This is a genomic window from Stutzerimonas sp. Brlt_14, from assembly GCF_051948915.1.
GTDB classification, from domain to species: Bacteria; Pseudomonadota; Gammaproteobacteria; order Pseudomonadales; family Pseudomonadaceae; genus Stutzerimonas; species Stutzerimonas stutzeri.
The window spans coordinates 1-57671 of sequence record NZ_JAYJLM010000003.1 but is presented as its reverse complement, the minus strand read 5'-3'; the positions used below and the strand labels follow the sequence as shown (position 1 = coordinate 57671).

General features: G+C 66.0%; 48 protein-coding genes (1 of these 48 running past the window's edge). 28 read left to right on the top strand and 20 right to left on the bottom strand.

The window, feature by feature from the left end; genetic code table 11:
* Positions 1 to 71 carry the 3' end of a substrate-binding periplasmic protein gene (locus VF716_RS07420; RefSeq protein WP_049341398.1) on the top strand. The gene continues 694 nt to the left of window position 1, outside the view, so the window shows 71 of its 765 coding nt (coding positions 695–765); its start codon lies off the left edge, out of view; it ends in the stop codon at positions 69 to 71.
* Here VF716_RS07420 and yccS read toward each other — a convergent pair.
* Together yccS and dbpA are read right to left on the bottom strand one after the other, a co-directional pair.
* The gene (gene yccS / locus VF716_RS07415; protein WP_440552399.1) at positions 68 to 2251 is read right to left on the bottom strand and encodes a YccS family putative transporter; all 2184 of its coding nucleotides are present in this window, start codon (positions 2249 to 2251) and stop codon (positions 68 to 70) included. The genes VF716_RS07420 and yccS overlap by 4 nt on opposite strands.
* A 129-nt stretch (positions 2252 to 2380) precedes the next feature.
* Positions 2381 to 3763 (bottom strand): ATP-dependent RNA helicase DbpA, encoded by a 1383-nt coding sequence (gene dbpA, locus VF716_RS07410; RefSeq protein WP_041755824.1) that lies wholly within the window; start codon positions 3761 to 3763, stop codon positions 2381 to 2383.
* A gap of 178 nt (positions 3764 to 3941) precedes the next feature.
* Here dbpA and rloA2 point away from each other — a divergent pair, with 178 nt between their 5' ends.
* The 4 genes from rloA2 to VF716_RS07390 all read left to right on the top strand — a co-directional run bounded on the left by rloA2 (position 3942) and on the right by VF716_RS07390 (position 7825).
* Positions 3942 to 4451, top strand: coding sequence for a retropepsin-like aspartic peptidase RloA2 (gene rloA2 / locus VF716_RS07405; protein WP_011914911.1), 510 nt, complete (start codon positions 3942 to 3944; stop codon positions 4449 to 4451).
* A gap of 719 nt (positions 4452 to 5170) precedes the next feature.
* On the top strand, positions 5171 to 5434 hold the full coding sequence (locus VF716_RS07400) for a DUF4212 domain-containing protein (RefSeq protein ID WP_017245397.1): 264 nt from the start codon (positions 5171 to 5173) through the stop codon (positions 5432 to 5434).
* Positions 5435 to 5439: 5 nt separating this feature from the next.
* Positions 5440 to 7209, top strand: a complete 1770-nt coding sequence (locus tag VF716_RS07395; RefSeq protein WP_011914909.1) for a sodium:solute symporter family protein — start codon at positions 5440 to 5442, stop codon at positions 7207 to 7209.
* 97 nt (positions 7210 to 7306) lie between these two features.
* Complete coding sequence (locus VF716_RS07390; RefSeq protein ID WP_045159831.1) at positions 7307 to 7825, top strand: hypothetical protein; 519 nt, start codon at positions 7307 to 7309, stop codon at positions 7823 to 7825.
* A 144-nt stretch (positions 7826 to 7969) separates the two neighbouring features.
* Here the strand turns inward: VF716_RS07390 and VF716_RS07385 are convergent, their stop codons facing one another.
* The 3 genes from VF716_RS07385 to VF716_RS07375 all read right to left on the bottom strand — a co-directional run bounded on the left by VF716_RS07385 (position 7970) and on the right by VF716_RS07375 (position 12970).
* Positions 7970 to 8677, bottom strand: coding sequence for a 3'-5' exonuclease (locus tag VF716_RS07385; protein WP_020305706.1), 708 nt, complete (start codon positions 8675 to 8677; stop codon positions 7970 to 7972).
* A complete protein-coding gene (locus VF716_RS07380) occupies positions 8674 to 10608 on the bottom strand; it encodes a putative nucleotidyltransferase substrate binding domain-containing protein (protein WP_020305707.1) in 1935 nt (644 codons plus the stop codon). Before VF716_RS07380 ends, VF716_RS07385 begins: the two co-directional genes overlap by 4 nt.
* Positions 10609 to 10789: 181 nt before the next feature.
* Entirely contained in the window at positions 10790 to 12970 is a 2181-nt protein-coding gene (locus VF716_RS07375) for a malate synthase G (protein WP_011914905.1), read from the bottom strand.
* Between the two features lie 230 nt (positions 12971 to 13200).
* On the opposite strand from VF716_RS07375, the gene VF716_RS07370 reads away from it, so the two are divergent.
* Positions 13201 to 13725: a glycine cleavage system protein R gene (locus VF716_RS07370; RefSeq protein ID WP_011914904.1), complete on the top strand. Its 525-nt coding sequence runs from the start codon at positions 13201 to 13203 to the stop codon at positions 13723 to 13725.
* 3 nt (positions 13726 to 13728) lie between these two features.
* Here VF716_RS07370 and rarD read toward each other — a convergent pair whose 3' ends face one another.
* Positions 13729 to 14619 (bottom strand): EamA family transporter RarD, encoded by an 891-nt coding sequence (rarD, locus tag VF716_RS07365; RefSeq protein WP_011914903.1) that lies wholly within the window; start codon positions 14617 to 14619, stop codon positions 13729 to 13731.
* Positions 14620 to 14823: 204 nt separating this feature from the next.
* Between rarD and VF716_RS07360 the strand changes: the two genes are divergently transcribed.
* Positions 14824 to 15591 carry an SDR family oxidoreductase gene (locus VF716_RS07360; RefSeq protein ID WP_011914902.1) on the top strand — a complete coding sequence of 256 codons (768 nt, stop codon included), beginning with the start codon at positions 14824 to 14826 and terminating at the stop codon, positions 15589 to 15591.
* Positions 15588 to 17240, top strand: a complete 1653-nt coding sequence (gene treF / locus VF716_RS07355) for an alpha,alpha-trehalase TreF (protein ID WP_049760954.1) — start codon at positions 15588 to 15590, stop codon at positions 17238 to 17240. Before VF716_RS07360 ends, treF begins: the two co-directional genes overlap by 4 nt.
* On the opposite strand, the gene VF716_RS07350 is transcribed toward treF, so the two are convergent.
* The 4 genes from VF716_RS07350 to VF716_RS07335 form a co-directional block, all read right to left on the bottom strand.
* The gene (locus VF716_RS07350; protein WP_011914900.1) at positions 17237 to 18145 is read right to left on the bottom strand and encodes an EamA family transporter; all 909 of its coding nucleotides are present in this window, start codon (positions 18143 to 18145) and stop codon (positions 17237 to 17239) included. The two genes, treF and VF716_RS07350, sit on opposite strands and share 4 nt — an antisense overlap.
* A gap of 107 nt (positions 18146 to 18252) precedes the next feature.
* Positions 18253 to 18765, bottom strand: a complete 513-nt coding sequence (locus tag VF716_RS07345) for an LEA type 2 family protein (RefSeq protein ID WP_011914899.1) — start codon at positions 18763 to 18765, stop codon at positions 18253 to 18255.
* On the bottom strand, positions 18766 to 19524 hold the full coding sequence (locus VF716_RS07340) for a slipin family protein (protein WP_125865058.1): 759 nt from the start codon (positions 19522 to 19524) through the stop codon (positions 18766 to 18768). It abuts the gene before it with no gap.
* On the bottom strand, positions 19514 to 20890 hold the full coding sequence (locus tag VF716_RS07335) for an NfeD family protein (protein WP_279641370.1): 1377 nt from the start codon (positions 20888 to 20890) through the stop codon (positions 19514 to 19516). The genes VF716_RS07340 and VF716_RS07335 overlap by 11 nt, the downstream gene beginning before the upstream one ends.
* A gap of 189 nt (positions 20891 to 21079) precedes the next feature.
* Here VF716_RS07335 and VF716_RS07330 point away from each other — a divergent pair, with 189 nt between their 5' ends.
* A complete protein-coding gene (locus tag VF716_RS07330) occupies positions 21080 to 21913 on the top strand; it encodes an MBL fold metallo-hydrolase (RefSeq protein WP_440552394.1) in 834 nt (277 codons plus the stop codon).
* Positions 21913 to 22110 (top strand): hypothetical protein, encoded by a 198-nt coding sequence (locus tag VF716_RS07325; RefSeq protein WP_013984261.1) that lies wholly within the window; start codon positions 21913 to 21915, stop codon positions 22108 to 22110. Before VF716_RS07330 ends, VF716_RS07325 begins: the two co-directional genes overlap by 1 nt.
* Before the next feature lie 6 nt (positions 22111 to 22116).
* On the opposite strand, the gene VF716_RS07320 is transcribed toward VF716_RS07325, so the two are convergent.
* The gene (locus VF716_RS07320; RefSeq protein ID WP_013984260.1) at positions 22117 to 23109 is read right to left on the bottom strand and encodes an SDR family oxidoreductase; all 993 of its coding nucleotides are present in this window, start codon (positions 23107 to 23109) and stop codon (positions 22117 to 22119) included.
* 419 nt (positions 23110 to 23528) lie between these two features.
* On the opposite strand from VF716_RS07320, the gene VF716_RS07315 reads away from it, so the two are divergent.
* The 5 genes from VF716_RS07315 to VF716_RS07295 all read left to right on the top strand — a co-directional run bounded on the left by VF716_RS07315 (position 23529) and on the right by VF716_RS07295 (position 30004).
* Positions 23529 to 23687 carry a YqaE/Pmp3 family membrane protein gene (locus tag VF716_RS07315; RefSeq protein ID WP_003286662.1) on the top strand — a complete coding sequence of 53 codons (159 nt, stop codon included), beginning with the start codon at positions 23529 to 23531 and terminating at the stop codon, positions 23685 to 23687.
* A gap of 192 nt (positions 23688 to 23879) precedes the next feature.
* Entirely contained in the window at positions 23880 to 27392 is a 3513-nt protein-coding gene (locus tag VF716_RS07310; RefSeq protein WP_440552392.1) for a response regulator, read from the top strand.
* Position 27393: 1 nt separating this feature from the next.
* Complete coding sequence (locus VF716_RS07305; RefSeq protein ID WP_019405467.1) at positions 27394 to 28212, top strand: CheR family methyltransferase; 819 nt, start codon at positions 27394 to 27396, stop codon at positions 28210 to 28212.
* Entirely contained in the window at positions 28209 to 28811 is a 603-nt protein-coding gene (locus tag VF716_RS07300) for a chemotaxis protein CheB (RefSeq protein WP_017245478.1), read from the top strand. Before VF716_RS07305 ends, VF716_RS07300 begins: the two co-directional genes overlap by 4 nt.
* Before the next feature lie 2 nt (positions 28812 to 28813).
* Entirely contained in the window at positions 28814 to 30004 is a 1191-nt protein-coding gene (locus tag VF716_RS07295) for a hybrid sensor histidine kinase/response regulator (RefSeq protein WP_013984256.1), read from the top strand.
* Positions 30005 to 30031: 27 nt separating this feature from the next.
* Here VF716_RS07295 and selO read toward each other — a convergent pair whose 3' ends face one another.
* The 5 genes from selO to VF716_RS07270 all read right to left on the bottom strand — a co-directional run bounded on the left by selO (position 30032) and on the right by VF716_RS07270 (position 39671).
* Entirely contained in the window at positions 30032 to 31492 is a 1461-nt protein-coding gene (gene selO, locus VF716_RS07290; protein WP_440552389.1) for a protein adenylyltransferase SelO, read from the bottom strand.
* Between the two features lie 88 nt (positions 31493 to 31580).
* Entirely contained in the window at positions 31581 to 34871 is a 3291-nt protein-coding gene (gene mscK / locus VF716_RS07285) for a mechanosensitive channel MscK (RefSeq protein WP_440552388.1), read from the bottom strand.
* Between the two features lie 126 nt (positions 34872 to 34997).
* Entirely contained in the window at positions 34998 to 36743 is a 1746-nt protein-coding gene (locus VF716_RS07280) for a potassium/proton antiporter (protein ID WP_011914887.1), read from the bottom strand.
* A 132-nt stretch (positions 36744 to 36875) separates the two neighbouring features.
* The gene (locus tag VF716_RS07275; RefSeq protein ID WP_011914886.1) at positions 36876 to 38678 is read right to left on the bottom strand and encodes an acyl-CoA dehydrogenase; all 1803 of its coding nucleotides are present in this window, start codon (positions 38676 to 38678) and stop codon (positions 36876 to 36878) included.
* Between the two features lie 102 nt (positions 38679 to 38780).
* Positions 38781 to 39671 carry a polyprenyl synthetase family protein gene (locus VF716_RS07270; RefSeq protein ID WP_011914885.1) on the bottom strand — a complete coding sequence of 297 codons (891 nt, stop codon included), beginning with the start codon at positions 39669 to 39671 and terminating at the stop codon, positions 38781 to 38783.
* Positions 39672 to 39828: 157 nt separating this feature from the next.
* On the opposite strand from VF716_RS07270, the gene fni reads away from it, so the two are divergent.
* The 5 genes from fni to crtB are packed head-to-tail and all read left to right on the top strand — an operon-like array spanning position 39829 to position 45768.
* Positions 39829 to 40869, top strand: coding sequence for a type 2 isopentenyl-diphosphate Delta-isomerase (gene fni, locus VF716_RS07265; protein ID WP_011914884.1), 1041 nt, complete (start codon positions 39829 to 39831; stop codon positions 40867 to 40869).
* A 19-nt stretch (positions 40870 to 40888) separates the two neighbouring features.
* Positions 40889 to 42175, top strand: a complete 1287-nt coding sequence (locus VF716_RS07260) for a glycosyltransferase (RefSeq protein ID WP_440552385.1) — start codon at positions 40889 to 40891, stop codon at positions 42173 to 42175.
* Positions 42165 to 43331 carry a lycopene beta-cyclase CrtY gene (gene crtY, locus VF716_RS07255; protein ID WP_011914882.1) on the top strand — a complete coding sequence of 389 codons (1167 nt, stop codon included), beginning with the start codon at positions 42165 to 42167 and terminating at the stop codon, positions 43329 to 43331. Before VF716_RS07260 ends, crtY begins: the two co-directional genes overlap by 11 nt.
* On the top strand, positions 43328 to 44845 hold the full coding sequence (locus tag VF716_RS07250) for a phytoene desaturase (protein WP_125460181.1): 1518 nt from the start codon (positions 43328 to 43330) through the stop codon (positions 44843 to 44845). The genes crtY and VF716_RS07250 overlap by 4 nt, the downstream gene beginning before the upstream one ends.
* A complete protein-coding gene (crtB, locus tag VF716_RS07245) occupies positions 44842 to 45768 on the top strand; it encodes a 15-cis-phytoene synthase CrtB (RefSeq protein WP_125460182.1) in 927 nt (308 codons plus the stop codon). Before VF716_RS07250 ends, crtB begins: the two co-directional genes overlap by 4 nt.
* Before the next feature lie 267 nt (positions 45769 to 46035).
* On the opposite strand, the gene VF716_RS07240 is transcribed toward crtB, so the two are convergent.
* Complete coding sequence (locus VF716_RS07240; protein ID WP_102838829.1) at positions 46036 to 46524, bottom strand: sterol desaturase family protein; 489 nt, start codon at positions 46522 to 46524, stop codon at positions 46036 to 46038.
* 82 nt (positions 46525 to 46606) lie between these two features.
* Positions 46607 to 47650, bottom strand: a complete 1044-nt coding sequence (locus VF716_RS07235) for an NAD(P)H-dependent flavin oxidoreductase (protein ID WP_049325456.1) — start codon at positions 47648 to 47650, stop codon at positions 46607 to 46609.
* A 134-nt stretch (positions 47651 to 47784) separates the two neighbouring features.
* On the opposite strand from VF716_RS07235, the gene VF716_RS07230 reads away from it, so the two are divergent.
* Positions 47785 to 48624: a 23S rRNA (adenine(2030)-N(6))-methyltransferase RlmJ gene (locus VF716_RS07230; RefSeq protein ID WP_218650943.1), complete on the top strand. Its 840-nt coding sequence runs from the start codon at positions 47785 to 47787 to the stop codon at positions 48622 to 48624.
* 129 nt (positions 48625 to 48753) lie between these two features.
* On the opposite strand, the gene VF716_RS07225 is transcribed toward VF716_RS07230, so the two are convergent.
* Together VF716_RS07225 and VF716_RS07220 are read right to left on the bottom strand one after the other, a co-directional pair.
* The gene (locus tag VF716_RS07225; protein WP_218650944.1) at positions 48754 to 49728 is read right to left on the bottom strand and encodes a serine/threonine protein kinase; all 975 of its coding nucleotides are present in this window, start codon (positions 49726 to 49728) and stop codon (positions 48754 to 48756) included.
* A 54-nt stretch (positions 49729 to 49782) separates the two neighbouring features.
* On the bottom strand, positions 49783 to 50487 hold the full coding sequence (locus VF716_RS07220; protein ID WP_218650945.1) for a ComF family protein: 705 nt from the start codon (positions 50485 to 50487) through the stop codon (positions 49783 to 49785).
* A gap of 93 nt (positions 50488 to 50580) precedes the next feature.
* On the opposite strand from VF716_RS07220, the gene bioB reads away from it, so the two are divergent.
* The 7 genes from bioB to VF716_RS07185 all read left to right on the top strand — a co-directional run bounded on the left by bioB (position 50581) and on the right by VF716_RS07185 (position 57624).
* The gene (gene bioB, locus VF716_RS07215) at positions 50581 to 51636 is read left to right on the top strand and encodes a biotin synthase BioB (RefSeq protein WP_110775610.1); all 1056 of its coding nucleotides are present in this window, start codon (positions 50581 to 50583) and stop codon (positions 51634 to 51636) included.
* A gap of 106 nt (positions 51637 to 51742) precedes the next feature.
* Positions 51743 to 52921 carry an 8-amino-7-oxononanoate synthase gene (gene bioF / locus VF716_RS07210; protein ID WP_125843247.1) on the top strand — a complete coding sequence of 393 codons (1179 nt, stop codon included), beginning with the start codon at positions 51743 to 51745 and terminating at the stop codon, positions 52919 to 52921.
* Entirely contained in the window at positions 52914 to 53639 is a 726-nt protein-coding gene (locus tag VF716_RS07205) for an alpha/beta fold hydrolase (RefSeq protein ID WP_218650946.1), read from the top strand. Before bioF ends, VF716_RS07205 begins: the two co-directional genes overlap by 8 nt.
* A complete protein-coding gene (bioC, locus tag VF716_RS07200) occupies positions 53632 to 54429 on the top strand; it encodes a malonyl-ACP O-methyltransferase BioC (protein ID WP_049341353.1) in 798 nt (265 codons plus the stop codon). Before VF716_RS07205 ends, bioC begins: the two co-directional genes overlap by 8 nt.
* 1 nt (position 54430) lies before the next feature.
* Complete coding sequence (bioD, locus tag VF716_RS07195) at positions 54431 to 55138, top strand: dethiobiotin synthase (protein ID WP_125843251.1); 708 nt, start codon at positions 54431 to 54433, stop codon at positions 55136 to 55138.
* A 64-nt stretch (positions 55139 to 55202) separates the two neighbouring features.
* Complete coding sequence (locus VF716_RS07190) at positions 55203 to 55451, top strand: hypothetical protein (protein WP_111481582.1); 249 nt, start codon at positions 55203 to 55205, stop codon at positions 55449 to 55451.
* A 367-nt stretch (positions 55452 to 55818) separates the two neighbouring features.
* A complete protein-coding gene (locus VF716_RS07185; RefSeq protein WP_125849566.1) occupies positions 55819 to 57624 on the top strand; it encodes a phenylacyl-CoA dehydrogenase in 1806 nt (601 codons plus the stop codon).
* The last annotated feature ends 47 nt before the right edge of the window (positions 57625 to 57671 follow it).

The window sequence follows — 57671 nt, the reverse complement described above, 5'->3', positions numbered from 1 at the left end:
AGGACGGCAGCTACGCGGCGATCTTTCGCCGCCACGCCATGCCCGCCCCGGACGCGTTGCCCCAGTACTAGCGCTGGACCGGCTGCTGCTTGATCAGGTGCGCGGCCATGCTGCGCAGCGGTGCCAGCTGACGGCAGATCAACCCGAGCAGGGTCTGCACCAGGCGATGGGCATCGTCCATCTCCTCCGGAATCTGTTCGAGCTGCTGCGCCAGCGCTTCTTCCTCTTCGCTGTAGATGGCCACCGGCTTGTTCTGTGCCAGCGCCGTGGCCAGATCGTCGAGGCTCGCCGCCAGCTGCTCCGCGGCGCGCTCGAGCAGCGCATCGCTGGCATCGTCAGGCAGGCTTTCGCGATGGGCGCCGAGGCCGGACAGGTAGTTCAGCAGGGTGTGCGAGAGGATCAGAAAGCGAAAGCCGGTCTCGGCATCCTTGCGGAAGTGGCCGGGCTCCAGAAGCATGTTCGAGAGGGTGGTCGACAGCGCGGCATCGGCGTTGTGGGCGTTGCGCCGGGCCAGGCGGTAGGCCAGGTCGTCGTGCTTGCCACTGTCGTACTGGCGCATGATCTGGCGCAGGTAGTCGCTGTTGCAGCTGAGGGTGTTGGCGACCACCTGGTTCAGACGCCGGCCCTGCCAATCCGGCAGGATCAGGAACACCGCGGCGGCGGCGATCAGGCTGCCGAGCAGGGTATCGAACAGGCGCGGCCAGATCAGCCCGTAGCCATCGCCGACCTGGTTGAAGCAGAACAGCACCATCAGCGTGATCGCGGCCGTGGCCAGGGTGTAGCGCGTGCTGCGGGTGGCGAAGAACACCACTCCGGCGACCACGGCGAACAGTGCCTGCACCGGCTGGCTGGGGAACAGATCGAACAGCGCCCAGCCGACCACCAGGCCGAGCACGGTGCCGCTGATCCGCTGCACCAGCTTGATCCGGGTGGCGCCATAGTTGGGTTGGCAGACGAATACGGTGGTCAGCAGCACCCAGTAGCCCTGCTCGGGGTGGATGGCGTGCAGCGCGGCGTAACCCGCGACCAGGGCGATGGCCATGCGCAAGGCGTGGCGGAACAGCAGGGACGTCGGCGTCAGCTGCAGGCGGATGCGGTTGAACGCCTCGCGCAGCGTCTGCGGCTGGCGATCCAGCAGGCTGCTGTCCTGCGTGCCTTCCAGCGCGGCGGGATCGCTGGCACTGGCGAGCTGGCGCTGCAGGGTGGAGAGGTTGCTCGACAGCGCCCGCAGCGAGCGCAGCAGGCCGCGCCAGGCCGGGTTGTTCTGCTCGCGCAGGTGCTCCAGCGACGCCTGCAGGTCCTCCAGTGCCTGGGCATTGGCATCGCTGTAGCGAAACGTCTGGCGCAGCTGAATGGCCTCGCCGAGTTCGGCGCAGGCGCTGGCCTGCAGGCGCAGCAGGCGCTGGCAGCGAAACAGCACGTCGCTGTGGAAGAAGGCTTCGGCGAGGGCCTGGTAAGGGTAGTGCGAAGAGCTGACACGCTCGTGCAGGTCCTGGGCGAGGAAGTAAAGCTTCAGGTAGTGATTGATCTTGCTGCCGGGGCGGCCGCTGCCCAGGCGGTGCAGCAGGGTTTCCTTGGCCGCATTCAGGGCGCTGACCACCCGGCCGTTCTGCTGCGCCAGCTCGAGCCGGCGCTGTTCGACGTCCAGCTGGCGCACCGGTTCGAACAGCGCTGCCTTGTAGCGGAAGTACAGGCCCAGCTCGCGATACAACCGCGCCAGGCTCTGCTGCACCGGCTGGTGCGCGAACAGCGCGTTCCAGCATACCGACAGCAGGCCATACCAGGCGGCGCCGGTCACCAGCAGCAGTGGGTCGCGCCAGAACTGCTGCAGCTCGCCGTTGCGCTGGTCGGCGGCGATCATGCTGTAGATGGCGAGGATCAGCGTGGCCTGGGCGATCGCGCCGTAGCGTTCGCCGAGCGCGCCGAGCATGACCAGGGCGAAGGTGGACAACGCCAGGCCGGCAACGAACAGCCACGGATAGGGAAACAGCAACTCGACGGCTACCGCGGCGATGCTGAAGCACAGTAGGGTCACCAGCAGGGCGCTGAGCCGGCCCAGCCAGCTGTCGTCGGTCTCCGCCAGGGCGCTGGCGATGATGCCGAGGAACAGCGGAATGATCAGCGATGGCTGCCCGAGGTACCAGGCCAGGCCCATGCTGCCGGCCATGGCGATCAGCACGCGCAGGCTGTAGCCGAACTTCTCCAGCGCCCAGAGGCGGCGTAAGTACTGGCTGAGCGAGGGTTGCGGCATGGAGCGATCCGGTTGGGGACGGGCAGATAGGGCAGCGCCAGTGCATACGCTGTCACGGCCGCGGCCGGGGCTCAACCCTCCGGCCGCCTGATGCTGGCCTGCTTGCTATCGGCTTGGCGGCGGCTGGCTTCAGCGCAGCACGCGGACCTTCAGCGAGCGGCCCTTGATCTTACCTTCGTTCAGGCGCTTGAGGGCCTGTTTGGCCGCATCGCGTTCGACCGCCACGAACGCCTGGAAGTCGAAGATGGCGATCTTGCCGACCTGGCTGCCCGGCAGGCCGGCGTCGCCGGTCAGGGCGCCCAGGATGTCGCCCGGGCGCAGCTTGTCCTTGCGCCCGGCCGCGATGCACAGCGTCACCATCGGTGGTTGCAGCGGCGCACCCGCGCCGGCTTTCAGCTCGTCCAGGGAATGCCAGTTGAGCGGCGACTTCTGCAGCTTCTCGATGGCCTGGGCACGATGGGCTTCGGCTGGGGCCACCAGGCTCGCGGCCAGGCCCTGGTTGCCGGCGCGTCCGGTCCGGCCGATGCGGTGGACGTGGATTTCCGGATCGCGGGCCAGCTCGACATTGATCACCATGTCCAATGCGTCGATATCCAGCCCGCGGGCGGCGACATCGGTAGCCACCAGCACCGACAGGCTGCGGTTGGCGAACATCGCCAGGACCTGATCACGATCACGCTGCTCCAGATCGCCATTGAGCGCCGCTGCCGAGATGCCCTTGCCGTTGAGGTACTCGACCAGCTCCTGGCATTGCTGCTTGGTGAAGCAGAAGGCCACGCAGCTTTCCGGGCGGAAGCTGGCCAACAGGCGCGCCACCGCATCCAGACGCTGCTCGGGGTCGATCTCGTAGAAGCGCTGCTCGATCTGCGAGTCCGTGTGCAGTGACTCGACCCGCACCTGCTGCGGCGCACGCATGAAACTGGCGGCAAGCTGCTCGATGCTGGCGGGGTAGGTGGCCGAGAACAGCAGCGTCTGCCGCTTGGCCGGGGTCTGGCCGATGATCTCGGCGATGGCGTCGTAGAAGCCCATGTCCAGCATGCGGTCGGCTTCATCGAGCACCAGGGTGTTGAGGCCGTCGAGCTTGAGGGTGCCTTTCTTCAGGTGCTCCTGCACCCGCCCCGGCGTACCGACGATCACATGGGCGCCATGCTCCAGCGATGCGATCTGCGGGCCGATGGAGACGCCGCCGCACAGCGTGAGGATCTTGATGTTGTCCGCTGCCCGCGCCAGTCGGCGCAGCTCCTTGGCGACCTGATCGGCCAGCTCGCGGGTCGGGCAAAGTACCAGCGCCTGGCAGCCGAAATAGCGTGGATTGAGCGGGTCGAGCAGGGCGATGCCGAAGGCTGCGGTCTTGCCGCTACCGGTCTTGGCCTGGGCGATCAGGTCGTGCCCCTTGAGCATCAGCGGCAGGCTCTGCGCCTGGATCGGCGTCATCGTCGCGTAGCCGAGGGCTTCGAGGTTGGCCAGCATGGCGGCGGAAAGGGGCAGGGTGGAAAAGGCGGGACTGGACACGGTTGGAGCCTTCGGATGGAAATCGGTCTGCAGTCTATCAGGCTGCCGGCAGGAGCGTTCGGCGCGGTCGGCATGGCTATCTGCCTGCCTGGTGAAACGTTTTGAAAGGCGCGAAGACTGAACCCAGCGGGGGGCGGCTGATCGAAAACTGTCCATCATTCGCTCCCAGGAGGTTGTTTTGTCTCGCGTTCTTTTCCTTGCCGGGCTGTTGGCGCTACCGGCGTTCGCGGCCGAACCCACCCTTTATGGCCGCTACGAGCACATCAAGGTCGAAGAGATCGGCAAGATCCTGCCCGCCAAGATGGATACCGGTGCCATGACCGCATCGCTGTCGGCCCGCGACATCGAACAGTTCAAACGCGATGGCGAGGACTGGGTGCGCTTCCGTCTGGCCGTCGATGGTGCCGATGACACCCTTTATGAGCAGCGGCTGCTCGGTATCAGTCGTATCAAGACCCGCGCCGAGGAGGCCGGAAACGTCGATCCCGACAGCGAGCCGCCGCGGGCCGAGCGCCCCGTCGTGGGCATGCAGCTATGCATCGGCGATCAGCTGCGCGAGGTGCAGGTCAACCTCACCGACCGGACGCACTTCAGTTACCCCTTGCTGATCGGCGCAGAGACCATTCGTGATCTCAACGCGGCGATCTACCCGACCGAGAAATACACGGCGGGTCAGCCTGCCTGCTAGACGCAGGTCACCAACTGCACGCGACCTGCGCCGAACGGCATCTGTCCGGCCAGGTCGTCTCTCCGCTTCGCGCCTGCCGATAGGCCGCAAGGCCTGCCGTAGCCAGCCCTGTTCGGCTCCGAGCCAGGCTCGAGGGTGCCCGCAGGGCGCTGCTGGCATGTGAGGCGTCGACGTGCGGCTCGACGTCCGTCTATCCGCGCGCCACGACCTCTGGAAACCTGCTTGAAGGAGGCTGCCTCGATGGAGTGTGGCGACCGCTTCGTTTGCAATCAAAAGGCAATGAACTGACGATAAGTTAATTACATCGTTTCTTAAGTTCATTGCTCTTGTTTTTTAAATATTTATCTTTCATTAAGAGTTCAATCTCCAAGTTATACTTTTCGAACTTGGGGATGATAATTACGCGGTGAATTTAATTTCGTGACCGGTCGGTCTCGATATGCGTCCGAGGCGACTGCCCGAAGGTGGAGCGAGCGCCGCGTCAGCCCGCCGCACCTGCATGCGTCAAAACCGTCTGCCACAAAGGTTACGGCGAGCAGGTCGATTCATGGCAAATCGCCAGCCCGGGACGCTTTGCGGCGGCGCTTTTCGGCATCTGGATTGGTCTTTGCGGGTTGTTTGTCAGACTAAAGTCGGGGCTTTCATTCATAAACCCTGCCCTGTTAAATTCAGCATGTGGGTTCCCTTCACACGCAATAAAAATAAGGCGGAGAACGTCAATGGCCGACAACGATAAAGAAAATGCTGCTGCGTACTGGAAGGCGAATGTTCGCCTTATCACTTGGAGCTTAGTGGTCTGGGCTCTTGTCTCATATGGTTTCGGTATCCTCCTGCGTCCGCTGGTATCCGGTATCCCTGTAGGGGGAACGGATCTTGGCTTCTGGTTCGCTCAACAGGGTTCCATCATCGTGTTCATTGCGATCATCTTCCACTACGCGTGGCGGCTGAACAAACTGGACAAGGAATTCGGGGTTGAGGAGTAACCACCATGAGCCAATATTGGATCAACATGTTGTTCGTGGGCGCCTCGTTCCTGCTCTATATCGGGATCGCGGTCTGGGCTCGCGCCGGGTCGACTAAGGAATTCTACGTCGCCGGCGGTGGCGTTCACCCTGTAACCAACGGTATGGCGACTGCGGCAGACTGGATGTCTGCGGCATCCTTCATCTCCATGGCCGGTATCATCGCCTCCGGCGGTTATGCCACCTCCGTGTACCTGATGGGCTGGACCGGTGGCTACGTGCTGCTGGCCATGCTGCTGGCCCCCTATCTGCGCAAATTCGGCAAGTTCACCGTACCGGACTTCATCGGTGACCGGTTCTACAGCCGTGGTGCGCGCCTGGTAGCCGTCATCTGCCTCATCCTCATCTCCGTTACTTACGTAATCGGTCAGATGGCCGGTGCTGGTGTGGCGTTCTCCCGCTTCCTGGAAGTGAGCAACTCCGCTGGTATCTGGATCGCTGCCGCGATCGTGTTCGCCTACGCCGTATTCGGCGGCATGAAGGGCATCACCTACACCCAGGTGGCTCAGTACATCGTTCTGATCATCGCCTACACCATTCCGGCCGTGTTCATTGCCATGCAGCTGACTGGCAACCCGATCCCGATGCTCGGCATGTTCGGCACTCACGTCGACTCCGGCGTGCCGCTGCTGGACAAGCTGGATCAGGTCGTAACCGACCTGGGCTTCGCTGCCTACACCGCCGACATCGACAACAAGCTGAACATGTTCCTGTTCACCCTGTCGCTGATGATCGGTACCGCTGGTCTGCCGCACGTGATCATCCGCTTCTTCACCGTACCGAAGGTAGCTGACGCTCGCTGGTCCGCTGGCTGGACTCTGGTGTTCATCGCCCTGCTGTACCTCACCGCTCCGGCTGTTGCCTCCATGGCTCGTCTGAACCTGGTTCAGACCATCTATCCGGAAGGCCCGCAGGCTGAAGCAATCCGCTACGAAGATCGTCCTGAGTGGGTGCAGACCTGGGAACGTACCGGTCTGATCAAGTGGGAAGACAAGAACGGCGACGGTCGCGTACAGATGTACAACGACGCCAGCGCTGCCTTCACTCCGACTGCGCAGGAGCGTGGCTGGAACGGCAACGAGCTGACCGTGAACAACGACATCATCGTTCTGGCCAACCCGGAAATCGCCAACCTGCCAGGCTGGGTCATCGGCCTGATCGCGGCGGGTGCCATCGCGGCGGCGCTGTCCACTGCGGCTGGTCTGCTGCTGGCGATCTCCTCGGCAATCAGTCATGACCTGATCAAGACGCTCATCAATCCGAAGATCAGCGAGAAGAACGAGATGCTGGCCGCTCGTCTGTCCATGACGGCAGCCATTCTCCTGGCGACCTATCTGGGTCTGAACCCGCCGGGCTTCGCGGCTCAGGTAGTGGCACTGGCGTTCGGTCTCGCTGCAGCGAGCCTGTTCCCGGCGCTGATGATGGGTATCTTCTCCAAGCGCGTGAACAGCGCAGGTGCTGTGGCCGGTATGCTGGTAGGTGTGGTGTCCACCGCGGTGTACATCTTCCTGTACCTGGGCTGGTTCTTCATCCCTGGCACCAACAGCCTGGCCAACACGCCTGATCAGTGGTGGATGGGTATCTCCCCGCAGGCCTTCGGTGCCGTGGGTGCGATCCTGAACTTCATCGTGGCCTATGCCGTGTCCCTGGCGACTCAGGCTCCGCCGCAGGAAATCCAGGATCTGGTCGAGAGCGTGCGTACCCCGAAAGGTGCTGGCGCTGCGCTTGATCACTGATCGATAATGCAACCAGACATCAGACCCTGTCTGAAACAAGGTTGAGGTAGAAGTCGGGCTTCCAATTGGAAGCCCGATTTTTTTAGGGGAGTTGTATATGTTCTGGCATCTGATTGCTGCAATTGTCGCCGGTACGGCGGGTGCGGGGATTGCACTGGCGCTGCGCTCCTTGACGCGCAAGCGCCTGCCGAAGTGGATCATTCCGGTAGGTGCTGGCCTGGGCATGCTGGCGTACACCATCCACTACGAATACACCTGGTTCGAGAGCACCCAGGCCCGTCTGCCGGAGGGTTCGGTGGTGGTATCGAGCGAGAAAGGCAACATGCTCTGGCGACCCTGGACCCTGGCGTTCCCGATGCCGCTGGCCTACACCGTGCTGGATGAAGCCAATGCGCAGATCCAGGACACCGATCAGGGACGCGTTGCCCGCTTCGTGCTGTATCGCTTCGAAAAGACCAGCCTGATGTCCACCGTGCAAAGTGGACGCTATCAGTTGCTGTGCAGAGAGAAGGCGATGTTCCGGTTGAATGAGGCCGGCGAGGCGAAGGTCGAGACACTGACCCAGCTCGAGCAGGATTCGCCGCTGTATCGGTCCATCTGCGAAAGCGGGCGCTGATTCCGTACGCGCATCAGCGTGATCTGAGGCGCACCGTCACTTCATGCGTGGGCGGCCTGAGATTTGGGTCGTCCTGTCCTTTCGGGCATGGCTGCGTCTGTGTCCGTCATCTCGGTCCGAACGGCCGCGGTCGTGTCGCCAGGTTCAGATCGAATTGAATGCCGCCTTGCGGGCGCGCTGCCAGCACCTAAGGCGCTGCGCCAGCTCGTCGAAGGTGGTCAGTCCGATGCGCTGGGCACGATTGAGCAGGATCAGCGCGATCTCGGCTGTCGCCATGGCGTCGGCGGACGCATTGTGACGCTGCGGGATATGGATGTTGAAGTAGTCGAGCCAGTGGTCCAGGCTGCCGCGGTGGATCATCGCTTCGGGGAACAGCATCGGGGCCAGGTCGGCCACGTCGAGGAAGCTGTTCTCCAGCGAATAGCCCAGCTCGTTCTTCAGCGCGCGGCCCAGCATGCGTTGGTCGAAGGGGGCGTGAAAGGCCAGGATGATGCTGCCCGCGGCAAACTCCATGAAGCTGAGCAGCGCTTCGGCCGGCGGCAGCCCGTTGGCCAGTTCGCTAGGCGCGATGCCATGGATCAGCACGCTTTCATTGACCTTGACCTGACGGCACAGCGTGCATTCGAACTGCTGCGAATAATCGATCGCGCCGTCCTCGATGACCACCGCGCCGATGGCGATGACCAGGTCGCGCTTGAGGTGCAGCCCGGTCGTTTCCAGATCCAGCACCACCAGTCGTTGCTGGCGTAGCGGAACGGGCTGCGGCAGTTCCGGGCGCGGCAGCTCGGCAACGCGTTGCTGCTGTTCGGGAGGCAACTTCGGACCGCGTGGGTTGAACCAGAACATGCTCATAGTTGATAGCGCACCGCGAGGCTGGCCTGGAGACGCTGGGCCTGGCGAAAGGACTCGCGCAGGATGCGTCGATCCAACACATTGAGCGTATCCGGATCCAGGCGATTGGAATAGGGCAGTCCATCGCGTGCCTGCTGCTGATGCTGCTGCATGCGGGTCTGCTGGATGAAGTGGTAGGCCTCTTCGTAGGCCGCGCCATCCTTGGGTTCGATCACGCCCTTTTCCACCAGCTTGCGCAGGCGCTCGAGGGTGTTGCAGGTGCCGATGTCGTTGCTCAGCGCCAGCAGGCGTGCGCCGTCGACGAACGGAGTCAGTCCCTGCACCTTCAGGTCCAGGGTGTCTTTGCCTTCGCCCTTGCGTGCCACCACGAAGTCGCGGAAGCGGCCGACCGGGGGACGATGGCGCAGGGCGTTGTCTGCCATCATGCGCTGGAACAGGCTGTTGTCCTTGATCTCGTCGAGCAGATACTGGCGCAGTTGCTCGCAACCTTCGGCCGGGCCCCAGATGCTGCGCAGGTCGAAATAGATGGTGCTGCCGAGCAGGTTTTCCGGCGTCGCCTCACGGACAAAGGAGCTGAAGCGGCGGCTCCATTCCTGCCGCGACAGGCACAGCTGCGGATTGCTGGCCATGATGTTGCCCTTGCACAGGGTGAAGCCGCAGGTGTCGAGGTCACGGTTGATACGCTCGGCCAGCGGCAGCAGGCGACCGCGGATGTGCGCGGCCTCGGCGGCATCTGCGGCCTCGAAGAGAATGCCGTTGTCCTGGTCGGTGTGCAGGGTCTGCTCCTGGCGCCCTTCGCTGCCGAAGCACAGCCAGGTGAACGGCACGCCCGGATCGCCCATATGCGCGATGGCCAGTTCGATGACCCGACACACCGTGTGATCGTTGAGCAGGGTGACGATGCGGGTGATCTGCGTCGACGAGGCACCGTGGGCCAGCATGTTGTCGACCAGCTGCTTGATGCGGTTGCGGATGACCACCAGGGCGTCGACGCGATCGGCATGGCGGATGGTCTGGGCCAGATGCACGAGGTCCACGCGCTGCAGGGAAAACAGGTCGCGCTCGGAGATCACACCGCGCAGCAGGCCGTTGTCCACCACGCAGACATGAGCGATATGCCGCTCGGTCATGGCGATGGCCGCATCGAACGCGGTGGCGTCCGGCGGCAGGTAGAACGGATCGTGGGTCATGAACTGGGCGATCGGCTGACTCAGGTCCGTGGTGCCCGTACCGATGGCTCGTCGCAGGTCACGCAGGGTAAAGATGCCCTGCGGATGCAGCGCTTCGTCGACGATGACGATGCTGCCGACGTTCTCCTCCTGCATCATCGCCACTGCTTCGTTGAGCGGGCGGGACGGCAGGCAGGAGACGGGATGATGCAGGGCCAGCTCGCCGATGCTGGTTTCCAGCGAGAAGTTCTCGCCGAGGCTCTCCACCGCGCGCATCTGCGCCTGCTGATTGACCAGATCCAGCAGGCTGCTCACGCCGCGCATGGCGAAGTCGCGAAACACCGGCGAGTTGGACACCAGGTTGACGAAGGCCGGTTTGTTGAGCAGGAAGCAGAAGGTGTCCTCGGCAGCCAGGTGTGCGGTACGGGTCGCCCGCTCGCCCATCAGCGCCGCCATCGGGAAGCACTCGCCGACGATGACCTCGAAGGTGGTATCGGTGCCGCGCTTGGCGGTGTGCGGGCGCTGACCGTGCACGCGGCCCTGCTTGACGATATAGAAGTGCTGCACCACGCCGTCTTCGGGAGAAATGATGCAGTCGCCTTCGGCATAGAAGCGCAGCTCACAGTTCTCCACCAGATAGGCCAGGTGGGCCGGCTCCATCTGGTTGAAGGGGGCGTACTTGCGCAGGAACTCCATGGTGCCGTGGATATTCTGCAGTACGGCCGTCTTCCCAGCTTGGGCGAAGGCGTCAGGTGTGCTCATGGTCGGCTTCCATTTTTTGTTCATGGTGGGCTGCGGGTCGGTCGGACCCAATTGGACGTAAGTCTAGTCAGGCCGGGCGCTGCGGAAGCTGATCAGGGTCAGCCCGGTGTTTCGGGCTGTTGCGAGGGCGCAGGCATAAAAAAACCGCCCCGAAGGGCGGTTCTTCTGTCGCGGCTGGCGGTTACAGGCCGTTCTTGGCCTTGAACTCGCGGCGGCGACGGTGCAGGACCGGCTCGGTGTAGCCGTTGGGCTGCTTGGTGCCTTCGAGGACCAGCTCCAGCGCAGCCTGGAAGGCCACGCTGTTGTCGAAGTCAGGCGCCATCGGGCGGTACAGCGGGTCACCCTGGTTCTGGCGGTCGACCACCGGGGCCATGCGCTTGAGGCTCTCGATCACCTGGTCCTTGGTTACCACGCCGTGGCGCATCCAGTTGGCCACGTGCTGGCTGGAGATGCGCAGGGTGGCACGGTCTTCCATCAGCGCGATGTCGTTGATGTCCGGCACCTTGGAGCAACCAACGCCCTGTTCGACCCAGCGCACCATGTAGCCGAGGATGCCCTGCGAGTTGTTGTCCAGCTCGTTGCGCTTCTCTTCCTCGCTCCAGTTGGTGTTCTGTGCCAGCGGGATGGTGAGGATGTCATCGATCGAAGCCTTCTCGCGCTTGGCCAGTTCGGCCTGGCGCGCCTGCACGTCGATCTTGTGGTAGTGCATCGCGTGCAGGGTGGCTGCGGTCGGCGACGGTACCCACGCGGTGTTGGCGCCGGCCAGCGGATGGCCGACCTTCTGCTCGAGCATGGCGGCCATCAGGTCAGGCATGGCCCACATGCCCTTGCCGATCTGCGCCTTGCCCTGCAGGCCGCAGGCCAGGCCCACGTCCACGTTGTTGTTCTCGTAAGCGCTGATCCATTTCTCGGACTTCATGGCCGCCTTGCGCACCATCGGGCCGGCTTCCATGGAGGTATGGATCTCGTCGCCGGTGCGGTCGAGGAAGCCGGTGTTGATGAACACCACGCGCTCGCGCGCTTCCTTGATGCAGGCCTTGAGGTTGATCGTGGTACGACGCTCCTCGTCCATGATGCCGACCTTAAGGGTGTTGCGCGGCAGGCCGAGAACGTCCTCGACCCGGCCGAACAGTTCGGTGGCGAAGGCGACTTCTTCCGGGCCGTGCATCTTCGGCTTGACGATGTACATCGAGCCCGTGCGGCTGTTGGCGCGGGTGGTGTTGCCCTTGAGGTTGTGGATGGCGATCAGGCTGGTGAACAGGCCGTCCATGATGCCCTCCGGCACTTCGTTGCCTGCCTTGTCGAGGATCGCGTCGTTGGTCATCAGGTGACCGACGTTGCGGATGAACAGCAGCGAGCGTCCGTGCAGGGTCAGCTCGCCGTTGCCGTCGGCCTTGGTGTAGACGCGGTCCGGGTTCATGGCGCGGGTGATGCGCTTGCCGCCCTTGTCCAGCTCCTCGACCAGATCGCCCTTCATCAGGCCGAGCCAGTTGCGGTAGACGATGGTCTTGTCGTCGGCGTCGACGGCGGCGATGGAGTCTTCGCAGTCCATGATGGTGGTCAGTGCCGATTCCATCAGGATGTCCTTCACGCCGGCGGCATCGGTCTGGCCGATCGGGCTGGCCGGGTCGATCTGGATCTCGAAGTGGATGCCGTTGTTCTTCAGCAGCACGGCGATCGGTGCGCTGGCGTCGCCCTGGAAGCCCTGCAGCTGGGCCGGGTTCTTCAGGCCGGTGGTGCTGCCATCCTTCAGCGAAACGACCAGCTTGCCGCCTTCGATGCGATAGCCGGTGGAATCGACGTGCGAGCCGGTTTCCAGCGGTGCAGCTTCGTTGAGGAAATTGCGCGCATAGGCGATGACCTTGTTGCCGCGGATCTCGTTGTAGCCCGGCCCCTTGGTGGCGCCGTCCGCTTCGGAGATGGCGTCGGTGCCGTAGAGCGCGTCATACAGCGAGCCCCAGCGGGCGTTGGCGGCGTTCAGGGCGAAGCGCGCGTTCATGATCGGCACCACCAGCTGCGGGCCGGCCATGCGGGCGATTTCTTCGTCGACGTTCTCGGTGGTGGCCTGGAAGTCTTCGGCTTCCGGCAGCAGGTAGCCGATTTCCTGAAGGAAGGCCTTGTACGCCACGGCGTCATGGGCCTGGCCGGCGCGGGCCTGGTGCCAGGCGTCGATCTTGGCCTGCAGCTCGTCGCGCTTGGCCAGCAGGGCGCGGTTCTTCGGCGCCAGGTCGTGGATCACGCTGTCGGCGCCAGCCCAGAAGGCGGCGGCATCGACGCCGGTACCGGGAATCGCCTCGTTGTTCACGAAGTCGTACAGGACTTTGGCGACCTGCAGGCCACCGACTTGAACGCGCTCAGTCATTACTCGCCTCACTTGGTTCTTCTAATTCGCCGGACGGTTTCGCTTTTTGTAGTCCGAGGTCGCCGGATACTACATGAAGCGTCGGGGAAAATCAGTCCGCTGAAAGGGCCGGTTGCCTCGGCCGTGCGAAGCGGCCCGCCAGTGCCGCGGCCTGCCGTTGCCCGGCCCGCCTGCTATACCTAATGGGCTGTCGCCTGCGCAGGCGCTTTCTTCACTACAGGAGCCCGTCCATGGATCACCTCGTTCTCACCGTCATCGCCGACGATCAGCCCGGTCTGGTCGAACGACTGGCCAAGTGCATCGCCGATCACGGCGGCAACTGGCTGGAGAGCCGCATGTCGCGCATGGCTGGGCAGTTCGCCGGTATCCTGCGGGTGGCGGTGCCAGCGGACGCCCATGCCGAGCTGACCGCCGCGCTGGAAGGCCTGCAGGCGCAGGGCATACGCGTGCTGCTGGCTCACAGCGGCGCGGAACCGACGGCGAGCTGGCAGGAAATCCAGCTTGAGCTGGTGGGCAACGACCGGCCGGGCATCGTCCGCGACATCACCCACCTGCTCGCCGAGCACGGCGTCAATCTGGAGAGCCTGGATACCGAGGTGCTGCCGGCGCCGATGAGCAGCGAGCTGCTGTTTCGTGCCGAAGTACGGTTGGCGGTGCCCAGCGACCTGTCGCTGGAGCGGCTGCAGGAGCGCCTGGAAACCCTCGCCGACGACCTGATGGTGGAGCTCAAGCTGCAGCCGGCCGAGCAGGCGTAGCACTCAGCCGGTGCTTTTGCGCATCACCCGCCAGGCGTCCAGGCTGTATACCGCGAGGCCGGCCCAGATGCAGAAGAATGCCAGCTGGCGATCGACCGGAAATGGCTCGCCGAACAGCTGCACGGCGAGGATCAGCAGCAGCGTCGGCGTCAGGTATTGCAGGAAGCCCAGTGTCGAATAGGGCAGGTGGCGCGCGGCGGCGTTGAAGCCGAGCAGCGGGATCAGGGTCACCGGGCCTGCCGCCATCAGCCAGAGCGCATCGGTGCTGGTCCAGAACGCCGGTTCCGTGCTCGCGCCGTTGCCGAACCAGAACAGCCAGATCAGCGCCACCGGTAGCAGCAGCCAGGTTTCCACTACCAACCCCGGCAGCGCGGCCACCGGTGCCTGCTTGCGCAGCAGGCCGTAGGTGCCGAAGCTCAGCGCCAGCACCAGGGAAATCCAGGGAAATTCACCGAGCATCAGCAGCTGCAGGCTGACGCCGACGGTGGCCATGGCCACGGCCAGCCACTGCAGCGGACGCAGCCGCTCGCGCAGCACGAGCATGCCGAGCAGCACGTTGACCAGCGGATTGATGTAGTAGCCAAGGCTCGCCTCGACCATTCGGTCGTGGTTCACCGCCCAGACGTAAATCAGCCAGTTGGCCGCGATCAGCACGCTGGAGATGCCGAGCACGCCGAGGCGACGTGGATGCGCCAGCAGTTCGCGCCACCAGCCCGGATGACGCCAGACCAGCAGCACCAGCGAGCCGAACACGGCCGACCAGATCACGCGCTGGGTGACGATCTCGAGCGCGCCGTATTGTTCGAGTGCCTTGAAGTAGAGCGGGAACATGCCCCAGATGCTGAAGGTGGCCAGCCCCAGCAGATAACCCTTGCGCAGATTGGCGGTAGCCATGACGTCCTTCGACGAGCAGCGGAGAGCCGGCCATTTTGCGCCTTTGGCCAGAGGAGAGAAAGGTTAGTCAGCTAACAGAGCGGCGCCGCGCGACGGGCTGCCCAATTGGTCAGAAACGGGGGAACGCTCGGCGGCTTGTGCTCGTCTCATCTGCATCGCTAATCGAAACGGCAGCACGCGGATCGGCGCGTGCGGAGGGTGGCAATGCGCTTGCAGAATCAGGTGGCTCTGGTCACCGGCAGCACCCAGGGCATCGGCCGCGGCATTGCCGTGCGCCTGGCTGAAGAGGGCGCCGACATTGTCATCAACGGCCGCGAGAACGACGAACAGGCCCGCGAGAGCCTCGAGCAGGTCCGCGCCCTGGGCCGGAGGGTGTGCTTCATCGCCGCCGATGTCGGTGACGTCGAGCAGTGCCATCGGCTGGTGCGCGAGAGCATCGCGCAGATGGGCCAGCTGGACATCCTGGTCAACAATGCCGGCGTGCAGCGGCACGCGGCGTTCCTCGACGCGCAGGCGGACGATTATGATCAGGTGCTGAACGTCAACCTGCGTGGGCCGTTCTTCCTCGCCCAGGCGTTTGCCCGCCATTTGCGCGAGCAGGGCCGCGGCGGACGCATCATCAACAACAGCTCGGTGCACGAAGAGCTGCCGCATCCCAACTTCACCGCCTACTGCGCGAGCAAGGGCGGACTGAAGATGCTGATGCGCAACATCGCCATCGAGCTGGCGCCGCTGGGCATCACGGTGAACAACGTGGCGCCCGGCGCGGTGGAAACGCCGATCAACCGCGAGCTGATGAATCAGCCGGACAAGCTCGCCAACCTGCTGCAGAACATCCCTGCCGGCCGTCTCGGCCGCCCGCACGACGTCGCCGGCGTCGTTGCCTTTCTGGCCTCACCCGACGCCGAGTACATCACCGGGACTACACTGGTGGTCGATGGCGGCCTGCTATGGAACTACAGCGAGCAATGACCGATATCCCGCCGTGCCAGCCGTTCAGCCACGACACCAGCGCCATCTCGCGGGCCGACACGCTCACGCCTGCCGAGCGCTATCAGGAACTCTTCGTCGCGGTGCAGATGCAGCGGGTGTTTCCCGACAGCAAGACCTTCGTCGACTGCGCGCCGCGTCGGCACCCCGAAGCCATCCTCGAGGACTATCGCGCCCGCTGCGGCGAGCCGGGCTTCGACCTGGAGGCCTTCGTCCATGAGCATTTCAGCCTGTACGAAATGCCGGTCAAGGCGTTCGTCGCCAACCCCGACGACAGCCTGGCCGAACATATCGACCGGCTCTGGCCGATCCTCACCCGCCATCCTCAGGACCACCCCGAACACTCCTCGCTGCTACCGCTGCCGCACGACTACGTGGTGCCGGGCGGGCGCTTCACCGAGCTGTACTACTGGGATTCCTATTTCACCATGCTCGGCCTGGACGAGAGCGGGCATTGCGACCTGCTGCGGGCCATGGCGGACAACTTCGCCTACCTGATCGACACCTATGGCCACGTGCCCAACGGCAACCGCACCTACTATCTGGGCCGTTCGCAGCCGCCGGTGTTCGCCCTGATGACCGAGCTGTTCGAGGAAACCGGAGTCCACCGCGCCAGCGACTACCTGCCGCAACTGCACAAGGAATACGCCTTCTGGATGGAGGGCGCCGAGGTGCTGCGCCCGGGCGAGGCGCATCGACGCTGCGTGTGTCTGGCCGATGGAATGGTGCTCAACCGTTACTGGGACGAGCGCGCAACGCCGCGCGAGGAGTCCTACCGCGAGGATGTGGAAACCGCGCGCTCCAGCTGCCGGCCGCGGCACGAGGTCTATCGCGACCTGCGCGCCGGTGCCGAGTCGGGCTGGGATTTCAGCTCGCGCTGGCTCGACGATGCCCACCGGCTGGCGACCATCCGCACCACCAGCATCCTGCCGATCGACCTCAACGCGCTGCTCTACAAGCTGGAGCGGCAGATCGCCGAGCTGTCTGCGGTGAAGAACCAGCACGCCTGTGCCGAAGCCTTCGCCCGCCGTGCCGAGGCGCGCCTGGCAGCAATCGATCAGTACCTGTGGAATTCCCGCGCTGGCGCCTATTTCGACTACGACTGGCAGCGCGGCCGGCAGCGCGACAATCTCACTGCCGCGACGCTGGCCCCGCTGTTCGTGCGCATGGCCAGTGCCGAGCAGGCCGCGGCGGTGGCGGCGACGGTGCAGGAGCGCCTGCTGGCGCCAGGCGGCCTGGCCACCACCGAAATCGGTGGCAGCGGCGAGCAGTGGGATCGGCCCAATGGCTGGGCACCGCTGCAGTGGATTGGCATTCGTGGGCTGCAGCACTACGGCCACGATGCGCTGGCGCTGGACATCGAGGAGCGCTGGCTGACCATCGTCAGCCACCTGTTCGAGCGCGAGAACAAGCTGGTGGAGAAGTACGTGCTGCGACCCTGTACCGAGCACGCCGGCGGCGGCGAGTATCCGCTGCAGGACGGCTTCGGCTGGACCAACGGCGTCACCCGCAAGCTGATGCAGGAAGACCCCAATCACGAGGCCAACCGCTGTCGTGCGGGGCAATGCCCGCAGATTGACCGCAGCGGACGCGAACGACTGGGTTCCGGCAACGGCGGGCGCCGGCCCTAGCGGCGGTACGCCAGCAGAACGATCCCCCCTACGACGATCAGGCTACCGAGCACTTGCAAGGGCCCGAGCAGCTGGCCAAGCACCAGCCACCCCAGCAGCATGCCGGCGACCGGTTCCATGTTCATCACCGGAGCGTTGCGTGCAATGTTCAGTCGCGGCATGCAGATGAACAGCGTCGAGAAGGCGGCGCCATAGAGCAGCACCAGGCATGCGAGGGCGATCCAGCCGGCGCTGGCGCTGGGTAGGCCGAGCCCGCCGGGAATCAGGCTGCTGCTGCCGAGCGCGGCGGAGGCGAGGAACACCACGATCAGGGTCAGCATGCTGCGTACCGAGCCGGCCATCTGCGAGAGCTTGTGCTCGGTGACCCACAGCGCCACCGCGAACACCGCGGCCGCCGTCAGGCTGAACAGGATGCCGGCGACCCACTGGCCGTCCGGCGCCTCGCTGCTGACCAGACGTGCAGGCACGTCGAGCACCAGCACCAGGCCGAACAGGATCAGGCCCATGACCGCCAGTGTCTGGCGGGTCGGCCGGGGGCCGCCGAGCAGCCAGGTCAGCAGTGCCAGCAGGATCGGCGAGAGGTTGACCACCAGCAGTGCAAGCCCCACCGGAATGCGTGCTACAGCCGAATAGATACAGATGCTCTGCACTGCGATCAGCAGGCCTAGTAGGACTTGCCAGCGCCAGGTGGCGGGGCTCAGCTGCAACGACTCGCGGCGCCAGAACACCAGTGTGGCCAGCGCCAGCATCGTCACCCCGGCGCGGCAGAGCACGGCCAGTAGCAGTCCAGTGTCATGGTCGAAGGCGATGCGTGCGGCAATATGATTGGCGGCAAAGGAGCTGGCCAGTGCGGCGAGGATCAGCACGGAGGTATGGCGCGGAAATGGCGTGGCGGTCGTCTGCATGGAAGTTGTGATCCACCTGCTGCGGTGCTCGATTATGCCGGTAAGGTCGCTTCACGGCCCCCTCGCGTGCATTTTTGCAAGCGCAGCCATGCGTGTGGAGCAGCTGCTCAGGGGCGTCGATAGGGCGAGTCGTTCACGGGTGACAGGTCGAATGTGCCCTTCTCAATGAAGCGCTGGGTACCGAACAGGCCGCCGGCGAGTTTGCCGCGCAACACATAGGGCACTTCGTCGAGGCCGATGTGCTCGGCCAGCCCCAGCGCCTGGCGTGCCGCGGAAAAGGCCGAGATGGTCACCGGTACTTCGAGCACGCTCTCGCCGAAGCGCGGCACCGTGCCACGCTGGTCGCTGACGCCACTGGCCAGCCGCCGGCCGTTGACTTCCAGGTCGAGGGCGACGCCGCTGTAGTCGATGGCGCCCTCGTTGGGGTTCTGCAGGCGCAGCTTGACCAGGAAGCGAGCCTCCAGGCCCTCGCCCTGCAGCGGCTGGATGCCGGCGACCTGAACGTTGAGCGGGTCGCGCGGGGACAGTGCCGCGCAGGCGCCCAGGGTCAGGGCGAGCAGGGCGATCAGCAGCAGACGCAGCGGCTGCCATGGCAGGTGGAGCGTGGCGGATGGATGCACTCAGGATTTCCTGTCGAGGTTCTTGATGCCCTGCAGCAGTTCGATGGGCAACGGAAAAACGATGGTCGAGCTCTTGTCACCGGCGATGTTGCTCAGCGTCTGCATGTAGCGCAGCTGCATGGCGCCCGATTGCCGGCCGAGCATTTCGGCGGCCTGCGTCAGCTTTTCGGAAGCCTGCAGCTCGCCCTCTGCATGAATGACCTTGGCGCGCCGCTCGCGTTCCGCTTCGGCCTGGCGAGCGATGGCGCGGACCATGGATTCGTCGAGGTCGACGTGCTTGATCTCGACATTGGACACCTTGATCCCCCAGGCGTCGGTCTGTGCATCGAGCACTTGCTGGATGTCATTGTTGAGCTGCTCGCGCTCGGCCAGCATGTCGTCCAGTTCGTGCTTGCCGAGCACTGCGCGCAGTGTGGTCTGCGCCAGCTGGCTGGTGGCCGAGTGATAGTCCTCGACCTGGATGATCGCCTTCTGCGCGTCCAGCACGCGGTAGTACACCACTGCGTTGACCTTCACCGAGACGTTGTCACGGGAGATCACATCCTGAGTCGGCACGTCCAGCACCAGGGTGCGCAGGTCGACCCGCACCATCTGCTGCAGGCCGGGGATGATCATGATCAGGCCGGGTCCCTTGACCTTCCAGAAGCGCCCGAGCATGAACACCACGCCGCGCTCGTACTCACGCAGGATGCGGAACGCCGAGGCGAGCAGCCCCACGACCAGCACCAGCAGCACCAGAAAACTCATTTCATAACCCATGGTTCAGCTCCTCTCGATTGCTTGATGGCTGTGCCGCGACGTTCAATTGCAGACCCTCCCGGGCGACCACCCGTACCTGCTGGCCGACCTGCAACGGGGTGGCGCTGCGTACCTGCCAGTTCTCGCCCTGCAGATGCACCCAGCCGCTGTGCGGGTCCTGCGCGGAGATGCCGGTGACCGGCGCCAGGCTGCCGATCAGCTCGGCATCACCGCCGACCAGCCGCTGGCGGCGCGCCTTCAGTGCCATGGCGACGATGGCGAACACCAGCAGCGCGCTGGCGAAGCCCAGTGGCACGATCAGCGACAGTGGAATGCCGAAGCCGGGTACCTCGGTGTCGATCAGAATCACCGCGCCGGCAACGAACGCGGCGACCCCGCCGATGCCGAGCACACCGAAACTGGGCAGGAAGGCCTCGGCCACCATGAAGGCGATGCCGAGCAGGATCAGCGCCACCCCGGCGTAGTTCACCGGCAGCAGCTGCAGCGCATACAGCGCCAGGATCAGGCAGATGCCGCCCAGCACGCCGCCGGCGCCCATGCCGGGATTGGAGAATTCGAGGATCAGCCCGTAGATGCCGATCATTATCAGAATCAGCGCCACGCTGGGGTTGGTGATCACCGCCAGCAGGCGCACCCTCCAGTCCGGCGCGTGTTCGATCAGGCGTGCATCGGCCGTCTGCAGCCTGACCTCGCCCTCGATGGTGGCCAGCGTCTTGCCGTCGAGCTGACGCAGCAGGTCGGCCACGTCGCGCGCCAGGTAATCGATCACCTTGAGGTTCAGGGCTTCGCTGGCCGACAGGCTGACCGCCTCGCGCACCGCCTGCTCGGCCCACTCGGCGTTGCGTTCGCGCAGCTGGGCCAGCCCGCGGATATAGGCCGCCGCATCGTTCACCTGCTTGCGGGCGAGGGCGTCGCCGGACGCCTTGGCGTCGTCTTCACGCTCGCCCTTCGGCTGCTCCGGCGGTGCACCGGGCATGCCGCCGATCTGCACCGGCGTCGCCGCGCCGAGATTGGTGCCCGGCGCCATCGCGGCGACATGGCTGGCATAGAGCATGTAGGTGCCGGCGCTGGCGGCACGGGCGCCGCTGGGGGTGACATAGGTGGCCACCGGAATGGGGCTGGCGAGGATCGCCTTGATGATGGCGCGCATGGAGGTGTCCAGCCCGCCGGGGGTGTCCAGTTCCAGCACCACCAGCTGTGCGCCCTCGTCGCGGGCGTGTTGCAGGCCGCGCAGGATGTAATCGGCGCTGGCCGGACCGATGGCGCCATCGACCCGCAGCAGCGTCACCGGATCGGCGGCACTCGCGCTCTGGACCGCGAGCGCGAACAGCAGGGCCAGCAGCCAGCGGGCGGGATGGCGAGGCATGGCGGATGTCCTCTGGCAGCGGCACGGCACAGTGTCGTGCCCTTGCTGGCAGCTTAGACCACCGCCGTCGTAGCGCGGCGAGGCAGGACGCCGCGTATCCGCCGACCGGGCTGAACTCCAGTCGCGGCAGTGACCTCAGAACCAGTGAGGGCCGGCCTTCGCGGCCTGCATGCCGATCGAGGAGTCTTCATGCGCATCCATCACCTGAACTGTGGCTGCATGTGTCCGCTCGGCGGGGCCTTGTTCGATGGTTTCAGCAAGGGCCTGACGGCGCAGCTGGTCTGCCATTGCCTGCTGCTGGAAACCGACCAGCACGGGCTGGTGCTGGTGGATACCGGTTTCGGCACCGAAGACGTGCGGCGCCCCGGCGAGCGGCTCAGTCCGTTCTTCCGGGCGCTCAACAACATCCGCCTGGAGCCGCGCTACACCGCGCTGGAACAGCTGCACCGGCTCGGCTTCGCGGCCGAGGACGTGCGCCATATCGTGCTCACCCACCTGGATTTCGACCACGCCGGGGGCCTGTCGGATTTTCCCCAGGACCAGGTGCACGTGCTGCAGCGCGAGATGGATGCCGCCCGGGCGACACGCAGCTTCATCGGCCACAGCCGCTACCGTCACCGGCAGTGGGACGAGGTGCGCCACTGGCAGTTCTACGAGCCGGGCGGCGATCTCTGGTTCGGCTTCCAGGCCGTTCGCGAGTTGCGCGGGCTGCCGCCGGAAATTCAGCTGATCCCGCTGACGGGGCATACCCACGGTCACGCCGGGGTCGCCGTGCAGACCGACAGCGGCTGGTTGCTGCATGCCGGCGACGCCTATTTCTTCCGCGAGGAGGTCGGCCGCAACGAGCGCCATTGCACGCCGGGGCTGCGCTTCTACCAGCGCATGATGGAGGTCGATCGCACCGCTCGGCTGGCCAATCAGCACCGGCTGTGGACGCTGTCGCTGGAGCACCGCGACGAGGTCACGCTGTTCTGCAGCCATGACGCGCAGGAGCTGACGCGCATGCAGCGTGGTGCGCACTGATGGCGGCGCCACGCAGCCGGGCGGTGGAGCGGATGATGGCCGCCGTGCGCTGGATCGGCTTCGGCGCCTGTTCGCTGGCCGCGCTCGGCTATGCGGCGATCGGCAACTACAACATGACCGGCGCCATGCTGGCGCTGGCCGTGCTTTCCTGGATCAACATCCGCCGCAAGCGTACGCCACGGCCGCCGCAGGGCTGAACCGGCTCAGCGGCCGCGACGCCCCAGCGCCCAACCCGCACCCAGCGCCAGCAGCGCGCCGGCGCCCAGCGCCAGCTTGCCGACGCTTGCCGCGCTCAAGGCGATCGCCCGCGGTTTCGCCTGGTCGCCGAAGCGACCCTGGGTGGCGTGCAGCCCCTCTACGGGCTCGAATAGGTTGTCGGGGCGGCCCTCGGGCTCACGCTCGGGGATCAGCTGGCCGTCCCAGGCCTGGCGGGCCAGCATGCGGTCGAGCAGCCCGGGCATGAACAGCGTGCCGATGATCGCTTTCAGGCTGGCGGTGCCGACCCACAATTCCCTTGGCGCTTCCCGGGCCGCCCGCAGAACGGCACGGGCGGCGACCTCGGGTGTATGAATCGGCGGCACCGGCTGTGCACGCCAGCCGACCTTGTTGCGTGCCCAGTCGAACTGCGGCGTGTTGTGCGCCGGCAGTTGCACCATGCTCAAGCGAATGCCGCTGCGGTCGTGAATCAGCTCGCAGCGCAGCGAGTCGATGAAGCCGCGGATGGCGAACTTGGCCCCGCAGTAGGCCGACTGCAGCGGAATCGCGCGATAGCTCAGCGCCGAGCCGACCTGCACGATGGTGCCGCGGTTGCGTGGGCGCATGTGGCGCAGGGCGGTCAGGGTGCCGTGCACGCTGCCCAGGTAGGTCACCTCGGTGACGCGGCGGATTTCTTCGGGAGTCAGTGCCGAGAACGGGCCGAACACCGTGGCCATCGCCGCGTTTACCCAGACGTCGATCGGTCCCAGCTCGGCCTCGACGCGCGTGGCGGCCGCTTCCAAGGCTGGGGCATCGGCGACATCGGCGGCGATCGCCAGCACACGGGCTCCCAGCGCTTCGAGCTGCGCCTGGGTGTCGCTCAGGCCCTGCTCGCCGCGCGCGATCAACGCGACGCGGTAGCCGGCTCTGGCGAAGGCCTCGGCGCTGGCGCGGCCGACACCGGCAGTCGCGCCACAGATCACCGCGGTTGGTTCTGGCATGGGAAGTCCTCTGGTCATTGCAATGAACGGGCGCTTTCGGTGGCCCGCAGCTGCTTAGACGACCCGCCCAGGCCCGGCCGAGTTCGCCGCTTGCCCCAGTGGATCGCTCGGCTATCGACCAATGGCCAATGGCGGCTACTCCTTTGGTCTGAGATGGTTAGCAGGCTAAGCGATAGCTGGCGCCGCCCCTTGGCTCAAAAGGCGAAGCGGCATGACGCAACGATGCCACCGTGGTGGCTGCGTCTTCCCCCTCTGTGCATCCATCAGATGCCCTCGGCGGCTTATCCGGTCGCCTTCGGACTCGTTCCCGCTGCCCTGAGGGCGGCGGGTCTGCCCCGCTGACGAAGGAACCCGTTGGCGTCGATCAGGTCGATTCAGTGAGCGTCGTAATGGCCAATTCCTGACTAACGGAGACCCTGATGGACCTTATCCGCATCATCTTCGCGATTCTGCTGCCACCGCTTGGCGTCTTTCTCCAGGTCGGTTTTGCCGGTGCCTTCTGGCTGAACATCCTGCTCACGCTGCTGGGCTACATTCCGGGCATCATTCACGCCGTCTGGATCATCGCCCGCCGCTGATCGCTCAGAGCCCGGCTCGGCCGGGCCCGCTTTTGAACTCCCTCCGCTGGCCGTGTAGAGTCGCGCCTCCTGCGCTACGGAACCTATTAGGCGCGAAACACTCAAGAAAACGCCGGAAACCGAGCGCCATCGCCCGCAGGTGATGCCCCCGCGCTGCGTCAGACCTGCCCCGGTACACGGAAAGGAAACCAGATGAGCGAGTCCTTCATCGATCAGAACAATTTCAGGCGCATCCTCAATCGCAACGTGGCCGTGCCCCTGGGCTTCGGCTTCCTCAGCGCCTTCTTCTTCAGTGCCATCGTCTATTACCTGCTGAGCGTCAGCCACTGGGTCGATCAGTCGGTCAAGGGGGTGGCCCACGCCCATGAAGCGCTGCGCCTGGTCGCCGATCTGGAAACCGGCCTGCGTGGGTACCTGATCGCCGGCGAAAAGCCGTTCCTCGATCCGTACCGCCAGGGCCTGGAGCAAATCGAGCAGGAGCTGGGCGAGCTCAAGGAGTTCGCCGGCAACAACCCGCTGCAGCTGTCGCGCATCCAGAAGGTCGAGGCGGCGCATCATCTCTGGCTCACCTTTGCCGAAGAAGGGATCGCGCGGCGTAGCGCCGGCGAGTCGATCGTCGAGTACGTGCGCACCCGCCGCGGCCTCGACCTGACCAACCAGCGCCGCACGCTGCTCAACGAATTCATTGCCACCGAGCGCCAGCTGCGTGCCGAGCGTACCGACACCTCGGAAATCGTCACCACGGCGCTGATCGGTGGCTTCCTGCTGTTCAGCCTGATCTTCAGCGGCCTGCTGGTCTTTCTCGGTCGCCGTGACCTGACCACGCTGTCGGCGACCTACTCCGAATCGCTGCGCAAGCAGCAGGCGCATGCCGAGGCGCTGGAAAAGCAGGCCTGGTACCGCACCGGCCAGACCCAGCTGAGCGAGTCGATCATCGGCGAACTGGCGCTGCCGGCCCTGGGCCAGGGCGTGCTGAACTTCCTCTCGCGCTACATCGACGCCGCCGTCGGCGCGCTGTACGTGGTGCAGGACGGCAAGCTGCAGCGCGTCGCCGAATACGCCTACGACCCGGAACATCTGCAGAGCGCGCGTAGCCTCGAGGTCGGTACGGGGCTGGTCGGGCAGGCCGCCTTGGAGCGGCGGATGATGGCGCTCGAAGACCTGCCGGCCGGCTATCTCAAGGTGACCTCGGCGCTGGGCGACACCACACCGCGCGCGGTGCTGATCGTGCCGGTGGAAGACAGCGGCCTGCTCAATGGCGTGATCGAACTGGGCTTCCTGCGACCGCTGCGCGAGCAGGACAGCGAGCTGCTGCGACGCATCGCCCCGGGCATCGGCTCGGCCATCGAAGCGGCGCGTTACCGCCAGCGGCTGCAGAAGGTGCTGGCCGAAACCCAGCAGCTCAACGAGGAGCTGCAGGTGCAGCAGGAAGAACTGCGTGCCGCCAACGAGGAGCTGGAGGAGCAATCCAATGCCCTGCGCGAGTCGCAGACGCACATGGAAGAGCAGCAGGCCGAGCTGGAGCAGACCAACGAACAGCTGGCCGAGCAGACCGAAGCGCTGGCTCGTCAGCGCGACCAGATGGACGAGAAGAACCAGCGCCTGAACGAGGCCCAGCTGATGCTCGAGCAGCGCGCCGACGAGCTGCAGCGTGCCAGCCGCTACAAGTCCGAGTTCCTGGCCAACATGTCCCACGAGCTGCGCACGCCGCTGAACAGTTCGCTGATCCTGGCCAAGCTGCTGGCGGACAACCCGGCCGGCAACCTGAGCGAGGAGCAGGTGCAGTTCGCCCGCTCCATCTATTCTGCTGGCAACGACCTGCTGACCCTGATCAACGACATTCTCGACATTTCCAAGGTGGAAGCCGGCAAGCTCGAGGTGCACCCGGAACTGACCATCCTCGCGCGGCTGGTCGATGGCATGAAGAGCCTGTTCCTGCCACAGGCCATGGAGAAGGCCCTGAGCTTCAGCGTCGAACTGGCCGACGACCTGCCGCCCACCCTGTTCACCGACCGCCAGCGCCTGGAGCAGATCCTCAAGAACCTGTTGGCCAACGCCTTCAAGTTCACCGAGAAGGGCTCGGTCACCCTGCGCGTCGAGCCGCGCGATGGCGGCATGCTGGCCTTCGCGGTGCGCGACACCGGCATCGGCATCGCGCCGGAGCAGCAGGCGGCGATCTTCGAGGCGTTCCGCCAGGCCGATGGCACCACCAACCGACGTTATGGCGGCACGGGCCTGGGCCTGTCGATCTCCCGCGAGCTGGCGAACCTGCTGGGCGGCCAGATCGAAGTGCAGAGTGCGCCGGGCGCCGGCAGTACCTTTACCCTGGTGTTGCCGCAGAGCTACAGCGAGCCGCTCGCCGTCGAGCCGACCACCGCGCCGCAGCCGAGCCGTGCACCGGTCACCATGGCCGAAGCGATCACGCCGCCGCCGGCGCGCCGCGACGAGCCGGAGCTGCCGAACCGCGGCGCCGTGTCCTACGAGCGCCTGCCCGACGACCGCGACAAGTACCCGTTCAAGGAGCGCTGCGTGCTGGTCATCGAGGACGAGCCGCAGTTCGCGCGCATCCTCCGTGACCTGGCCCACGAACTCGAGTACAGCTGCCTGCTGTCGCAGAACGCTGACGACGGCTTCGACACCGCGGTGCAGTACAAGCCCGATGCCATCCTGCTCGACATGCGCCTGCCGGACCATTCCGGCCTGACCGTGCTCGAGCGCCTCAAGGAAAACTCGGCGACCCGCCATATTCCGGTGCACGTGGTCTCGGTGGAGGATCGCAAGGAAGCCGCGCTGCAGATGGGCGCGGTGGGCTACGCGATGAAACCCACCACCCGCGAGGAACTGAAGGACGTGTTCGGTCGCCTGGAAGCCAAGCTGGCGCAGAAGGTCAAGCGCATCCTGCTGGTGGAGGACGACGCCCTGCAGCGCGAGAGCATGTCGCGGCTGATCGAGGACGTGGACATCGAGATCACCGCCGTCGAGTTCGGCGAGCAGGCCCTCGAACTGCTGCGCAGCACCGTGTTCGACTGCATGATCATCGACCTCAAACTGCCGGACATGGATGGCAGCGAACTGCTCGAACGCATGGCCAAGGAGGATATCTGCTCCTTCCCGCCGGTGATCGTCTACACCGGGCGCAACCTGACCCGCGACGAGGAAGCGGCGCTGCTCAAATACTCGCGCTCGATCATCATCAAGGGGGCGCGCTCGCCGGAGCGCCTGCTCGACGAGGTCACCCTGTTCCTGCACAAGGTCGAGTCGGACATGCCGCCCGAGCGGCAGAAGATGCTGAAAAGCGCGCGCAGCCGCGAGAAGGCCTTCGAGGGCCGCACGATCCTGGTGGTGGACGACGACGTGCGCAACGTCTTCGCCCTGACCAGCGCGCTGGAACAGAAGGGCGCGCTGGTGGAAATCGCCCGCAACGGTCTGGAGGCGATCGACAAGCTGCAGCACGACGAGACCATCGACCTGGTGCTGATGGATATCATGATGCCGGAGATGGATGGCTTTACCGCCATGCAGGAAATCCGCAAGGAGGCGCGTTTCGCCAAGCTGCCGATCATCGCGGTGACCGCCAAGGCGATGAAGGACGATCAGGATCGCTGTCTGCGTGCCGGCGCCAACGATTACCTGGCCAAGCCCATCGACCTCGACCGTCTGTTCTCGCTGATCCGCGTCTGGCTGCCGAAAGTGGAGCTGCTGTGAAATGGGCGACCGCAACATCGAAATCGAACTCAAGCTGCTGATCGAGGCCATCTACCTCAAGTACAGCTACGACTTTCGCGACTACTCCAGCGCCTCGCTCAAGCGCCGGGTGCTGCTGGCGCTCAAGCAGCTCGACTGCGGCAGCATCTCGGAACTGCAGCGCAAGATCCTCTACGACCCGCACGCCTTCATGGACCTGCTGCAGTACCTCACCATCCCGGTCAGCGAGATGTTCCGCGACCCGAGCTACTACCGGTCGCTGCGCGAGCACGTGGTGCCGGTGCTGCGCACCTATCCGTCGCTGAAGATCTGGGTCGCCGGCTGCAGCACCGGCGAGGAGGTCTACTCGATGGCCATCCTGCTCAAGGAGGAGGGGCTGCTGGAGCGGACGATCATCTACGCCACCGACATCAACCCGCGCTCGCTGGAGCAGGCACGTCAGGGCATCTTCGCCATCGACCACCTGCGCCAGTACACCGCCAACTACCAGCAGGCCGGCGGCACCCGCAGTTTTTCCGACTACTACACCGCCGCCTACGACTCGGCGATCATGGACAAGTCACTGAAAGAAAAGGTTACGTTTGCCGATCATAGTCTGGCGACCGATAGCGTATTTTCCGAAACGCAATTCATCTCGTGCCGCAACGTCCTGATCTATTTCAACAAGCCGCTGCAGGATCGCGCCTTCGGTCTGTTCCATGAGTCGCTCTGTCACCGAGGCTTCCTCGGCCTGGGCAGCAAGGAGACCGTCGAGTTCTCGGGCTACGCCGGTCTCTATGAGCCGTTCGACAAATCGGAAAGGATCTTCCGCAAACTATGAGCAGCTCCGATCAGGCGATCCTGCAGGCCAGACGCCAGCCGCCCATCGAGGCCGTGGTGATCGGCACCTCGGCTGGCGGCCTGGAGGCGCTGGGCGTGGTGCTCGAGGGCCTGCCAAGCACCTACCGCCCGCCGATCCTGGTGGTGCAGCATGTGCCGGCCCACGGCCGAAGCCAGCTGGTGGAAATCTTCGCGCGCAGAACCCGGTTGCGGGTCAAGGAAGCAGAAGACAAGGATCCGCTAAGCTCGGGCATGCTGTGTTTCGCGGCGCCCGGTTATCACCTGCTGGTCGAAGGCGACCGCAGCCTGTCGCTGAGCCAGGATGATGCCGTGCACTTTTCGCGGCCTTCGATCGACGTGCTGTTCGAATCCGCGGCCGATGTCTGGGGGCCGCAGGTGGCTGGCGTGCTGCTGACCGGCGCCAACGAGGACGGCGCTGCCGGCCTCGAGGCGATCCATCGGGTCGGTGGCCTGACCGTGATCCAGGACCCTGCCGAAGCGGCGGTGCCGACCATGCCGCGCGCGGCGCTGCAGCGCTTCGCACCGGACTACATCTTGCCCCTACGTGACATTCACCGACTGTTGCGAGAACTGGAGTGACCATGCCCGACCGTAACGACGAGGTGAACCTGCTCATCGTCGATGACCTGCCGGAGAACCTGTTGGCTCTGGATGCGCTGCTGCAGGCGCCGGGCGTCCGGGTGCACCAGGCCGAATCGGCCGAGCAGGCGCTGGAGCTGTTGCTGCGACATGAGTTCGCCCTGGCCATTCTCGATGTGCAGATGCCGGGCATGGACGGCTTCCAGCTGGCCGAGCTGATGCGCGGCACCGAGCGTACCAAGCAGATCCCCATCGTCTTCGTCAGCGCCGCCGGCCGTGAGCTCAATTACGCCTTCAAGGGCTACGAGAGCGGTGCGGTGGATTTCATGCACAAACCGCTGGATGCCCATGCGGTGCGCAGCAAGGTCAGCGTGTTCGTCGACCTGTACCGCAGCCGCAAGCGCCTGGCCCGTCAACTCGAGGCGCTGGAGCAGAGCCGCCGCGAGCAGGAGGTGCTGCTCGACGAATTGCGGCAGACCAAGGCCGAACTGGAAGATGCGGTGCGCATGCGCGATGACTTCATGTCCATCGTTTCCCACGAACTGAAGACACCGCTCAATACCCTGATCCTCGAGGTTCAGCTGCGCAAGCTGCAGCTCAGCCGCAACAACCTCGCCGCTTTCAGCGAAGAGCGCCTGCGCGGCATGGTGGACAAGGACGAGCGGCAGATCCAGAGCCTGATCCGGCTGATCGACGACATGCTCGACGTCTCGCGCATCCGCACCGGCAAGCTGTCGATCCGCCCGAACCGCACCGATCTCGCCGCACTGGTGGGCAACGTGGTGGAAAGTTTCGCGGCGCAGATGGAAGCCTGCGGCTGCGAGCTGCGGCTGGAGCGCAACGAACCCATCGTCGGGGTCTGGGATGCCTTCCGCATCGAGCAGGTACTGGCCAACCTGCTCACCAACGCCATGCGCTACGGTGCCGGCAGGCCGGTGCAGGTGAGCGTCGCCGCCTGTGCCGAAGGTGCCTGCATCGAAGTGCGTGACCACGGCATCGGCATCAGTCCGAAGAGCCTGGAACGCATCTTTCACCAGTTCGAGCGGGCCGAAGGCAGCGAAAGCAGCGCCGGGCTGGGCCTGGGGCTGTTCATCGCCGATCAGATCGTGCGTGCGCACCAGGGGCGTATCCAGGTGCACAGCGAGGAAGGTCGCGGCTCCGTGTTCCGCGTGCTGCTGCCGCTGGGCGAATAGCCAGCTCGCAGCCCCAGGGCGGCGGTCTCAGGACGAGCAGCTGATTTCCAGATGCTTGCCCCACTCGGGCGGGCGCTCGGCGTAGCGCTCCATCCCGGGCTGTTCGTCGAAGGGGCGGCTGAGAACCGCATGCAGCTCGCGCACCGGCGTGTAATCGCCTTTCTCCGCCGCCTCGATCGCTTGCTGCGCCAGGTAGTTGCGCAGGATGTACTTCGGATTGACCGCGTGCATCCGTGCCTGCCGCGCGACCGGATCGCCGCCCTCGCGGGCGCTGCGCGCGCAATAGTCCGCCGCCCAGGCATCGAAGCCCTGCAGGTCGATGAAGTCCTCGCGCAACCGCTGCACGGCCTGTGCGGCCGGGCGCTCGCCGAGTTCGCGGAAGAAGCGCGTGTAGTCCACCGCGCTGCCCTGCATCAACTGCAGCAGGCGGCGGATCAGCTCGGCGTCGCCATCCTCGGCCTGGCTGAAACCCAGCCGGCGGCGCATCAGATCGAGCCATTCGGCCTCGTACAGCGGCAGGAACAGCTCCATGGTTTCGCGCAGCACCTTGACCTCGACGAAGGGCGTCAGCGCCTGGGCCAGCGCGGCCAGGTTCCAGTGGGCGATGGGCACCTGATTCTCGAAGGAGTAGCGGCCGGTATCGTCGGAGTGGTTGCAGATGAAGCGGGCATCGAAGTCATCGAGGAAGGCGTAGGGGCCGAAGTCGAAGGTGATGCCGAGGATCGACATGTTGTCGGTATTCATCACCCCGTGGCAGAAGCCGTAGGCCTGCCAGCGGGCAATCAGCGCGGCGGTGCGTTCGAGCACCGTGCGGAAGAACATGTGGAACGGTTCGGGATGTTCCAGAAGTTCGGCGAAGTGCGCCTCGATGACATGCTCGAGCAGCTGCTTCAGTTCGCCGTGCTGGCGGGTGTAGTAGAAGAACTCGAAGTGGCCGAAACGCACGTGGCTCGGCGCCAGGCGCAGCAGCATGGCGCCACGCTCGGGACGTTCGCGGTAGACCAGGGTGTCCGAACCGGTGACGCACAGCGCGCGGGAACTGGGGATGCCGAGGGCGTGCAGGTGCTCGCTGGCGAGGAATTCGCGGATCGACGAGCGCAGCACCGCGCGACCATCGCCCATGCGCGAATAGGGCGTCTTGCCGGCGCCCTTGAGGTGCAGGTCCCAGTACTCGCCGGCCTCGTTCACCACCTCGCCGAGCAGTAGGCCTCGGCCGTCGCCGAGCTGCGGGTTGTAGCTGCCGAACTGGTGGCCGGAATAGACCATCGCCCGTGGCTCGGCCGTGGACCAGATCTTGTGCCCGGAAAACAGCTCGGTGAACAGCGGCTGCTCGGCTTCGGTCGGCTCCAGATCCAGCAGCGCCATCGCCGCTTCGCTGGCAACCACCAGGCGCGGATCGCTCAGCGGCTGCGGCGACACCTCGGTGGAAAAGGTGTCGCCGAGACGGGCGAAGCGGTTGTCGAAGGTCAGTTGGGTCAGGCTTTTCAAGATGCCTCCGGCGGCGTACAGCAGCAATGGCCCGGCAGGTGCCGGGCGTGTTCAGGACGTTGGAGGCTGCGACCTGGCAGAGCGTTCCTCAGCCGCGATCGTCGGTCGACGGCTTCTGTTCGTCGGCGGGCTTGGGCGTGGCGCTCAATTGCAGCTGCTGGCCGGCAAAGTTCTTCAGGAACACGTCGACCTGGCGGAAGGCGATGTTGATGCCGGCCTTGTTGAACTCGCGGTCGATGAAGCGGTTGATCTCGTCGGTGGCCGGGTTGCGGTCGCCGAGGTCACGCACGTGGATGCGCAGCTCGTGATCCAGGGTGCTTTCACCGAAGTTGAGGAACAGCACCTGTGGCTCCGGCTCCTTGAGCACCCGCGGGTTGTCCCGGGCGGCTTGCAGCAGCAGCTTGCGCACCTCCTCCAGATCCGATCCGTAGGCCACGCCGACCTTCAGCGTCACGCGGGTCACGGTGTCGCTCAGCGACCAGTTGATCAGCTGGCCGGTGATGAAGGTCTTGTTCGGGACGATGATGTCCTTGCGGTCGAAGTCGGTGATGGTGGTGGCGCGGATGCGGATCCGGCTGACCGTGCCCGACAGGTTGCCGATGGTGACCACGTCGCCGATGCGTACCGGGCGCTCGAAGAGGATGATCAGGCCGGAAATGAAGTTGGCGAAGATCTCCTGCAGGCCGAAACCCAGGCCCACCGAGAGTGCTGCCACCAGCCACTGCAGCTTGTCCCAGCTGACACCGAGGGTGGACAGCGTGGCGACGATGCCGAAGCCGGCCAGCGCATAGGACAGCAGGGTGGTGGTCGCGTAGGCGCTGCCCTGGGCCAGGCGCAGCTTGGACAGCACCATGACTTCCAGCAGACCCGGCAGGTTGCGTGCCAGGGCCACGGTGACGGCGATGATCAGCAGCGCGCCGAGCAGGTTGTTCAGGCTGATCGCCGCGGTGGTCAGCGTTTCGCCGCTGCCGGTGGTGTATTCGTAGAGGGTGATGTTGTCCAGGTAGGAGACCACCGAGATCAGGTCCGACCACACCCAGTACAGCGCCACCAGGAACACGCCGAACATGGTCAGGCGGGTCAGGCGCAGGGACTGCTGGTTGACCTGCTCGATGTCCAGCCCAGGCTCGCCCTGGGCTTCGATCGTATCGCTCTGCTCATCGGCCATGGCTTGCCGTCTGGCCAGTGCGCGCTTGTAGGCCAGGCGCCGCGCCGCTACCGTCAGCCCGCGGATCAGCGCGGCCTCGACGACGATCCAGATCATCAGCAGGTAAAGGGTGTCGATCAGCCGGTCGGTCAGCTTCAGCGCGGTGTAGTAGTAGCCGAAGCCCACCGCGACGATCAGCGCGATCGGTAGCACGCTGAACAGCAGGCCGATCATCAGTCTCACTGGCGGCGCATTCTGGCTTGATGGCCCTTTGAGCAGCAGGCGGTTGAGACGCCAGCTCATCAGGGCGAAGCAGGTCAGCACCACGAGGATGCCGAGCACGTCGTCGGCCAACCGCGCCGGCTGGTGCTCGGCGACGCTGACCACCGCCACCAGGGCCATGACGATCAGGCCGAGGCGGCGGATCTCGTCGCGCAGGAAGGCCACCTGCGGCCGTGACCAGCCGAAGTGCAGCTCGGCGACACGCCCCGGCGAGAGCATGCGGTAGGCGCTGTAGAACACCAGCCAGGCCTGGGCCATTTCGAACAGGGCGGCACCGAGCACGTAGTTCTGTCCGCGTGCATCCATCTGCAGCAGATAGCCGCAGAGGGCGAGGAACAATGCGCCAGGCAAGGCCAGCAAGAGGTTGAGCAATAGCGCCAGCGGTGTATGCAGCTGGCTGTCGTTGCGGAAGTGGCCGATCTGCTCGCTCAGCGAGCTGAGCTTGGCGTCGATCTTGTTGCGCCACCAGAGCAGGGCGGCGATCAGCAGCAGCAGCGGCAGGAAGAACAGCGGCCGCTCCTTGAGACCGGCGCCCAGTTCCTGCAGCGCCGACAGCCAGGGCATCGACGCCAGCTGGGCCTTGAGGCGCTGGGGGGCGCCCTGCAGCCAGCTGAGATCCAGCGGCTTGTTGCTGGGAATCCAGAACATCTGCTCGTCGAGGGTATCGCTGAGCGCGCGCGCGGTGTCCTGCAGCTGCTTCTGGTTCAGCTGCAGGGTGATCGAGGCGTTGAGCAGCGCATCCAGCTCGCGATTGAGGCGGTCGAGCAGCTCGCTGCGGGTGGTCGCCAGGTCGAGCAGCGTGCGCCGCAGCTCCGGGGTCACATCCTCCTCGTTCTGCCGGGCCAGCAGCTGCTCGACATAGGCGCTGGCATTGCCAGCGGCCTCGCGGCGCTGGTTCAGCTCGAACTGGTACAGGCGGATGTCGGCGATCTCGTCGGCGAGGTTCTTGTCCAGCTGCAGGCTCGGCAATGCCTGCTTCTGCTGGTAGAGGATGCGCGACAGCAGCAGGCTGCCCTCGAGCACCGAGATCTGCTCCTCCAGCGCCTGGTCGGTCTGGTTGAGGGTGTCGAGCTGCTGGCGGGTCTGCAGGTTCTGCTGGTTGAGACGGTTGAGGCGCTCGGTGGCGCGCAGCAGGTAGTCGGAGAGCTTGAGGTTCTCGGCGCTCTCGGCGGCGAGCAGCTTGTCCGAGCCGGCCTGCTGCACCCGTGCCGAGAACTCGGCGACGGTCTGCTCCGATTCGGCGCGGCGCTTCTCGTTGATCAGGGCCTGCAGTGCCTGGGTTTCCTTTTCGGCACGGGCGATGCGTTCGGCCAGCAGGTCACGGCGTGCCTTGCCCAGGTCCTGCAGCTGGCTGTTGCCGGCAAGCTCCTGGCGGCGCAGCTCGATCTGGGCATTGAGCGAGACGATCTCGGCGTCCAGCAGGGCGCGGCGTTCCTCGCTCAGCGGCTTGCCCGATTCGCGGCCGTTCTTGAGCAGGTTGTTGATTTCCTGGATGCGCGTCTGCGCCGTGCCGATCTGCGCCTGGGCGCGCTCCGGACGGGTCTGCGCAGTAATGATCATGCTGTTGGCAGCGCTGAACTGCTTCTGCCATTCGGAGAGCTCTTCGACCCGCGCGCTCAGACGCTGCTCCAGGGCTTCGACCGTTTGCTTGGCATAGCGCTGTGCCGGGTCTTCATCGGGACTGGCCTTGAGCTTGGCCAGTTCGCGCTGGGCCTCGGCGATTTCCTTGGGGGCCTGGGCCAGCAGCGCCTTCAGGTCCTCGGCGCGCTTGTTGCTGGTTTCGGTCTGCTGAACCATGCGTTGGGTCTGCTCGCCCAGCGACAGTTGCGCAGGTTTCGCCTCGCCTTCGGCGGCCGGTGGCGTGCCAGTCAGGCTTTCCAGCGATTGGGCGTGCAGGGGAGCGACGAACAGGCAGATCGTCGAGAACAGCAGGTTGCGCAGAAGTGACATGGGGGCGTGACGTAGGCGGATGACCAGAGAGGGCGAAAGTCTACGGGCTGCGCCAGTTCTGCGCGAGTACCGCGCAACTGGCCGACGGACGGGCGGTTGTCGGCGCCGCTCGCGGGCGGGATGCCGCTAGAACATCAGCTGCGGACCGGGCTTGTCGCCCTCCGGGAATTTGAGGCCGACCTTGCGCACTTCGCCGGTCTCCATCGCCGCCACGGTCCAGGTCAGGCCGTTCCATTCGACCTGGTCGCCGACCACGGGATTGCCACTGACCTGCTCGGCCATGAAGGCGCCGATCGTCTGGTTGCCATCCACCTCGCCGAGCTTGAGGCCGTAGAGCGCCGCGATGTCGCTGAGCCGAGCGTCGCCTTCGAGGATGAAGTCACCGAAGAAACGCAGGTCCTGGCCGCGCGTGGGCGCCTGGCTGAACAGCTTGCCAAGGGCCGGCAAGTCTTCGTCATGGCCGATCACGCAGAGAATGTCGTCGACCTGCAGCCGCGTACTGCCCGAGGGGTGCAGCAGTTCCTTGCCTCGGAAGAGTGCGGCGATACGTGTGCCCGGTGGCATCTTCAGCTCGCGCAGCGCGGCGCCGACGCACCATTTGCTGGCGCTCAGGCGGTAGACGAACATCTCCCACTGGCTGGTGGTGTGCACCTGCAGGCCGGTGCGCGAGACCGGCATCGGCGACGGCGGGACTTCCACCTTGGCCTTCTTCGCCGCCCAGGCCAGCGTCGAGCCCTGCAGCAGCAGCGATACGAGGACGATGAAGAACGCCACGTTGAAGAACAGCTGGGCATTTTCCAGCCCGGCCATCAGCGGGAACACCGCGAGGATCACCGGCACCGCGCCGCGCAGGCCGATCCAGGAGATGAACAGGCGCTCGCGCAGGTGGAAGCTGCGAAACGGCAGCAGGCTGACGAACACCGCCAGCGGTCGGGCGAAGAGGATCATCCACAGCGACAGCAGCAGCGCCGGGATGGCAATGGGCAGCAGCTCGCTGGGCGTTAGCAGCAGGCCGAGCACCAGGAACATGCCGATCTGGCTGAGCCAGGCCAGGCCATCGAACATGTGCAGGATGCCGTGGCGGTTGCGGATCGGGCGGTTGCCCAGCAGCAGGCCGCAGACATAGATCGCCAGGATGCCGCTGCCGCCGATGGCGCCGGACAGGGCGAAGATCATCAGGCCGCCGGCCACCGCCAGCAGCGGATAGAGGCCGTCGGCCACCGACAGACGGTTGATCAGCTGCAGCAGCAGCCAGCCGCCGAGCAGGCCGAGCACGGTGCCGATGCCGAACTGCTGCAGCAGGCTGAGCAGGAAATCCCAGCCAAAGGTGGACTGGCCGGCGAGCAGCATCTCGATCAGTGCGACGGTCAGGAACATCGCCATCGGGTCGTTGCTGCCCGATTCGATTTCCAGGGTCGAGCCGACCCGCTCGTTGAGGCCCTTGCCGTTGAGCAGGTTGAACACCACCGCGGCATCCGTGGAGCCGACGATGGCGCCGATCAGCAGGCCCTGCAGCAGCGGCAGGTCGAACAGCCAGGCGGCGGCCAGGCCGGTCAGGCCCGAGGTGATGGCGACCCCGAGGGTGGCCAGGGAAAAGGCCGGTTTCAGCGCGACGCGGAAGGTGGCGGTGCGGGTGCGCATGCCGCCGTCGAGCAGGATCACCGCCAGCGCCAGGTTGCTGATGACGAAGGCGAGGCGGTAGTCCTCGAAGACGATGCCGCCGACGCCATCGACGCCAGCGAGCATGCCGACGGCAAGGAAGATGACCAGGATGGGTACGCCGAGGCGATTCGACAGCGAACTCATCAGGATGCTTGCAGCCACCAACAAGGCACCGATGAAGAACAGGTGGTTGATGTTGCCGACGTCCAAATGAACACTCCGTTAGAGAAAGCCGCCTCGCGCCCATGCACGGGATATGCCAGCGATTCTAACCTGATGATTTGACGGGCTGTCAAAAAACGCCCCGCATCGGCGGGGCGTTGTAACAATATCTCCAGTGGGCTAGAACCAGGCGTCCTGCATGCCCAGGCAGGTGTCGTCGCGGGCTTCCAGAAGCGCCAGCTCGTGGGCGCAGGCCGGCACTTCCCAGGTCAGGAAATAGCGCGCCGCCTGCAGCTTGCCGCGGTAGAAGTCGGCATCTGCCGGATTGCCCTCGGCCAACCCGCGCTCGGCACGCAGTGCCTGTTCCAGCCAGCGCCAGCCGATCACAGCGTGGCCGAACACCTTCAGATACAGCGCCGAGTTGGCCAGCGCCTGGTTGACCTTCCCTGCCATCAGGTCGCCCAGAAGCGCCTGGGTCACGCTGGTCAGCCGGGCGACGTGCTGTTCCAGTGGCTGGCGCAAGGCACCGAGCGAGTCGTATTCGGCGGCGCGCTGGCAGCAGTCCTGGATCAGCCCGATCAGCTGGCGCAGGCCGGCGCCCTTGTTCTGCATCAGCTTGCGGCCGAGCAGGTCCAGCGACTGGATACCGTGAGTGCCTTCATGGATCGGGTTGAGGCGGTTGTCGCGGTAGTACTGCTCCACCGGGTACTCGCGGGTGTAGCCGTGGCCGCCGAGGATCTGGATCGCCAGTTCGTTGGCCTTCAGGCAGAACTCCGATGGCCAGGACTTGACGATGGGGGTGAGCAGGTCGAGCAATTCCGCCGCACTGCGCCGCGCCTCCTCGCTTTCCGCGGTGTGCTCGTCGTCCACCAGCCGCGCGGAATACAGGCCGAGGTCGAAGGCGCCCTCGACGTAGGCCTTCTGCGTCAGCAGCATGCGCTTGACGTCGGTGTGCTCGATGATCGGCACCTGGGTCGACGCCGGGTCCTTGCCGTCCGGCAGTCGGCCCTGCGGACGCTCGCGGGCGTAGTTCAGCGAGTAGAGGTAGCCGGCGTAGCCGAGCATGATCGCGCCCATGCCGACACCGATGCGCGCCTCGTTCATCATCTGGAACATGTAGGCCAGGCCCTTGTGCGGCTCGCCCACCAGATAGCCGACGCAGTTGCCGTTGTCGCCGAAGTTCAACGCGGTGCTGGTGGTGCCGCGCCAACCCATCTTGTGGAACAGGCCGGCCAGCAGCACGTCGTTGCGTTCGCCCAGCGAACCGTCGTCGTTGACCAGGAACTTCGGCACGATGAACAGGCTGATGCCCTTAACCCCGGGCGGTGCGTCCGGCAGCTTGGCCAGCACCATGTGCACGATGTTTTCCGACAGCGGGTGGTCGCCGCCGGAAATAAAGATCTTGTTGCCCTTGAGCCGGTAGCTACCGTCGCCGGCCGGTTCGGCGCGGGTGCGGATGTCCGATAGCGAGGAGCCGGCATGCGGCTCGGTAAGCGCCATGGTGCCGAAGAAACGGCCCTCGAGCATAGGCTGCAGGAAGCGCCGCTTCTGCTCCTCGGAACCGAAGGTCTCGATCAGGTGCGAGGCGCCCATGCTCAGCATCGGGTAGGAGCTGGTGGCGATGTTGGCCGACTGGAAGTGGGCGAAGCAGGCACGCGACAGCAGGTTGGGCAGCTGCATGCCGCCGTCGTCGAAACTGCGCTGGGCATTGTGGAAACCCGCCTCGATAAAGGCGTCGACCGCTGGTTTGACTTCCGGGATCAGCACCGCCTCGCCGTTCTGGTAGACCGGCTCGTGCTCGTCGGACTTGCGGTTGTGCGGCGCGAAATATTTCTCGGCGATGCTGCGGGCGGTGCCGATGGCGGCATCGAAGGTTTCGCGGCTGTGATCGGCGAAGCGCTCGCGGCGCGTCAGGGCCTCGGCGTCCAGCACCTCGTAGAGTTCGAAGGCCAGGTTGCGCGGGCAGAGCAGGGTCTCGGTCATGGTCAACCTCCATTTCTATCGGCCCGAGTCTAAGGACGCCCGTTTTCCATTGCCTAGCTCCATCCATTGCACTGATGGAGCGTCAACACGGGCGACCTCCTCCTAGCCGAGCAACTGACGCATCAGCGAGGCGAGTTCGCCCTCGGCCAGCCCGGCCGCTTCCAGGTGCATCAGTGCCGCTTCGCGATGCGTTGCCAGTTGCTGGCGCGCGGCCTGGGGACCGAGCAGCGACACCACCGTGGCCTTGGCCCGATCCTGCTGGCAGTCCTTGCCGGTCTGCTCGGGGCTCAGGCCGTCGGCGATGTCGTCGAGCAGTTGAAAGGCCATGCCCAGCTCGCTGGCGAAACCGCGCAGGTGCGCGGTCAGCGCGCGGTCGGCACCGACCAGCAAGGCCGCCAGCTCCAGTGCGGCGGTGAACAGTGAGCCGGTCTTCAGTTGATTGGTGGCGATTACCGCATCCAGCTGCTGCGACTGCCCTGTGCCGTGCAGGTCGCGGAACTGGCCGCGGACCAGCCCCTGCGCGCCCACCGCCCTGGCCAAGAGTGCGACCGCATCGTTGCGCTGGCGCGGGCTCAGGCTTGGCGCCATGGCAGTGATGCCGTAGGCATGGCTGAGCAGAGCCACCGAGGCGAGCACGGCGACATCCTCGCCGAAGCGCAGGTGGATGGTCGGCTGGCCGCGGCGCAGGCTGGCGTTGTCCATGCAGGGCATGTCGTCGAGAAACAGCGAGGCGGCATGGATCATCTCCAGCGCGCAGGCCGGATCCAGACCGATCGCCGGATCGGCATCCAGATCGCCCAGTGCCAGCAGAAGCAGCAACGGCCTGAGCCGCTTGCCGGGCGCCAGGGTGCCTTCGCGCAGGGCCTGGGTGACGGTGTCCAGCTCCGATTCCGGAAATGGCAGGCGCAGCGCCAGTCGCTCGTCGACCTGTCGGCGCAGACGCAGCAGGTTGTCGCATTGCGGAAGCGGGAGACTGGAGTTCTGCGTTTGCATGGCGTTGCCCTCGCTGCGCCCAGTCCGAGCACCAGGGTTGCGGATAATGTTGTACAACTATTGGACGGTTTGACAAAAAGTTGTACAAGTCGTGCCGTCGTATAGCACTTTTTTCAGGGCTTCACGTCCAAAGAAGTCTTCCCGGGAGCCGATTTCCATGAGCAAGCAGTCGCTGGTCAGCCGCAAGAACGATCATCTGGACATCGTCCTCGACCCCACCCGCGCCATCGCCGCGACAGGGACCGGTTTCGGCGCCTTCCGCTTTGAGCACTGCGCCCTGCCCGAGTTGCACCTGGACCAGATCGACCTGCAGACGGCGCTGTTCGGACGGCGCCTGCGCGCGCCCTTGCTGATCAGCTCCATGACCGGTGGCGCGGCGCGCTCGGCGGCGATCAATGCGCATCTGGCCGAGGCCGCCCAGCAGCTGGGCATTGCGATGGCCGTGGGTTCGCAGCGGGTAGCGCTGGAAACCGCCGGCGATCAGGGCCTCACCGGCCAGTTGCGCCAGCTGGCGCCGGACATCCTGCTGCTGGCCAACTTCGGCGCCGCCCAGCTGGTTCGGGGCTATGGCGTGGACGAGGCGCGGCGGGCGGTGGAGATGATCGAAGGCGACGCGCTGATCGTGCACCTCAACCCGCTGCAGGAGGCCGTGCAGACCGGTGGCGATCGGGACTGGCGCGGCGTGCTGCAGGCGATCGAGGCGCTGGCCGCGCGCCTGCCGGTGCCGGTGGTGATCAAGGAAGTCGGCGCGGGAATATCCGCGGCGGTGGCTCGGCGCCTGGTCGATGCCGGGGTGGCCGCCATCGATGTGGCCGGTGCCGGCGGCACCAGTTGGGCTGCGGTAGAGGCCGCGCGGGCGGCAGACGCCAGCCAGCAGGCCATTGCCGAGGCCTTCGCCGACTGGGGCATACCCACGGCGCAGGCACTGCTGGCGGTGCGCGATGCCTGCCCGAACACGCCGCTGATCGCTTCCGGCGGTATCCGCGATGGCGTCGAGGCGGCCAAGGCGATCTGCCTGGGCGCCGATCTGGTGGGGCAGGCGGCCGGCGTGTTGCAGGCGGCGATGCACAGCAGCGAGGCGGTGGTCAGCCATTTCGAAGTGCTGATCGAGCAGTTGCGCATCGCCTGTTTCTGTACCGGCTCGGCCGATCTCGCCGGGCTGCGACAGGCGCGGCTGCTGCAGCTGTCCGCCTGCTGATGCCCGGTCCGGCGCTCCGATGACACATTTTGCGGCAATTGCGCCGCCCTTCCTCAGCCATTTGCGGGCGTTCGAGGCGATCGCCTGGCAGCTGCAGCAACATGGCCACCGTGTGACCTTTATCCAGCAGGCCGATGTCGGCGCGCTGCTGGACCTGCCCGCGGCGGGCTTCGCCGCCATCGGTACCGACACCCATCCGCCGGGCTCGCTGGCCGCTGTGGTGCGTCGTGCCGCCAGTCCCGGACCGTTCGGCATTCGCCGGGTGATCGCCGACATGGCGGCGAGCACCGAGCTGTTCTGCCGCGAGGCGCCTGCCGTGTTGCGGGCGCTGGAAGTGGAGGCGGTGCTGGCCGACCAGATGGAGCCGGCCGGTGCGCTGCTGGCCGAGCACCTCGGGCTGCCATTCGTTTCCATCGCCTGCGCCCTGCCGTTCAACCGCGAGCCGCTGGTGCCACTGCCGGTGATGCCCTGGCGCTACCGGGCCACGGACTGGGGCGAGCAGCTCAACCGGCACAGCAGCGGCGTCTACGATCGGCTGATGCGGCCGCACGGCGAAGTGATCGAGCGCTATTGCCGGGTGTTCGGCCTGGCCAGGCGCACGAGCCTGAGCGACTGTCTGTCGCCGCTGCTGCAGATCAGCCAGACGGTGAACGGCTTCGACTTTCCGCGGCAGGCCCTGCCGCCACACTTTCATGCGCTCGGCCCGCTGCGCCAGCCGCTGCCGATGGCGGCCGGGCTTGAGTGGCCGCTGGACCGCGCACGGCCTTTCGTCTTCGCCTCGCTGGGCACGCTGCAGGGCCACCGCTACGGCCTGTTACGCAATATCGCCCGCGCCTGTCGGCGGCTCGATGTGCAGCTGTTGATCGCCCATTGCGGTGGGCTGGATGCCGCAGCGGCCGCCAGGCTCCGGCAGGAAGGCGCATGCTGGGTCACCGACTTCGCGCCGCAGCGGGCCGTGCTGGCGCAGGCGTCGGCCGTGGTGACTCATGCCGGGCTGAACACCGTGCTCGATGCCTTGGAGGCGGGTGTGCCGATGCTGGCACTGCCGATCGCCTTCGACCAGCCCGGTGTCGCCGCGCGTATCGAGCACGCCGGCGTCGGGCTGCGCCTGCTTCCGGCGCTGGCCAGCCCGGCGCGTATCGCCCATGCGCTGCGGCGGCTGCTCGACGAAGCGGCCTTCCGCCAGCGTGCCGCGGTGCTCGGTGAAGAGGTTCGCCAGGCCGGTGGCGCGGCCCGCGCCGCCGAGCTGATCGAAAGCGCGCTCGGCTGCGTGCGGCCTCGGTCGGAGGTGGCCGATGACGCCTGATGCAGACCTGATCCTGGTTGGCGGTGGCCTGGCCAACGGGTTGCTGGCCCTGCGCTTGCGCCAGCAGCGGCCGGAGCTGCGCGTGCTGCTCCTGGAGCAGGGCGAAACCCTCGGCGGCAACCACACCTGGTCGTTTCACCAGCACGACCTGACCCCGGTGCAGCAGGCCTGGCTGGCACCGTTGGTGGAGCAGCGCTGGCCGGGTTACGAGGTGATCTTTCCCGCCCTGCGACGGCAGCTCGGCAGCGGCTACGCGAGCATTTTCTCGTCGCGCTTTCATCAGCACCTGATGGCTGAGCTCGGCGGGCAGATTCGCCTGGGCGTGGAGGTGTCCGCGGTCGAGCCGCAACGCGTTCGGCTGTTCGGCGGGCAGAGCCTGGAGGCCGGGGCGGTGATCGACGGGCGCGGCGTGCGGCGCAGCGCTCAGCTGGCGCTGGGCTTCCAGAAGTTTCTCGGCCAGGAGCTGCGTCTGCAGCAGCCCCATGGCCTGCAGGTGCCGATCATCATGGACGCCAGCGTCGCTCAGAAAGACGGCTATCGCTTCGTCTACGTGCTGCCGCTCAGCGTCGACAGCCTGCTGATCGAAGACACCTACTACGCCGACGGCGATGCGGTGGCGCCAGAGGCACTGCGCGCCAATATCCAGCGCTACGCCGAGGGCCGCGGCTGGGCGATCCGCGAGGTGCTGCGCGAGGAGCAGGGCGTGCTGCCCATCGTGCTGTCCGGCGATATCGCGGCGTTCTGGGGCGAGGCGCGTGGCGTGCCGCAGAGCGGACTGTCGGCCGCGCTGTTCCACCCCACCACGGGCTATTCGCTGCCCGATGCGGTGCGCCTGGCCGACCACCTGGTCGCCCTCGATCGCTGGGACGCAGGCAGCCTGTTCGCCGCGATTCGCGACTATTCCACGCTGCAGTGGCGCCGGCGCGGCTTCTTCCGCCTGCTCAATCGCATGCTGTTCATGGCCGGCCCGGCGGATCGCCGCTGGGCGGTGATGCAGCGTTTCTACCGGCTGCGCGAACCGCTGATCCAGCGCTTCTACGCGGCCGAGCTGACTGCCTGGGACCGCTTGCGCATCGTCTCGGGCAAACCTCCCGTGCCGGTGGGCGAGGCGCTGCGGGCGCTGGCCGCCAGCAATCTGCACAAGGACAGACGATGAACCAGGCAACAGGCGGTGTGAGGCGGGCGGTGGTGATCGGTGCCGGTTTCGGCGGGCTGGCGTTGGCGATCCGCCTGCAGCGCGCCGGCGTCCAGACGACGCTGCTGGAGAAGCGCGACAAGCCGGGCGGCCGCGCCTACGTCTACCACGACCGGGGCTTCACCTTCGACGCCGGGCCGACGGTGATCACCGATCCGCCGGCGTTGGAAGAACTCTTCAGCGGCGCCGGCAAGCGCATGGCCGACTATGTCGAGCTGCTGCCGGTCAGCCCCTTCTACCGGCTGTGCTGGGAGGACGGCTACAGCTTCGACTACGTCAACGACCAGGCCCAGCTGGACCGGCAGATCCACGCGCTCAACCCTCGCGACGTGGCCGGCTATCAGCGCTTTCTCGCCTATTCGCGGGCGGTGTATGAGGAGGGCTACGTCAAGCTCGGCACCGTGCCCTTCCTGTCGTTTCGCAGCATGATCGGCGTCGCGCCGCAGCTGGCCAAGCTGCAGGCCTGGCGCAACGTGTACAGCATGGTGGCCAAATTCGTGGAGAACGACCGGCTGCGCCAGGCGCTGTCCTTTCACTCGCTGCTGGTGGGCGGCAATCCGTTCGAGACCTCGTCCATCTACGCGCTGATCCATGCCCTGGAGCGCCAGGGCGGTGTCTGGTTTCCCCGCCGCGGCACCGGGGCGCTGGTGCAGGGGATGGTCCGGCTGTTCGAAGATATGGGCGGCAGGCTGGAGCTGAACGCCGAGGTCGCGCGGATCGAGCTGGAGGCTGGACGCGCGAAGGCCGTGATCACCGGTGACGGTCGCCGCTTCGACACCGATGCGGTGGCTTCCAACGCGGATGTGGTCAACACCTACAAGCAGCTGCTCGGGCATGAGGAGCGTGGTCGCGACGAGGCCAAACGGCTTTCCGGCAAGCGTTTCTCGATGTCGCTGTTCGTCATCCATTTCGGCCTCAAGCGCCGCCATGAGCACCTGCAGCATCACACGGTGTGCTTCGGCCCGCGTTACCGCGAGCTGATCGACGAGATCTTCAAGCGCGAGACGCTGGCCGACGACTTTTCCCTCTACCTGCACGCGCCCTGCGTCACCGATCCTTCGCTGGCGCCGGAAGGCTGCGCCAGCCATTACGTGCTGGCACCGGTGCCGCACCTGGGCACGGCGGATATCGACTGGGCGGAGGAGGGGCCGAAGTACCGCGACCGCATCTTCGAGTACCTGGAGCGGCACTACATGCCGGGGCTGCGTGGCGATCTGGTGACCCACCGGATCTTCACGCCGCAGGATTTCCGCGACGAGCTCAATGCCCATCTCGGGTCGGCGTTTTCGCTGGAGCCGATCCTCACCCAGAGCGCCTGGTTCCGCCCGCACAACCGCGACGACGTGATTCCCAACCTCTATATCGTCGGCGCCGGCACTCACCCGGGTGCCGGCGTGCCGGGCGTCGTCGGTTCGGCCAAGGCCACCGCCGGGCTGATGCTGGAGGACTTCATGTTGAAGGGGCAGGCCGGATGAACGATCAGGTCATCGATCACTCCACTCAGGCGATCAATGTCGGCTCCAAGAGCTTCGCCGCCGCGGCAAAGCTGTTCGACGAGCGCACCCGCCAGAGCGCGGTGATGCTCTACGCCTGGTGCCGTCATTGCGACGATGTGATCGACGGCCAGACGCTGGGGCATGGCCAGGTCGAGGGCGATCGCAACAGCGGTGAGGCGCGGCTGGCCGAGCTGGTCGACCTCACCGAGCGCGCCTACGCTGGCGAGCCGATGGCCGATCCGGCGTTCGCCGCCTTCCAGCAGGTGATCCAGCGGCACCGGATTCCCAAGGCCCATCCGCTGGAGCACCTGGCGGGTTTTCGCATGGATGTGCAGGGCTACCGCTACCAGACCCTCGACGACACCTTGCTGTACTGCTACCGCGTTGCCGGCGTCGTGGGCCTGATGATGGCGCGGGTGATGGGCGCCGAGGCGGAGCCGACGCTGGATCGCGCCTGTGATCTGGGCTTGGCCTTTCAGCTGACCAACATTGCCCGCGATATCGTCGAGGATGCGCAGATCGGGCGCGTCTACCTGCCGGCCGAGTGGCTGGCGGAGGTGGGTATTCCGGAGGACGAGGTCGCGCTGCCTCAGCATCGCGCCGCGTTGGCGACGCTGGCGGCGCGACTGGTGGATCTGGCCGAGCCCTACTATCGCTCTGCGTCTCAGGGCCTGCGCGACCTGCCGCTACGCTCGGCCTGGTCGATTGCCACGGCTCATGGCGTCTACCGGCAGATCGGCGTCGAGGTGAAAGCGCGCGGCGCGGCGGCCTGGGATGCGCGGGTGTCGACCAGCAAAGGGCAGAAGCTGCAGTTCCTGCTGGGGGGCGGCGTGCTGGCGCTGGCCTCGCGGCGGATGCAGGTCAGGCCGCGTCCTGACGATCTCTGGAGACGTCCTCGCTAGGTAGGGTCTGTTGACGTTTCGCTCGCGGCCGCGCCGGAGCTCATTTTTCCGCGGAGCAAGGCATGAGGAGAGAAGTTTGGTTATTCCAAATGAACGACGAATAACGCCGCGCCGCGCAAAAATGGGCCCGGCCCATCGGGTTGCGCGGCAAATGGCGCCAGCTGTCGTTGCAGGACTTGGCAAGGGAATAACCATTACCGGCGTCCTGCGCCTAAGTTGGCGCCATTTGACGCGGCAACGCGGCTCGCGCCGAAACGTCAACAGACCCTAATTCTTCTTGCGCAACGGCCCGTCGTGCAGCTCGCGCAGCTGGCGCTTGAGCACCGGCAGCGGCGGCGCATAGAGGAAACCGAAGGACACGCAGCGCTCCTTGCCTTCGACCGCATGGTGCAGACGGTGCGCCTGATACAGCCGCTTGAGATAGCCGTTGCGCGGCACGTAGCGCAGAGGCCAGCGGTGATGGACCAGCCCGTCATGAGCGACGAAATAGAGAAAACCGTACGCCGTCATCCCGGCGCCGATCCATTCCAGCGGGTGGTAACCGGCCGTGCCGAGGGCGATCAGCAGGATCGCCACGCCAGCGAACACCACCGCATAGAGGTCGTTCTTCTCGAACCAGCCGTTGCGCGGCTCGTGGTGTGACTTGTGCCAGCCCCAGCCCCAACCGTGCATCACGTACTTGTGCGCCCACCAGGCGAAGACTTCCATGCCGGCCAGGGTGGCCAGGAAGACGAGCGTGTTGGTCAGTGGGCTCATGGCGGCGTTCCGTGTGACGTGCGGTCGATTCTATGCCCCGTCGCGGCGGCTCAGGGCTCGCCGCGACGGAATGCGTAATGACTCAGGCCCGCCAGCCGCCGGCAAGTTCACGCGTCAGCTGGCCGGCCGGAATCTCCCGGCAGCCGCTGACGTTCTGCCCGGCCCACAGCGGCGTGCAGTGATCCAGGCCCTGCTTCTCGGTCTGGGCGCGCAGCGCGCCGATGGCGTTGCCGGCCAGCGGGAAGGGCGGCACGCCTTCGGGCAGCGGACTCAGCTCGCGCATGATGCGGTTGACGATGCCGCGTGCCGGACGCCCGCTGAACAGGGTGGTCAGCGCGGTATGCGCTGCGTGCGGGCTCTTCAGCGCGGCGCGATGCAGCGCATTGGTGCGGCTCTCCGGGCACAGCAGGTAGGCCGTGCCCAGTTGCACACCAGCGGCGCCCAGGGCCTGCGCTGCCGTCACGCCCTGGGCATCGGCGATGCCGCCGGCGGCGACCACCGGTACGTCCAGCGCGGCGACCAGTTGCGGCAGAAGGGCGAAGGTGCCGAGTTGGGTGGTCAGGTCCTCGCTGAGGAAGATGCCGCGGTGGCCGCCGGCCTCCAGGCCCTGGGCGATCACCAGGTCGACGCCGTGCTGCTGCAACCAGAGGCCTTCGGCGACCGTTGTCGCGCTGGAGGCGATCTTCGCCCCGGTGGCGCGGGCGCGCTGCAACAGGTCGGGGCTAGGCAGGCCGAAGTGGAAGCTGACCAGTGCGGGCCTGTGCCGCTCCAGCACCGCGGCCATTGCCACGTCGAACGGCTGGCGGGTGGCGCCGGCCGGAATGTCTGCTGGGTCGACGTCGAATTCGGCGAACATGGGTGCGAGCATCCGGTGCCAGGCGTCGAAGACCGTCGGGTCGGCGGGTGGCGTCTGGTGACAGAAGAAATTGACGTTGTAGGGTCGGTCGGTCAGCGCCTCGATGGCGGTCAGCTCGGCGTCCAGCGCTGCCGCATCGAGCATGCCGGCCGGGATCGAACCCAGCCCGCCGGCCTCGCACACCGCCGCGGCCAGCAGGTGATTCTGCGCACCGGCCATGGGTGCCTGGATGATCGGGTGCTCGATGCCGAAGAGATCGCGCAGGTCCATGGGGCAGCTCCGTTCAGTCGTCGTGAGGCGCCACTGTAGCCCGTGTCGGTGATTGGGGAAAACGACGCCGGTCATGCCGGGCCTGCGCTGGGCAGGGCCGACAGGTAAACTGCGCCGCTCTCCAGGAGGATCAGATGAACTACCGCCACGCCTTCCATGCCGGCAACCACGCCGATGTGCTCAAACACCTGGTGTTGAGCCGGATCTTCGCCCTGCTGTCGCGCAAGGAGGCCCCGTTCGCCTACCTCGACAGCCACGCCGGCGTCGGCCTCTACGACCTGGCCGGCGACCAGGCCAGCCGCACCGGCGAGTGGCTGCAGGGCATCGCCCGCATCTGGCAGGCCGAAACCCGCCCGGCGCTACTAGACGACTACCTCGGCGTGATCCGCTCGCTCAACCCGGACGGCGCGCTGCGCTACTACCCGGGCTCGCCGGAACTGGCGCGGCAGCTGACCCGCGAGCAGGATCGGCTGCAGCTCAACGAGAAGCATCCCGAGGATGGCGCCCTGCTCAAGGACAACATGTCCGGCGACCGCCGCGTGGCGGTGCACCGGGGCGAGGGCTGGCATGTACCGCGAGCGCTGATGCCGACCCGCGAGAAGCGCGTGGTGCTGCTGATCGACCCGCCATTCGAACAGGCCGACGAACTGAGCCGATGCGTCACGGCGCTCAAGGAAGCGCTCGGCCGCATGCGCCAGACCATCGGCGTGATCTGGTATCCGATCAAGGACGAGCGCCAGCTCAAACGCTTTTATCAGGACCTCGCCCGCAGCGGCGCCCCGAAACTGCTGCGCGCCGAACTATTCGTCCACCCCGCCGACGACGCCAGCCGCCTGAGCGGTTCGGGTCTGGCCATCGTCAACCCGCCGTGGGGACTGGAGGACGAACTGCGTGCGCTGTTGCCCTGGCTGGCCGAGCAGCTGGCGCAGAGCCAGGGCAGCTGGCGGCTGGACTGGCTGATCGAGGAGGCCTGAGCCGCCGAGGTCGCCACCCGGTGGATCGATAAAGCGCGATCCACCCTACGCAGACGCCTGGTTTCGTAGGGTGGATGTCGCTTTTCACATCCACCGTCACGGGGCTGAAGTCGCTCCGCTTGGCCGTCCTCAGAACAGCCTGAGCGGCTCTTCCTGCAACGCCGACATCTGCTCGCGCAGGATCAGCACCTGGTCGCCCCAGTAGCGCTCGCTGCCGAACCAGGGAAAGCTCATGGGGAAGGCCGGGTCGTCCCAGCGTCGTGCCAGCCAGGCGCTGTAGTGCATCAGCCGCAGCGCGCGCAGGGCCTCGATCAGCGGCAGCTCGCGCGGGGCGAAATCGTGGAATTCGTTGTAGCCGTCCACCAGTTCGGCCAGCTGGGCGAGCCGCTCGTGTCGCTCGCCGGCGAGCATCATCCACAGATCCTGTACTGCCGGGCCCATGCGGCAGTCATCCAGGTCGACCAGATAGAAGGCGTCGTCGCGGGCGAGGATATTGCCTGGGTGACAATCGCCATGCAGGCGGATCGGGGTGAAGTCTGTGCTGGCGAAGACATCCTCGACCCGCTTGAGCAGGTCCCGCGCCACCGACTCATACGCTGGCAGCAGGCTCCGCGGCACGAAGTCGCCTTCCAGCAACGTGCTCAGCGAATCATGGCCGAAGTTCTGCACGCCCAGGGTTTCGCGGTGCTCGAACGGGCGGTTGGCGCCTACCGCATGCATGCGGCCCAGCAGCTGGCCGAGGCGATAGAGCTGGTCGAGATTGCCGGGCTCCGGTGCGCGGCCGCCGCGGCGCGGGAAGAGGGCGAAGCGAAAGCCGGCGTGCTCGAACAGCGTCGTGCCGTTGCGCTCCAGCGGTGCCACCACCGGCACCTCGCGCTCGGCCAGTTCCACACTGAACTGGTGCTCCTCGAGGATCGCCGCGTCGCTCCAGCGGCCCGGACGATAGAACTTGGCGATCAGCGGCGCTTCGTCTTCGATGCCCACCTGATAGACGCGGTTCTCGTAGCTGTTGAGCGCCAGCACGCGGGCATCGCTGAGGTAGCCGATGCTTTCCACGGCGTCGAGGACCAGGTCCGGCGTGAGTGTGTCGAAGGGATGGGACATGACCGGCTCCGCTGACTAGGTCGTCCAGTGTACGCCCTCCATCGGTCGGCGGCTTCATTCGCCTGGTTTCGGGGTGCGCGCCAGGCAATAGACATCGACCCGTTCGGCGCCGGCGCGCTTGAGCAGGCGCGCAAGGGCTTCGGCGGTGGCGCCGGTGGTCAGCACATCGTCGACCAGCGCCAGATGCCGGCCCTTGACGTCGGCACCGGTTGCGATGGCGAAGGCCTGACGCAGGTTGCGGCGGCGGGTGGCGGCGTCCAGCTGCTGCTGAGCCGGTGTGTCGAGTACACGTTCGAGCACGCGGGCGTCGGTGGCGATGCCCAGTGGGCGGCTCAGCCAGTCGGCGAGCATCTGCGCCTGGTTGAAGCCACGCTGGCGCAAGCGCCGACGGGCCAGCGGCACCGGCAGCAGCAGGTCCGGCCGCGGCAGCCCATCGGCGAAGGCATGCTCAAGATGATGTGCCAGGCGTTCGCCGAGCAGCCGGCCATAGGGCCAGCGTGCCTGGTGCTTGAAGCGGGTGATCAGCGCATCCACCGGGAAGGCGAAGCGCCAGGGCACTTCGACGTGGTCGTAGCTCGGCGGTCGCTTCAGGCATTCGCCACAGACCAGCCCGCGGCTGGGCAGCGGGACCGCACAGACCGAGCACCGAGCGTCGAGCCACGGCAGATCCGCCTCGCAGGGGCTGCACAGTGGCTGACCCTCGCAGCGCTCGTCGCAGAGTAGGCAGGTCTGTTTAATAATTGACCAGTTGTAAACCATGATTCCCTTCCTGGTTGACAGCGTATCGGGCTTGGCTAACCATTCCGCATCCGTGCCAGGCCGCCGAGCCGCTATTAATTACAAGGAATGCCCATGAGCGCCACCTCCGCTTCCGTTACCCGCCACGACTGGTCCCTCGCCGAGGTCAAGGCGCTCTTCGAGCAACCCTTCAACGACCTGCTGTTCCAGGCGCAGACCGTGCATCGCCAGCACTTCGACGCCAACCGTGTTCAGGTTTCCACGTTGCTCTCGATCAAGACCGGTGCTTGCCCGGAAGACTGCAAGTACTGCCCGCAGTCCGGTCACTACAACACCGGTCTCGATAAAGAGAAACTGATGGAAGTGCAGAAGGTGCTGGAGGCCGCAGCCGAGGCCAAGGCCATCGGCTCGACGCGCTTCTGCATGGGCGCGGCCTGGAAGCATCCGTCAGCCAAGGACATGCCCTACGTGCTGAAGATGGTCGAGGGCGTCAAGGCCATGGGCCTGGAAACCTGCATGACTCTCGGCAAGCTCGATCAGGAGCAGACCCGCGCCCTGGCCGCTGCGGGCCTGGATTACTACAACCACAACCTGGATACCTCGCCGGAGTTCTACGGCAACATCATCACCACCCGCACCTACGCCGAGCGTCTGGAGACGCTGAGCTACGTGCGCGAGGCGGGGATGAAGATCTGCTCCGGCGGCATCCTCGGCATGGGTGAGTCGCTGGACGATCGCGCCGGCCTGCTGATCCAGCTGGCGAACCTGCCGGAGCACCCGGAGTCGGTGCCGATCAACATGCTGGTCAAGGTCAAGGGCACGCCGCTGGCCGAGGAACAGGACGTCGATCCGTTCGACTTCATCCGCATGCTCGCCGTGGCGCGGATCATGATGCCGAAATCCCATGTGCGTCTGTCGGCCGGGCGTGAACAGATGAACGAGCAGATGCAGGCCCTGGCCTTCTTCGCTGGCGCCAATTCGATCTTCTACGGCGAGAAGCTGCTGACCACCGCCAACCCGCAGGCGGACAAGGACATGCAGCTGTTCGCGCGCCTGGGCATCAAGCCGGAAGAGCGTCAGGAGCACGCCGACGAGGTGCACCAGGCAGCCATCGAGCAGGCGCTGATCGAGCAGCGCGACAGCAAGCTGTTCTACAACGCCGCGGTCTGATCTTCTCGCCGGGGGGATGAGCGTCGCGTTCGTCCTCCCGGTGCCTGCTCTGGTTTCTTCCCAGTGACTGCCCGCTTGCGGTTGTTCACCGTCTCCGGTTCCTGCCATGACATTCGATCTCGCTTCCCGTCTCGCCGCCCGTCGTGCCGAGCACCTCTACCGCCGGCGTCCGCTGCTGCAGAGTCCGCAAGGGCCTGAGGTGACGGTCGACGGTGAACGCCTGCTGGCGTTCAGCTCCAACGACTACCTGGGCCTGGCCAACCATCCCGAGGTGATCGCGGCGCTGCAGCAGGGCGCCGCGACCTGGGGCGTGGGCGGCGGTGCCTCGCATCTGGTGATCGGTCACAGCACGCCGCATCACCAGTTGGAGGAGGCGCTTGCCGAGTTCACCGGCCGGCCGCGCGCGCTGCTGTTCTCCACCGGCTACATGGCCAATCTGGCGGCGGTGACCGCGTTGGTCGGGCAGGGTGACACGGTGCTGGAAGATCGCCTCAACCACGCCTCCCTGCTCGATGCCGGTCTGCTCAGTGGTGCGCGCTTCTCTCGCTATTTGCATAACGACGCGAGCAGCCTCGCCAAGCGGCTGGAAAAGGCCAGCGGCAACACCCTGGTGGTCACCGATGGCGTGTTCAGCATGGACGGCGACCTCGCCGACCTGCCGGCGCTCTGCGCCGAGGCGAAGCGACATGGCGCCTGGGTGATGGTCGACGATGCCCACGGCTTCGGCCCGCTGGGCGCCACCGGCGGCGGCATCGCCGAGCATTTCGGTCTCGGGATCGACGAGGTGCCGGTGTTGGTCGGCACCCTCGGCAAGGCCTTCGGTACCGCGGGCGCCTTCGTCGCCGGCAGCGAGGAGCTGATCGAAACGCTGATCCAGTTCGCCCGTCCCTACATCTACACCACCAGCCAGCCGCCGGCGGTGGCCTGTGCCACACTGAAAAGCCTGGAACTGCTGCGCAGCGAGGGCTGGCGCAGAGACCAGCTGAACCGACTGGTCGCGCGCTTTCGCGCCGGCGCGGCGCAGATCGGCCTGACGCTGATGGCCAGCCCGACGCCGATCCAGCCGGTGCTGGTGGGCAGCAGTGTGCGGGCGCTGAGGTTGTCGGCCTTGCTGCGCGAGCGCGGCATCCTGGTCGGCGCCATACGTCCGCCGACCGTTCCGGCCGGTAGCGCGCGACTGCGGATCACCCTCACCGCGAGCCACAGCGATGCGCAGATCGAGCGCCTGCTGGAGGCGCTGGCCGAGTGCTGGGCCCTGTTGCCCGAGGAGTGCGACGATGCGTGATCGACTGATTCTGCTACCCGGCTGGGCGTTCGGCCCGGCGGCGCTGGAACCCCTGGCCGAACTGCTGCGCGAGCGTGAACCGCGGTTGCAGGTCGAGATCGCGTTGCTGCCAACGCAACCGCAATCCGGCGCCTGGCTTGACGAACTGGATGCGCGAGTGCCGCCTGACACCTGGTTGGCCGGCTGGTCGCTGGGCGGCATGCTGGCCACGCAACTGGCCGCGCGTCGCGGCGACAGCTGCCCCGGCCTGATCACCATCTGCAGCAACCCCTGCTTTCGCAGTCGCGACGACTGGCCGACGGCCATGCAAGCGGAAGTGTTCGATGCCTTCGAGGAAGCCTTCCGCCTCGGCCCGGACGACACGCTCAAGCGCTTCAGTTTGCTCTGCAGTCGCGGCGCCTACGATCCACGCACCCTTGCCCGGCAATTGCAGGTGAGCCTGCTGGATCAGCCGCAGGCGGTGTCGGCCGCGGGTCTGCGCCTGCTCGCCGAACTGGACGGGCGCGCGGCGCTGCAGCGCTATGTCGGGCCGCAGCTGCACCTGTTCGCCGGCAGCGATGCGTTGGTACCGGCGGCCGCGGCCGACGCCTTGCTGGCCTGCCTGCCGGATGTGGAGGTCGATGTGCTGGCCAATGCCAGCCATGGTTTGCCGCTGGAACGCGCGGAAGACGTGGCGACGGCCATGCTGGCCTTCATGGGTGAGGGCGAGGATGACTGACAGCACCACCCTGTTGCCGGACAAGCGCCAGGTCGCCGCGTCCTTTTCTCGCGCGGCGGCCAGCTACGACAGCGTCGCGGCCCTGCAGCGGCAGGTCGGCAACCAGCTGCTGGCGCGGCTGCCCGCCGATCTGCAGGTCGCCAGCTGGCTCGATCTGGGTAGCGGCACCGGCTATTTCTCCCGCGTGCTGGGAAGCCGCTTCGTGCACGCCGAGGGTGTCGCACTGGATATCGCCGAAGGAATGCTGCGCCATGCTCGGCCGCAGGGAGGCGCGCGGTATTTCGTGGCTGGCGACGCCGAACGCCTGCCGCTACGCGATGCTGGCCTGGACCTGATCTTTTCCAGCCTGGCCCTGCAGTGGTGCGAAGATTTCGCCAGCGTGCTCGGCGAGGCGCGACGGGTGCTTCGCCGGGGCGGCACCTTTGCCTTCAGCAGCCTCTGTGTGGGCACCCTGCAAGAGCTGCGTGACAGCTGGCAGGCGGTGGACGGTTTCACCCACGTCAACCGTTTTCGCACCCTGGACACCTACCAGCGACTCTGCCGGGACAGCGGTCTGCAACTGCTCGGCCTCGAGGTTCGCCCCGAGGTGCTGCATTTTGCCGATCTGCGGCAGCTGACCCACGAACTCAAGGCGCTCGGCGCGCACAACCTCAATCCCGGTCGCCCGGGCGGGCTCACCGGCCGTGCACGCATCCGCGCGTTGGTCAGCGCCTACGAGCGCTACCGCCAGGCGGCGGGGCTGCCGGCCACCTATCAGGTCGTCTACGGCCTGCTGCGCAAGGAACCCTGAAATGAGTCTGGCCTTCTTCGTCGCCGGTACCGATACCGATGTCGGCAAGACCACCATCGCCGCCGGCCTGCTGCATGCCGCCCGCGCGCAGGGGATGTCCACCGCGGCGATCAAGCCGGTCGCCTCCGGCTGCGAACTGACCGACGCCGGCCTGCGCAACAGCGACGCATTGGCGCTGCAGGCCGAGTGCAGTCCAGCGCTGGATTACGCCACGGTCAACCCGTTCGCCTTCGTGCCGGCGATCGCGCCGCATATCGCCGCTCGCGAAGCCGGTGTCGAGCTGAGCGCCGAGCGTCTGGTTCAAGTGATACGGCCGGTTTTGGCGCGGCAGGCCGATTTCACCCTGGTGGAAGGTGCAGGCGGCTGGCGCGTGCCGCTCAACGCGCAGGAAAGTCTTTCGGCGGTCGTGCAGGCGCTGGGCTTGCCGGTGATCCTGGTCGTCGGCGTGCGGCTGGGGTGCATCAATCACGCGGTGCTCAGTGCCGAGGCGATTGCCCGGGATGGGCTGGCACTGGCCGGCTGGGTGGCCAACATCGTCGACCCGGCAACCTCGCGCCTGGAGGAGAATCTGGCGACGCTGGCCGAGCTGCTGCCAGCGCCCTGTCTTGGCCGTGTGCCGCGTCTGGACCAGCCAGATGCGCAGCAGGTCGCCCGCCATCTGTCGCTCGGCGCCCTGCAACTGCCGAGCGGTCGAGGTTCCACGAACTAGCGCCTTGCCGGCGCACCCGGTATCTGCTTGAATGCCGGCAACCTGATAGCGCGTGGAGCGAACCATGCAGATCACCAACAGCCTCATGGGCGCCGGGCTGAGCGCCTTCCAGGACGGTCAGCAGCGCGTCGAGCAGGCCGCATCCAGCATCGCCTCCGCCAGTGCGCCCGCGCTGGGCAATTCCCAGGCGGTCGCCGAACTCACCGAAGAGCTGATCCAGCTGAAAGTCGGCGAGCACACTGCCAAGCTCGGCGCCCGCATGATCCAGAGCGCCGACGAAGTGCTCGGTACGCTGATCGACACTCAGGCCTGATCGAGCTTCCCGCTCCCCTTTCTCTTGCTACGAGCGCGCCGCTCTGCCAGGCGCCTGTTCGGCTGTTTCCACGCTCGTTGTCTGGCTCGCCATCACTTACGCCACCCCGACAAGTGATTGCAACAATGCATTTCCAGTAGACCCATCTGCCTTGTCTGGCATCGAGGCGGGTGCGACTGTGCCCGTAATCTGGCCGATTCAGCCGATCGACGGCGACCCTTCCCCTGCTTGACATCGCTCAGGTCGAAACGTATGTTTCAAACGCCTGTTTGACCCATCGGGCGTATCGTCCGACGGTCGGAATCGAATTCGAATGGCCGGACTTGCCGGTCAGCTGCAACAAGAACTCACCGCTGAGGTTTACGCTATGCCCGATTACAAGGCCCCCTTGCGCGATATCCGCTTCGTACGTGACGAGCTGCTCGGCTACGAGGCGCACTATCAGAGCCTCCCGGGATGTGAAGACGCCACCCCGGACATGGTCAATGCCATTCTCGATGAAGGCGCGAAGTTCTGTGAGCAGGTGCTGGCACCGCTGAACCGCGTCGGTGATACCGAGGGCTGTACCTGGAGCGAGTCCGGCGTGAAGACGCCGACCGGCTTCAAGGAGGCCTATCAGCAGTTCGTCGAAGGCGGCTGGCCGAGCCTGGCCCACGACGTCGAGCACGGCGGCCAGGGCCTGCCGGAGTCTCTCGGCATGGCCATGAGTGAAATGATCGGTGAAGCCAACTGGTCCTGGGGCATGTACCCCGGCCTGTCCCACGGCGCCATGAACACCCTGCATGCCCACGGCACTCCCGAGCAGCAGCAGACCTACCTGACCAAGCTGGTTTCCGGCCAGTGGACCGGCACCATGTGCCTGACCGAGCCGCACTGTGGTACCGACCTGGGCATGCTGCGCACCAAGGCCGAACCGCAGGTCGACGGCAGCTACAAGGTCACCGGCACCAAGATCTTCATCTCCGCTGGCGAGCACGACATGGCCGAGAACATCGTCCACATCGTACTGGCTCGCCTGCCCGACGCCCCTGCCGGTACCAAGGGGATCTCCCTGTTCATCGTGCCGAAGTTCCTGCCGAACGCCGAAGGCGAGGCGGGCGAGCGCAACGGCGTGTCCTGCGGCTCCATCGAGCACAAGATGGGTATCCACGGCAACGCCACCTGCGTGATGAACTTCGACGGCGCCACTGGCTTCCTGATCGGCCCGCCGAACAAGGGGCTGAACTGCATGTTCACCTTCATGAACACCGCGCGCCTGGGTACCGCGCTGCAGGGCCTGGCCCACGCCGAAGTGGCCTTCCAGGGCGGCATCAAGTACGCCCGTGAGCGTCTGCAGATGCGTTCGCTGACCGGCCCCAAGGCTCCGGAAAAGGCCGCCGACCCGATCATCGTGCATCCGGACGTGCGCCGCATGCTGCTGACCATGAAGGCCTTCGCCGAAGGCAACCGCGCCATGCTCTACTTCGCTGCCAAGCAGGTCGATGTGATGCAGCGCAGCCAGGACGAGGAGCAGCGCAAGGCGGCTGACGCCATGCTGGCCTTCCTCACCCCGATCGCCAAGGCGTTCATGACCGAAGTCGGCTTCGAAGCGGCCAACCACGGCGTGCAGATCTACGGTGGCCACGGCTTCATCGCCGAGTGGGGCATGGAGCAGAACGTGCGCGACAGCCGCATCTCCTGCCTGTACGAAGGCACCACCGGCATCCAGGCGCTCGACCTGCTCGGCCGCAAGGTGCTGATGACTCAGGGCGAGGCGCTCAAGGGCTTCACCAAGATCGTGCACAAGTTCTGCCAGGCCAACGAAGGCAACGATACCGTCAAGGAATTCGTCGAGCCGCTGGCCAAGCTGAACAAGGAATGGGGCGAGCTGACCATGAAGGTCGGTATGGCCGCCATGAAGAACCGCGAAGAAGTCGGTGCCGCATCGGTCGACTATCTGATGTACTCCGGCTATGCATGCCTGGCCTACTTCTGGGCCGACATGGCGCGCGTCGCAGCCGAGAAGCTGGCGGCCGGCACCGAGGAAGAGGGCTTCTACAAGGCCAAGCTGCAGACTGCTCGCTTCTACTTCGCACGCATCCTGCCGCGTACCCGTACCCATGTGGACGCCATGCTGTCCGGCGCCGACAACCTGATGGAGATGGCCGAGGAAGATTTCGCCCTCGGTTACTGATCGGTTGCTGCTGAAGAAGGCCGCTGCATCTGCAGCGGCTTTTTTTT

Coding starts and splice junctions, on each gene's coding strand:
- VF716_RS07270 (WP_011914885.1), bottom strand. CDS start 39,671: ATGCAAACGCAGAACTCCAGTCTCCCGCTTCCGCAATGCGACAACCTG.
- VF716_RS07310 (WP_440552392.1), top strand. CDS start 23,880: ATGAGCGAGTCCTTCATCGATCAGAACAATTTCAGGCGCATCCTCAAT.
- yccS (WP_440552399.1), bottom strand. CDS start 2,251: ATGCCGCAACCCTCGCTCAGCCAGTACTTACGCCGCCTCTGGGCGCTG.
- VF716_RS07350 (WP_011914900.1), bottom strand. CDS start 18,145: ATGCAGACGACCGCCACGCCATTTCCGCGCCATACCTCCGTGCTGATC.
- VF716_RS07240 (WP_102838829.1), bottom strand. CDS start 46,524: ATGAGCCCACTGACCAACACGCTCGTCTTCCTGGCCACCCTGGCCGGC.
- VF716_RS07320 (WP_013984260.1), bottom strand. CDS start 23,109: ATGCCAGAACCAACCGCGGTGATCTGTGGCGCGACTGCCGGTGTCGGC.
- treF (WP_049760954.1), top strand. CDS start 15,588: ATGACCGATATCCCGCCGTGCCAGCCGTTCAGCCACGACACCAGCGCC.
- VF716_RS07340 (WP_125865058.1), bottom strand. CDS start 19,524: ATGGGTTATGAAATGAGTTTTCTGGTGCTGCTGGTGCTGGTCGTGGGG.
- VF716_RS07360 (WP_011914902.1), top strand. CDS start 14,824: ATGCGCTTGCAGAATCAGGTGGCTCTGGTCACCGGCAGCACCCAGGGC.
- VF716_RS07185 (WP_125849566.1), top strand. CDS start 55,819: ATGCCCGATTACAAGGCCCCCTTGCGCGATATCCGCTTCGTACGTGAC.
- VF716_RS07370 (WP_011914904.1), top strand. CDS start 13,201: ATGGATCACCTCGTTCTCACCGTCATCGCCGACGATCAGCCCGGTCTG.
- VF716_RS07315 (WP_003286662.1), top strand. CDS start 23,529: ATGGACCTTATCCGCATCATCTTCGCGATTCTGCTGCCACCGCTTGGC.
- VF716_RS07250 (WP_125460181.1), top strand. CDS start 43,328: ATGAACCAGGCAACAGGCGGTGTGAGGCGGGCGGTGGTGATCGGTGCC.
- bioB (WP_110775610.1), top strand. CDS start 50,581: ATGAGCGCCACCTCCGCTTCCGTTACCCGCCACGACTGGTCCCTCGCC.
- crtY (WP_011914882.1), top strand. CDS start 42,165: ATGACGCCTGATGCAGACCTGATCCTGGTTGGCGGTGGCCTGGCCAAC.
- fni (WP_011914884.1), top strand. CDS start 39,829: ATGAGCAAGCAGTCGCTGGTCAGCCGCAAGAACGATCATCTGGACATC.
- VF716_RS07335 (WP_279641370.1), bottom strand. CDS start 20,890: ATGCCTCGCCATCCCGCCCGCTGGCTGCTGGCCCTGCTGTTCGCGCTC.
- bioC (WP_049341353.1), top strand. CDS start 53,632: ATGACTGACAGCACCACCCTGTTGCCGGACAAGCGCCAGGTCGCCGCG.
- VF716_RS07235 (WP_049325456.1), bottom strand. CDS start 47,650: ATGGACCTGCGCGATCTCTTCGGCATCGAGCACCCGATCATCCAGGCA.
- rarD (WP_011914903.1), bottom strand. CDS start 14,619: ATGGCTACCGCCAATCTGCGCAAGGGTTATCTGCTGGGGCTGGCCACC.
- VF716_RS07295 (WP_013984256.1), top strand. CDS start 28,814: ATGCCCGACCGTAACGACGAGGTGAACCTGCTCATCGTCGATGACCTG.
- VF716_RS07390 (WP_045159831.1), top strand. CDS start 7,307: ATGTTCTGGCATCTGATTGCTGCAATTGTCGCCGGTACGGCGGGTGCG.
- VF716_RS07330 (WP_440552394.1), top strand. CDS start 21,080: ATGCGCATCCATCACCTGAACTGTGGCTGCATGTGTCCGCTCGGCGGG.
- VF716_RS07395 (WP_011914909.1), top strand. CDS start 5,440: ATGAGCCAATATTGGATCAACATGTTGTTCGTGGGCGCCTCGTTCCTG.
- VF716_RS07325 (WP_013984261.1), top strand. CDS start 21,913: ATGGCGGCGCCACGCAGCCGGGCGGTGGAGCGGATGATGGCCGCCGTG.
- VF716_RS07375 (WP_011914905.1), bottom strand. CDS start 12,970: ATGACTGAGCGCGTTCAAGTCGGTGGCCTGCAGGTCGCCAAAGTCCTG.
- mscK (WP_440552388.1), bottom strand. CDS start 34,871: ATGTCACTTCTGCGCAACCTGCTGTTCTCGACGATCTGCCTGTTCGTC.
- crtB (WP_125460182.1), top strand. CDS start 44,842: ATGAACGATCAGGTCATCGATCACTCCACTCAGGCGATCAATGTCGGC.
- bioD (WP_125843251.1), top strand. CDS start 54,431: ATGAGTCTGGCCTTCTTCGTCGCCGGTACCGATACCGATGTCGGCAAG.
- VF716_RS07400 (WP_017245397.1), top strand. CDS start 5,171: ATGGCCGACAACGATAAAGAAAATGCTGCTGCGTACTGGAAGGCGAAT.
- VF716_RS07190 (WP_111481582.1), top strand. CDS start 55,203: ATGCAGATCACCAACAGCCTCATGGGCGCCGGGCTGAGCGCCTTCCAG.
- VF716_RS07230 (WP_218650943.1), top strand. CDS start 47,785: ATGAACTACCGCCACGCCTTCCATGCCGGCAACCACGCCGATGTGCTC.
- VF716_RS07305 (WP_019405467.1), top strand. CDS start 27,394: ATGGGCGACCGCAACATCGAAATCGAACTCAAGCTGCTGATCGAGGCC.
- VF716_RS07385 (WP_020305706.1), bottom strand. CDS start 8,677: ATGAGCATGTTCTGGTTCAACCCACGCGGTCCGAAGTTGCCTCCCGAA.
- VF716_RS07275 (WP_011914886.1), bottom strand. CDS start 38,678: ATGACCGAGACCCTGCTCTGCCCGCGCAACCTGGCCTTCGAACTCTAC.
- VF716_RS07300 (WP_017245478.1), top strand. CDS start 28,209: ATGAGCAGCTCCGATCAGGCGATCCTGCAGGCCAGACGCCAGCCGCCC.
- VF716_RS07260 (WP_440552385.1), top strand. CDS start 40,889: ATGACACATTTTGCGGCAATTGCGCCGCCCTTCCTCAGCCATTTGCGG.
- VF716_RS07220 (WP_218650945.1), bottom strand. CDS start 50,487: ATGGTTTACAACTGGTCAATTATTAAACAGACCTGCCTACTCTGCGAC.
- bioF (WP_125843247.1), top strand. CDS start 51,743: ATGACATTCGATCTCGCTTCCCGTCTCGCCGCCCGTCGTGCCGAGCAC.
- VF716_RS07380 (WP_020305707.1), bottom strand. CDS start 10,608: ATGAGCACACCTGACGCCTTCGCCCAAGCTGGGAAGACGGCCGTACTG.
- VF716_RS07205 (WP_218650946.1), top strand. CDS start 52,914: ATGCGTGATCGACTGATTCTGCTACCCGGCTGGGCGTTCGGCCCGGCG.
- VF716_RS07225 (WP_218650944.1), bottom strand. CDS start 49,728: ATGTCCCATCCCTTCGACACACTCACGCCGGACCTGGTCCTCGACGCC.